The following is a 50,739-nucleotide window of genomic DNA, read 5'->3' as shown; positions in this document are numbered from 1 at the left end:
CGGCCGGGGCCAGGCCCGCCTTCGCCGGCTCGCCCTGGCCCCAGCCGCCGCCGTCCGGCGCACCGACGATCATGAGGACGTCGTCGGGCTCGCCCGGCGTGACCCCGAAGGCCGGCATCTGCGCGAGCGGGGCCGCCGGCAGGTAGAGGGTGAAGATGCTGCCATGGCCGACCGCGCTGGACACCGCGATCGAGCCGCCGAGCAGGCGGGCGATCTCCTTGCTGATCGACAGGCCGAGCCCGGTGCCGCCGTAGCGGCGCGAGGTGGTGCCGTCGGCCTGCTGGAACGCCTCGAAGATCATGCGCAGCTTGTCGGCGGCGATGCCGATCCCGGTGTCACTCACCGCGAAGGACAGCACCGTGCCGGCCGAGCGCAGGTGCGACGCCAGGTGCGGCAGGTCGGGGCGGGCGAGGGTGACGTCGAGGCGGACGGTGCCACTGTCGGTGAACTTCACCGAGTTGGACAGCAGGTTCTTGAGCACCTGCTGCAGGCGCTGCTCGTCGGTGACGAACTCGGCCGGCACGTCGGCGGCGAGGTTGACCTCGAACGCCAGCCCCTTCTCGTCCGCGACGGGGCCGAAGACCCCGGCGACGGCGTCGCACAGGGCCGCGGTGCGCACGGTGGTGGCGTCGACGTCCATCTTGCCGGCCTCGACCTTCGACAGGTCGAGGATGTCGTTGATCAGGCCGAGCAGTTCGGAGCCGGCGGAGTGGATCGTCTCGGCGAAGTCGATCTGCTTGCGGGACAGGTTGCGGTCGGGGTTGTCGGCGAGCAGCTTGGCGAGGATGAGCAGGCTGTTCAGCGGCGTGCGCAACTCGTGGCTCATGTTCGCCAGGAACTCCGTCTTGTACTGCGAGGACAGCGCGAGCTGCTCGGCCTTCTCCTCCAGGCCGATGCGGGCCAGCTCGATCTCGTGGTTCTTGTCCTCCAGCAGCGCCGCCTTCTCCTCCAGCTCGTTGTTGGTGCGCTGCAGCTCCACCGACTGCGACCGCAGCTCCTGGGTGAGCCGCTGGGACTGGGCCAGCAGCTCCTCCGTCCGCGCGTTCGCCATGATGGTGTTGAGGACGACGCCGATGGTGTCGACAAGCTGGTCGACCAGGGTGAGGTGCAGCTCGGAGAACGGCGTGAACGAGGCCAGCTCGATGACGCCGAGCACCTGGTTCTCGAAGACGACCGGGACGACGACGAGGTCGCACGGCGGCGCCTCGCCGAGGCCGCTGCGGATGTTGAGGTAGCCGGCGGGGACGTGCTCGACCCGGATCCGGTTACGCTCCAGCGCCGCCTGGCCGATCAGGCCCTCGCCGAACAGGAACGTGCCGTCGGAGCGGCGCCGGGGCACCGAACCGTAGCCGGCGACGTAGCGCAGCTTGTCGCCCTCGATGAAGTCAAGCAGGTAGACGGTGCCCTGCTGGGCGTTGACCGCCGGGGTCATCTCACTGATGATCATCTGGCAGACCGCGTAGAGGTCACGCTGGCCCTGCATCTTGCTGCCGATGCGGGCCAGGTTCGACTTCAGCCAGTCCTGCTGCGCGTTGAGCTCGGTGGTCTCCCGCAGCCGGGCGATCATCTGGTTGATGTTGTCCTTGAGCTCGGCGACCTCGCCCTCGGCCTCCACCGAGATGGACCTGGTCAGGTCGCCGCGGGTGACGGCGGTGGACACGTCGCCGATCGCGCGCAGCTGGATGGTCAGCGTGGAGGCGAGCTGGTTGACGTTGTCGGTGAGGTCCTTCCAGGTCCCGGCGACCCCGGCGACCGTGGCCTGGCCACCGAGCTTGCCCTCGACGCCGACCTCCCGGCCCACCCGGGTGATCTCCGCGGCGAACGAGGAGAGCTGGTCGACCATCGTGTTGACGGTGTCCTTGAGCTCGGCGATCTCGCCCTGCGCCGTGACGGTGATCTTCTGGGACAGGTCGCCGCGGGCCACCGCCGTGGTGACCAGGGCGATGTTGCGGACCTGGCTGGTCAGGTTGCCCGCCATCGAGTTCACCGACTCGGTCAGGTCCCGCCACACCCCCGAGACCCCGCGGACGTGCGCCTGCCCGCCGAGCGCTCCCTCGGTGCCGACCTCGCGGGCCACCCGGGTGACCTCGTCGGCGAACGACGACAGCTGGTCCACCATCGTGTTCAGGGTGTCCTTGAGCTCCAGGATCTCGCCCTGGGCGGCAACGGTGATCTTCTGGGACAGGTCGCCGCGGGCCACCGCGGTGGCCACCAGGGCGATGTTGCGGACCTGGCTGGTCAGGTTGCCCGCCATCGAGTTCACCGACTCGGTCAGGTCCCGCCACACCCCGGACACCCCGCGGACGTGCGCCTGCCCGCCCAGGTTGCCCTCCGTGCCGACCTCCCAGGCGACCCGGGTGACCTCGTCGGCGAACGACGACAGCTGGTCGACCATCGTGTTCAGGGTGTGGGCGAGGCCGGCCACCTCGCCGCGGGCGTCGACGGTGATCTGCCTGGTCAGGTCGCCGCGGGCCACCGCCGCCGCCACCTCGGCGATGCTGCGGACCTGGGTGGTGAGGTTGCCGGCCATGACGTTGACCGAGTCGGTCAGGTCCCGCCAGACGCCGGAGACGCCCTTGACCTGTGCCTGGCCGCCCAGCTTGCCCTCGGTGCCGACCTCCTTGGCCATCCGGGTGACCTCGTCGGCGAACGCGGAGAGCTGGTCGACCATCGTGTTCACGGTCGACTTGAGCTCGTGGATCTCGCCGCGGGCGTCGACGGTGATCTTCTGGCTCAGGTCGCCCTGCGCGACCGCGGTGGTGACCTGGGCGATGTTGCGGACCTGGCTGGTCAGGTTGCCCGCCATCGAGTTCACCGACTCGGTGAGGTCCCGCCAGACCCCGGAGACGCCCTTGACCTTGGCCTGCCCGCCCAGGTTGCCCTCGGTGCCGACCTCGCGGGCCACCCGGGTCACCTCGTCGGCGAACGACGACAGCTGGTCCACCATCGTGTTCACCGTGGTACCGATCCGCAGGAACTCCCCGCGCACCGGCTGGCCGGCGATCTCCAGCGCCATGTGCTGGGACAGGTCGCCCTCGGCCACCGCGGCGATGACGCGCGCGACCTCGTGGGTCGGGCGGGCCAGGTCGTCGATGAGGGAGTTCACCGCCTGGGTCATGTCCGACCAGCCGCCGGGGCTGCCCTGGTCCTCCATCCGCAGGGTGAGCCGCCCGTCGCGACGGATCACCTTGCTGACCCGGGCCAGCTCGCCGGCGTGGCGCTCCTGGATGGCGGCCAGCTCGTCGAACCTGCGCACCACCTCGCCCGCGTACCCCTCCCGGGCCGGCAGGCGGGTGGAGAAGTCGCCCTCGCACAGCCTCGTCAGACCGTGCAGGAGATCGGCGATCAGCTCATCCGACGAGGTGCGTGATGTCCGGGTCTCGTCCGCAGTGCGGGTCGCATGAGGGACGATGGTCGCGGTAGCGTCACCGCCGGGTGCAACGGGATCACGGCGGGCCGGGGCCTGCTGGTCGTCAGTGGAACTCATCGGTCTCCTACCTGAGCTCGGTCGGCACGATCGTCTCGGACGACGGGCCGGGCGGAGGAGCCCGGGCCAGGGCGGTCTCCTCGGGGCACCGGCGTGGGCGGGCGTCGGTGGACAGGTGACACCAGCCGCCAGTATCCGCCTCACGATGGACAACGCAGGAGAGACTGAGCGACATGAATGGCGTAGGAGGGGGTCCGACGACGCCGACACATGCCATCACGCTGCCGCCGACGCCCGACTCCCCTCGGTCGGCGCGGCGCTTCGTGCTCGAAACGCTGCGCGGCCGGCTCGACGACGACCTGCTCGACTCCGCACTCCTGCTCGTCACCGAGCTCGTCACCAACGTCGTCGTGCACGCGGGCACCGCGGCCACCGTCGACGTCCGCCAGGAGGGCCGCGGCGTTCGCGTCGGCGTCGCCGACCGCCACCCGGTGCGCATCGGCATGGCGCGGGTGAAGAAGGTGGACGTGCCGCGCCCGCCGTCGGCGTTCCCCGAGGAGGCCGACTTCGGCATCGACGGGCTGCGTGAGGACGGCCGCGGCCTCGCCCTCGTCGACGCGCTCGCGGCGAGCTGGGGTACCGAGCACCGCCCCGGCGGCAAGACCGTCTGGTTCCGGCTCGGCTCCGCGGACGTCGCGCCGGAGGTGCCCACCGCCGAGGACGACGGCACCGGCGACATCGCCGACGCGGACGCCGACGACATCGCCGAGGGCATCACCGACGACATCGCCGACGACATCGCGATCGGCGCCGCCGATCTCCCCACCGACGTAGCCGGCGGCGGCGGGCATCGCACGGCGGCCGGCGGGCCCGCGTCGTCCCCGGCCGGCGCGGGCGTCCCGGCGGTGTATCCGGCGGTGACCGTGCCGGCCCAGACCCGCCCGCCGCGGCTCATCGCCCGCGACACTGCGCGCGCCCTGACCGCCGAGGGCGAGGTGAACGAGCTGCTCGCGCAGCTCGTCGACGCGCTGACCGTGACCGCCGGGCTGGTGCGACGCCCCGGGCGCGACGGCGGTCGGGTCGAGACCGTGGCCACCCTCGGCGTCGTCGGGGAGGCCGCCGAGGCGGTGGCGTTCCCGCTGGACCCGACCCAGCCGAGCCTCGGTGAGCTGCTGCTGTGGCCGGCGCCCGGGGCGGGCCTGGCCGGGCTCGACGTCGACCGCATCCGGCTGGCGACCCGATGGATGGCGCTGGCCCTCGGCGGCGGCGACATGCGCCGCGCCGAGGAGCGCCGGATCGGGATGCTGTCGTTCCTCGCTGAGGCGTCCGACCTGCTCGCCGGCAGCCTCGAACTCGGCCATTCGCTGGCCCTGCTGGCGCGGCTGCCGGTCCCCCGCCTCGCCCAGTGGTGCGCGGTCTACCTGCACCGGGAGAACGCCGATCCGGCGCTGTGGTCGGCCGCCCACGCCGAGGAGAGCATGGCCGGCGCGCTGGGCGCGGCGGCGGCCGACCCGGGCGGGGTGCTGATGGCCGCGGTGCGCTCCGCCAGCGGGGACCGGGTGCACTCGCTGAGCGCGTTCGGCGGCCCGGCCCTGGTGATGGTGCTCAAGGCCCGTCGCCGGGTCCTCGGTGTGCTCGCCCTCGGGCGCCCGGAGGGCAACGCCTTCGCCGCCGACGAGATCGACCTGCTCGCCGACCTCGCCCGCCGGGCGGCGTTCGCCATCGACAACGCCCGCCTCTACAGCCGCCAGGTGGAGCTCGCCGGCACGTTGCAGGCCGGGCTGCGCCCGCCGGACCTGCCGATGATCGAGGGCCTCGACCTCGGATCCGCCTACGGCGCGGCGAAGTCGGCCGGCCTGGACGTCGGCGGGGACTTCTTCGACCTGCTGTGGGGACCGCTGGGCTGGACGATCGCCATCGGCGACGTCTGCGGCAAGGGCGCCGAGGCCGCGACCGTCACCGGGGTGGCCCGCGCCGTCCTGCGGCTGCTCACCGGGCGTGGCACCGACCTCGGCGAGGTGCTGCTCGAACTGAACCGGACGCTGCGCGACGCCGCCTCTTCGCATCCCAACGGCCAGGGCCGGTTCTGCACCCTGGCCGCGGCATCGATCACGGGCCCGGCAAGCCTGCCCGGCACGCCCCCGACCGGCGGCCCCGGCATCGGCGGCGGAGCCGGGATCAGCGGCCGGACCGGGGCTGGGGCGGCGACCGGCGCGGTGGCCGGGCTGGCGCCGGCGGCCGGCGGCGCGCAGGCCGCCGGGATCCGCCTGCGGCTGTTCCTCGCCGGGCACCCCCAGCCGGTGGTGCTGCACGCCGACGGGCACGCCTCGTTCGTCGGCCGGCCGGGCACCCTGCTCGGCGTGCTCGACGACGACGAGGTCTCCTTCCCCGGCATAGACGTCACCCTCGGTCCCGGCGAGTCGCTGGTCTTCTACACCGACGGAGTGATCGAGGCCCGCGACGGCCGCGATCTGCTCGGCGAGGAGCGGCTGCTGGCGGCGGTCGGCGGGTGCGCGGGGCTGTCGGCGCAGGGCATCGCCGACCGGGTGCTCGGCGCGGCCGAGCGCTTCGCCGGCGGCAACCTGCGCGACGACGTCGCGATCCTGGTCGCGCGGGTACCCGGCTGACGGGCCGCGCGGGTACCCGGCTGACGGGCCCCCACATGGTGGCGACGACCGTCACGTCAACCCCCACCGAAGCCGGCCGGTGGGCCATAACCGCAGGTCCGCGGGCTGCGGCAAGATCGGATGACGAGCGGGCATCGCCCCAAGGGGTGCGATCCGGATTCCAAGGCTTCAATCCGCCCTGAGCGGGTACACGATGAGCGATGTCCTCGTTGTTCAGGCTTGGTGGTAGATGAGCGCGTCTTCGGTTCCGATGGACGTGGTTCGGCAGGCGACCTCGCGTTGCCCACCCGCGACCCACATACTCGCCGAGCTTCCCTATCTGCCCTCGGCCGTTCCCCAGGCCCGTCGGGTCCTGCGGGAGGGCATGCGGATGGCGCAGCTCCCCGAGGACGTCCGCAGCACCGCCGAGCTGCTCGTCAGCGAGCTCGTGACCAACGCCGTCAAGTACGGCCAGCCGCCGCTGTGGCTGCTCATCGAGATGCGTCCGGGGCTGATCCACGCCTCCGTCTCGGACACCTCGACCGTCCTGCCGCAGCGGCGCACGGCCGCACCCGACGCCGAGGGCGGCCGCGGACTGCTCGTCCTCGACGCCCTCGCCGGCAGCTGGGGAACGGTCACCGCGGAGTCGGGCAAGTACCTCTGGTTCGACCTGCCGGTGCCGCCCGAGTCCGCCCCCACCGGGGACGGCGAGGCCACGGCGACGGCCCCCCACGACGACGACCGCACCCTGGCGTCCGCCGGCACCCCGGCGTCCGCCGGCACCCCGGACCCGGCGGATTCCACCCGGGTCGCCGCGGAGAGCTTCCCGCGGGAGGGGCGCCCCGGCGGACCCGCCTCGCCACCCCCGACACCGCCGGACGCGGCTGCGCCCCCCGCCGCGCCGCGGGCCGCCCTGGTGTCGTCCGGCCTGCGCGCCGACGCGCCGACGGCGATACGCGCGGCCTCGGCCGCCTCCCAGAAACGGTCCCGTCCCGGTTCGGGCAAGGTCCGGCCGGTTACCTCCGGGCCGGACGCCTCCGGGCCGGACGCCTCCCGGGCGGACGGCGGCCAGCCCGGCACCAGAATCATCACTCGGCTGTTCTGACGCCCTGGGTCGCCGACACCGCGCCGGGGGCGGATCAGCGCCTCGGGGCCGACGACCTGCTCACCGTGGTGACCTCTCCTACCCCCTGGTCCCCCAAGCCTGACCACCTCGCCGGCCTGCGGGGCGTGCGGCGCCGGCCCGCCGCCGAGATGGACGCCGACGTGCCCCGGGTTGGCCAGCCTGCCCTCCATCGGCCGCTTCGACGCATTCGAGACGAACTGCCCCCGCCGTCCACTCCGCCAGTTCCACCCGGCTGATCTGGACCGACGACGACTGACGTCTCGACACCTTCGACGACATCTCCCAGACGACGAAACTGCCCTCGTCCAACGATCCCCGCGAACTCGCGGCCGGTGGCTGGAAGGGGTTCGTCCTTGCCTGCCTGCGGCAAGATCCCGACACAGGTGCTCTCACCGGACTGAAGGATGCAGCGGCCTTTAGGCTACCGCCTTTTCCACCCATGCGCACGCGCCCTGGTCGATCGCGGCGTCGAGTTCCCGGAGAACCCGTTCATCCCCGTGCAACAGCTCATCGAACCTCGGATGGTACGGACGCATGAGATCCGCGCTGAAGTCGAACAACCGACCACGGCCCGCAAGCGCATCCCGCAGGAATTCCTGGGTACTAGACTTCCCTACCTCGAGTTGACCATCCGAAAAGAAGGCGACCGGACTTCCTGCGACTGCGCGCCGTCAAGTAGCTCGGGGATGATCAACCCGACGAAGGTCTCTTCATGGCTCTTCGGAGCAAGTTTGAACTCGCCGGTCACTTCCGCGTCTCGCGAAAATCCCTGGCGCGTGGTCCGTACTCACGAAGAACTCGGGTGACAGCGGACGGGCCGCCAGCAAGCATCCGACACCGCTCGGCGGCCAGCGCGGCCCTCTCCGCTCGAAGGGATTCCGCGACGGTCTCGTCCGGCTCCTCGGCCAGCAGCCTCGAGATCCGAGCGGTCGAAGCGCCCAGGATCCACTCCGCAACCTCGAGATCTATCCCCTGGTCAAACGTCCGAATGGGCAGGGCCTCACCCAGCAGGGAGCGTCTCCGTCTCGCCGACTCAGGCATCAGAACCTCCCGATGTGGTCCGCGGTAAGTGGAGCGCGGATTCGGGCCATAATAGAGACTTGGAGCCGATGCGCCAAGGTCAGACGAAGACCACGGAAGTTGGCGGGGCTCTGGCACTTGACCTACCTAAGGAAGACTGGAGACGGAACGCGACTTCCGAACCCCTGATCCCCGGTCTCACCTCGTCCGGGTTCGATGCCATCGCGGGAACCGCCGACCGCAGCGGCATCGCACCGTCGAATCCCAACCAGCCAGGAGGCCTGATGCGGTGGCAAGTCCATCGGGAACGGTCCGTCTTCCGCACGCCGTGGGTGCACCTCACGTTCCTCGATGTGGAGCAACCCGACGGACGGCAAGGGGAGTACCACATCATCCGACTGCGCGATGTCGCCGTCACTGCGCTGCTGGACGAGTCGCAGCGGGTACTCATGCTGTGGCGGCACCGGTTCGTCACCGACACCTGGGGCTGGGAGCTGCCGATGGGTCTGGTGGAAGATGGCGAGGAACCCGTCGACGCCGCCGCCCGGGAGTTGGCGGAGGAGACCGGCTGGCGCCCGGGGCCACTGCGACCCCTGATCTACGCGCAGCCCGCGAACGGCATCACCGACGCGCAGCATTTCGTGTTCCGGGCGGACACCGCCACGTTCACCGGACCGCCCACGGAGCTCAACGAGTCGGATCGCATCGAATGGATACCGCTCAGCGAGATCGGCGAGCTCATCCGCCACCGGAAGATCGTGAGCAGCGCCACCCTCGTCGGCGTCATGGCCCTGCTCCTCGACGGAAGGTGAACGCCCGGAACCAGGCGTTCCGCGGGCCGCGGTCCGCCGGTTCCCGGAGCACGATGCGGCTGGGTCGGGGATGGCCGAGGAAATCCGCGAGGGCGAACTCGTAGCCGTAGGCGCCGGCCATCGGGAAGACGACGACGTCGCCGGGCCGAACCGGACCCACCGTGATGTCGCGGGCGAGCGTGTCCTCCGGCGTGCACAGCTCGCCCACCACGGTTACCGGACGCCCGTCCGTGTTGACGCCCCCGCCTTCTCCCGCACCACCGGCCGGCTCCCCACCAGCTTTTCCTGCACCACCGGCTTCTCCCGCACCACCGGCCGGCTCCCCACCAGCTTTTCCTGCACCACCGGCTTCTCCCGCACCACCATCGGCCGGCCCCACGCTCTCCGGTCGCCCGTCGGCGCTGCCGCCGGCGATCGGAGTGGACCTGGCGACGACCGCGAAATTGTGCACGATCTCCCAGGAGGTCGGCAGGGCGAAATGGTGGATGCCGCCGCGCAGAATGACGAAATCGGTCCCGTAGGAGCGTTTGACGTCGATCACCTCGGCGGCGTACCAGCCGCAGTCGGCGACGAGCAGCCGGCCTGGCTCGAAGATCACCTCGATGCCGGCCGGGACCGGTAGCCGCGCGAGGCCCGCGCCGAACCGGTCCAGGTCGAAGGGTCGTTCTCCCCGCCGGTCCGGCTCGAACGGCACGCCGAATCCCCCGCCCACATCGACCACACGCAGTTCGATCCCGGCGGCGGCGGCCGTGCGGGCGGCGAACTCGAGGCACCAGCGGACGTAGTCCAGATGAGCGGCGGCGTCGAGGTTGCCAGACACCGCGTGGACGTGGAATCCGGCCACGTCCAGATGGGGCAGACGCCTCGCCAGGTCCAGCACGGCGGGCACCTCCGGCTCGGGGACCCCGAACGCGCTCGGCCGCCCGCCCATCTGGAGGGAGCCCGCGAGAGAGACCTGCGCCGGGTTCACCCGGACCGCCACGGTGACCCGACGGTCGAGCCGCGCTGCGACCATCTCCAGGCGCCGCAGCTCACCCGGGCTCTCGACGTTGACGATGGACACCCCGGACTCGACCAGCGCGGTCAGCAGAGTGACCGACTTCGCCGGGCCGGACGCGACCAGGTAGGGCGATCGGGCGGGGGCCACTCGGCCGTAGGTCGCCAGGGCCAGGCGCATCTCACGCACCGAAGAGACCTCGAAACCGTCCACCCCACCGAGACCGGGGACGTCGGCGTTCGGGTCGGGGCGGGGGACCGGGATGCCCTGGCCCGCCTCGGGCACGGCGGCAGGCAGGTCCGACAGGGCGACTGCAGGTCCGCGCAGCAGCGCGTCGAGGACCGGCGGGAAGCCATTGGCCTTCACCGCGTAGCAGAGCTTCGCCCAGCCGGGCAGGCAGGCGCGCAGCGCGGCGGCGTTGCGGGCGGCGACGGTCGGGTCGTAGAGGTAGGCGCTGATCTCCTCCGCACCCGCCGGTCGATCGCGCACCGCCGCGAGCACCGCGGGGGGAAGGCGCCCAGCGGGCAGGGCGTGCAGCGGAGCCGCCGACGGCGGCAGATCCATCCGAGCTCTCCTCTCCGGGGCCCGGTCATCTCCGGGGCCCGGTCATCGCGCGATCGGACCACTGCGCCGTTCCCACAGTGGCCAATCCGCCGCATTCCGCGCAACGAATTGCGCCATCTCCATGCTCAATCCGTGCTCACCCCGTCCGCGCTCCCCGTGGCGACGGCCGCCGCACCTGTCCGGCGAAGGTGTGGCCAGCCCGCTTGGGCGAGGCTGAATCAGCCACCGCGCTAGCACGCGACCCCGTGTCGGGGCCGACATGCCACCCTCGGGTGTGCGTTGGGACACTGCCCGGACGGAGGAGTCCTCACCTGTCTCCAGCGCCAGGAGCAGCATTTCCGCGACGATGCAGGGCATCTAGGCGGACCATGGAGGGACCCGCCGATGGCGCCAGACGCGACCGTATCCTTGCGCGGAGCAACAGCTGGCAATTGACTTAGGTTAGGCTTCCCTCAACACAGCCTGTTCGAAAGGGAGTCGCCCGTCATGACGATTTCCGCTCGAAACGGCACCAGCATCGGCCAGGTCCCCCCGGCGATGGATCCTGCCGCCATCCTCGCGCGGCAGCGCGAGCGGGAGTCCTCCGCCCGGACCTACGCGCGCACCCTCCCGATCGTGCCGGTCCGAGCGGACGGAGCCACGATCGTCGGCGCCGACGGCCGGAGCTACCTGGACTGCCTGTCCGGCGCTGGCACCCTGGCACTGGGCCACAACCATCCGGACGTGGTTCAGGCGATCACCGCGGCGCTCTCCCGGGGTGCCCCTCTGCACACCCTGGACCTCGCCACCCCGGAGAAGGACGCATTCACCGAGGAGCTGCGGGCCTGCCTGCCGCCGGGGCTGGGCAGCGACGTCAAGCTGCACTTCTGCGGTCCTAGCGGTGCCGACGCGGTGGAGGCGGCCATCAAGCTCGCCCAGACGGCGACAGGGAACCAGACCATGCTCGCGTTCACTGGTGGCTATCACGGCATGACCGCGGGCGCGTTGGCGGTGACCGGCAACGTCGCCGTCAAGAACCCGTTGCCGGCCACGGGCTCCGTCGTCCGGCTGCCCTTCCCCTATCCGTACCGGTGCCCGTTCGGGGTGGGGTCCGCACCCGACCGCACCGCCGGTCCGGACGGTGCGGAGCTGTCCCTCCGCTACATCGAACGACTGCTGGATGACCCGCTGGGAGGAGTCACCGACCCGGCTGGCCTCATCGTGGAGGTGGTCCAGGGAGAGGGCGGCGTGGTTCCGGCGCCGGACGGCTGGCTACGGGCCATCCGGGAGATCACCCGTCGGCGCGGCATCCCGCTCATCCTCGACGAGGTGCAGACCGGGGTGGGGCGGACGGGGCGGTTCTGGGCCGCGCAGCACAGCGGGATCACCCCCGACATCCTCGTGATGTCCAAGGCGATCGGCGGTGGACTGCCGATCGCCTTGATCGCCTACCGGGCCGAGCTGGACGTCTGGGCCCCCGGCGCGCACACCGGCACCTTCCGCGGCAACCAGCTCGCGATGGTCGCCGGGCGCGCGACCCTGCGCCGGGTGCGCCACGACGGACTCGACGAACGCGCCGCCCGTCTCGGCGCCCGCCTGCTGGCCGGCCTCGAAGATCTCGCCCGCGACCGTCCGCACGTGGGGAACGTGCGCGGCCGGGGGCTCATGCTCGGCGCCGAGCTGGTCGATCCGACGACCGCGCCGGACGCCGTCGGCGCGCATCCCGCCGATCCCCGGCTCGCCGCCCTGGTCCGCGCCGAATGCCTCCGCCGCGGACTGATCATCGAACTCGGTGGACGGCACGGGGCGGTCAGCCGGCTCCTACCGCCCCTGATCATCGGCGAGGAGGAGGTCGCACGCGTTCTGGCGATCCTCGCCGACGCCGTCGATGCCGCCGTGCGGCGGCTCACCGCCGCGCCTACCCGACGCGCAGCAAACGGGCACGTGCGCAGCATTCCCACACCGACCGGACCGGAGAACGCCGGACGCCAGGACGGTCCCGGGAAGAACGCCGGACGCCAAACCAGCGGGCGCCCGGCCACCGGACGTGACGCCACCGGACACGACGCCACCGGGCGCACGGCCAGCGGTCGCGAGGCCACGTGACCGAAGCGCCGGAGCCCCGGCCGGGCCTGAACGAGCTCGTCGGACTGACTCTCACAGCGCTGGCCGAGGGCCGGCGTCGGCGGGGCGGACCGCTGCCGGCCGGTGGACCGTCGCGGGTACGCGCGGCGATTCAGGCTGCCCTCGGCGTATCGCCCGACCGGACCAGCCTGCTCCCGAGCACCGGGATTGGAGCCACGGCCGCGCTCACCGGCCTGGTGGAGGCCCTCGCGGCGGGATCTGCGGACCCGGCGGACCCATGGTGCGCCGCCCATCTGCACTGCCCCCCGTTGCCGGTGGCAGTCGCCGCCGACCTCGCCGTGAGCGCCCTCAACCCCTCTCTGGACTCCTGGGATCAGGCCCCGGCCGCGACCACGATCGAGACCGAGGTCGTCGCGGCGCTCGCCGCGCTGGCCGGCTTCGACCCGGATCGGGCCGCCGGCACGATCACCACCGGTGGCACCGAGTCCAACCTCATGGGGCTGCTTCTCGCTCGGGATGCCGCGCCGAACGGGCGGCTGCGCGTGTTCCGCTCGGCCGCCGCGCATCTCTCCATCGATCGCGCCGCCGCCGTGCTGGGCCTCGACGCCCCGCCGGTGACGGCGATCCCCACCGACGACCAGGACCGGATGCGGGTCGACCTGCTGCGACGGGCGCTCGCCGAGCATGCCGGGCCAGCTGTCGTCGTGGCCACCGCGGGCACCACCGATGCCGGTGCCGTCGACCCGCTACGGGAGATCGCGGCAGCGGTCGAGGAGCACCGGAGCCGGTTACGCGTGCGGCCGCACCCGTCGGCACCGGCCGAAACGGGCCATCCCGCCTCGTCTGGCTGGTTACACGTGGACGCGGCGTACGGCGGGGGCGCGCTGTTCTCCGACCGGTTGGCCGGCCACCTGGACGGAATCGCGCTCGCCGATTCGGTCGCCCTGGACCTGCACAAGCTGGGCTGGCAACCGGCTCCGGCCGGCGTGTTCCTGACGCCCCGCCCGGACGGGTGGCCCAGCCTGCGCGCCGCGCACGCGGACTACCTCCGTTCCGAGGACGACGAGGCTGCCGGCTTTCCCAGCCTCCTGGACCGGTCACTGCGGACCACCCGCCGCGCGGACTCCTTCCCGATCGCGGTGGCGCTGCGCGCGCTCGGCCGCGACGGACTGGGCGCCCTGGTCGACGCCTGCCACGATCTCGCCCGGCACGCGGAGCGGACGGTCCACGCCGATCCCCGCCTCGAGCCCGCCTTTCCGGTCACGCTGAGCACGGTCGTCTTCCGCTACCGGCCGCGGGCCGGCGCCACCGGCTCTGCGGCCTGCACCGCCGATCGCCTGGACCAGCTCAACGACGCCATCCGTCGCACGCTGCTGCTCGGCGGGCGCGCGGTGGTCGGCCGGACCCGAACGGGGCCCGATCGGGCCGTGCACCTCAAGCTCACCCTGCTGAATCCCGACGCCACCCAGGCAGATGTGGACACGCTGCTCCGCCTGGTCGCCACAACCGGCGACGAGCTCGTCGGCGGGGACGGCGGTGGCGTCCGGAGCGTCCCGTGACCGGCGGCCAACCCACGGCCGCAGCCGTCGCCGATGACATCGTCACCGAGACCCTCCTGCGCTGCTGGCTACGGGAGACAGGCGCCCTTCCGGACGCCGACGCCCGCGCGATCGACGTCGGGCTGCCCGCGTCAGGCCTGTCCATCCGGGCGATGGTGACCCACCGCTCCCCGTCCGGGTGGCACCGGTTCGCCCAGCCCGAGCTGGTCCCCCCAGCAGGCACGCCGTCGCCCGTCGACGCCGGCCTGCTCGCCGCGCTCCTCGTCCGGGAGATCGCCGCGGAACAGGGGCTGCCCGCTGCTCACGGGGCCGAGGCGCTGGGCCGGATCATCGATTCGGCGCGCCGGATCGCCGCCCATCTCGACGCCCGCCGAACGGGGGGGCACCCGAGCGCCGTCCCCCCGTTCCTGGCCGCGGAGCAGGCGTCGCTCACGGGCCATCCCTTCCACCCGGCCGCGGCGAGCAGGCAGGGGGCCTCCGACCGGGCGATGGCCGCCTACTCCCCCGAACGGGCCGGTTTCTTCGCGCTGCACTGGTTCGCGGCTCATCCCTCGGTCGTGTCGACATCGGGTGTCCCGGCTGCAGAACGCAGCTCCGCGACGCGGCCGCCGGGAGGCAGTCACCACCGGGTCACGCACCTGCTGGCCGAGCTGTACGGCGGCGACGATGCCTCCGGCGCGGTGGGGGGGCACCGCCCGATCGGGGCAGACCCGTCGGCACCTACCGGCACTGACCGCGGCGGCCTGCGGGACGCACATCGTCACGCCACGTCATTCGGCGGTCCCGCCGGGCCCGGCGAATTCGGCGGCAATGCTCTTCCGCCCGGCTACGTTCCGGTGCCGGCGCATCCGTGGCAGGCCCGTGAACTCATTGAAGGCGCGGACAGCCCGCTCGCCCAGCTGCTCGCCGACGGGCGCCTCATCGACCTCGGCAGGTCGGGATCGCCGTGGTATCCAACGTCCTCACTGCGAACCGTCTGGCGGCCGGACAGCCGGGTGATGCTCAAGCTCTCCCTGGGCCTGCGGATCACCAACTCGCGCCGGGTCCTGCATCTCGGGGAGCTCCGACTGGCAGAGATGATCACCAGACTGGTCGACGCGGGCCTCGGCGCCGCGCTCACCGCCCGGCATCCGAACTTCCACCTCATCGGAGAGCCCGACTGGGTGGCAGTGACCCGATCAGACCGCCGCCCCCCGCCATCGGGGGAGTCCGAGCGACGGGGCATCGCCCAGTTGGCCGGGACATCCGACGACGGCGACGGCACGGTGGGGCTGGAGACCGCCATCCGAACCAACCCGTTCGGCCTAACCGACCGGGCGGTGAGCATGGCGGCGCTGGTCGCGCCCCGGCCCGACCGGGCGGGGGACAGCCGCGGGCGGTCCCGGGCGGCGATGCTCCCCCGACTGCTCACCCGGCTGGCCGACCGCCGGCACGAACCCGTCCGGGCGCTCGCCGAGACCTGGTTCGGGAGCTACCTGACCGTGCTCGCAGCGCCCGTGCTGGACCTGTACCTGCAGTTCGGCGTGGGCGTCGAGGCTCATCTGCAGAACACCCTGGTCACCCTGGACGCCGACGGCTGGCCGGTGATCGGGTGGTACCGCGACAGCCAGGGCTACTACGTGGCCGCCTCGGCCGCCGCCGCCATGGAACGCCTGCTACCCGGCTTCGCCACAGGCCTCGATGCGATCTTCGACGACGAGCTGGTGGCGGAACGCATCATCTACTACCTGTTCGTGAACAACGTCTTCGCCGTGGCCGGGGCCCTGGGCGCGGCCGGCGTCGCCGACGAGCACCGCCTGCTCGGGCGAGCACGCGACCTGCTGGCCCGGATGGCCTCAGACGCCCGATCGGACCACGGGCCGGCCGGGCCGCCCGCAGTCCGCCGCCGACTGCTCGCCACCCTCCTGACGGCCCCCACCCTGCCCAGCAAGGGCAACCTGCGCACCTGCGTGGACGGCCGCGACGAGCTGATCGGACCGGTGGCCACCCAGTCGGTCTACGTACAGATTCCGAACCCGCTGTTGGAGGCCGCCCCGTGACGTCCCGCATCCCGCTCGCATCCCACGACGAGCCGCCGCGGACCCCCGTCGCGGTCCCGGAGCCTGGCCTCCCCCATCCGGAGGCGCCGGACTATCCGGAGGCGCCGGACTATGACGTCGTGGGGGTCGGGCTGGGCCCGTTCAACCTGTCGCTGGCTGCACTGGCCGACGGCCTCCCTGGCCTGCGGACCGCCTTCTTCGAGCAGGCTCCAGCGTTCAGCTGGCATCCCGGGCTGCTGCTGGAAGGCACAACCCTGCAGGTGCCGTTCCTCGCCGACCTGGTCACCCTCATCGATCCGACCAGCCCGTGGTCGTTCCTGTCCTACCTGCGGGCTCACGACCGGCTCTTTCGCTTCTACCTCTACGAACGCTTCCACATCCCCCGCCGCGAGTACGACGCCTACTGCCGGTGGGTCGCCGAAGGCCTGCAATCGACCCATTTCGGCACCCGGGTGGAGGCGGTCCGCTGGCATCCCGACGCCGGGCTGTTTCGCATCGTGGTCACGCGGACGATGCCGCCCGAAGGGACGGCGCCCGGCGAGCCCTCCGATCGGACTGGCGCCTGGTCCACCCGGGTGGTGACGACGCGGCATCTGGTGCTCGGGATCGGCACCGAACCGACCACGCCGCCCGCCTTCGTGGGAGTCTCCAGCGACCGGGTGTTCCACTCGGCGCACTATCGGCAGCGACGTGCATCCCTGGCCGGGCTGTCCCATGTCACCGTGGTCGGATCGGGCCAGTCGGGCGCCGAGGTGTTCGCCGACCTGCTGCGCAACCAGCAGACGGCGGCACAGCACCTGACCTGGATCACCCGCACCCCCGCCTTCGCCCCGATGGAGTACTCGAAGCTGGGCCTCGAACAGTTCACCCCCGACTACATCCGTTACTTCCACGGCCTGGAACAAGGCCGCAAGGACGCTCTCGTCCCGACGCAGTGGCAGCTCTACAAGGGGATCGACGCGGACACCATCGCGGAGATCTACGACCTGCTCTACGAACGGACGATCGACGGTGGCGACGAGGCGGTCACGTTGCTGCCGGGGGTGGCGGTGCAGGCGGCGTCGCTGGAGGGCGAGCGGGGAGAGATCACGCTCGGTTGCCGCCATCGTGATCAGGACCGGGCCTTCGCGCTGACCACGGACGCGGTGGTGCTGGCCACCGGATATGCCGCTCGGCGTCCGGCGCTGCTCGACCCGGTGGCTGGGCTGCTGGCTCTCGACGACGGGGGACGGTTCCAGATCGATGCCCGTTATCGGATCGCCACCGACCCGGGCATGACCGGACACCTCTACGTCCAAAACGCCGAGCTGCACACCCATGGGGTGAGTGCCCCCGATCTCGGCCTGGGCGCCTGGCGAGCGGCGGTCATCCTCGATGACCTGACCAGGGGGCACGCTTACCGGCTGCCGCCGCCGTCGGCGTTCACCACCTTCGGCGCACCTCCCCGGACGGGCGGGTCCCACCACGCGCCACGGATGGCGACGACGACGACGGCGCCGACCGGCCCGGTTGGGGCCGGCACGGCCGCTCCAAACCCCGCGGCGGATGGTGGGGGACGCCGGGAGCCCGACGGCGTGGCGGATATGGACTCCGATCGGGGGGTGCGGCGGCGGCATCCCGTCATGTTCGGCGAGGTCGACCGGTGACTATCCGCCCGCCTGCCGCAGGATCCCCGCCGCCGGTGGCGGGGCCGGACGGGCCAGCCGACCGCTGGCGGCAGGCCGGTCGCACGCTGCTGGCCAAGCTCATCGCGGAACTGGCCTACGAGGATCTACTCAGGCCGCAGACCGACGACGACGCCGGTGGCACGTACCTCGTGGAGTATCCCCCGATTGGTCGAGGACCCGCGCGGGCCTACCGGCTGATGACAGCCGGCGGCGTCTACCGATTTCACGCCCAGCGGGGCACGTTCGGGTCCTGGTGGATCGATCCCGCGAGCCTCACCCGCGCCGCCTCGCCGGTCGGCGGCCGGGGGACCGTCCTATCCCCTCCGAACGGGCCAGCTGACCGCCCGGGCCGGCCGGCCGGCCCGCGCAGCCGAGGGCGATCAGGCGAGGTCGCCGCCGATGATCCGGTGCGGTTCCTGCGGGATGCGCAGTCCCTGCTCGGGTGGTCCGATCCGGTCCTCGCCGACGTGGTGCGCGACCTGCTCGCCACCCAGTCGGCCGACCAGCACCTGCTGACGACGGCGCTGCCCGCGGCACCTCTCGCCGACCTGCCCTTCGTCGCGCTGGAAGGCCATCAGTCGGGTCATCCCTGCCTCGTCGCCAACAAAGGACGCCTCGGTTTCGGCGCGGCCGCCAGCCGATACGGCCCGGAGGCCAGGTCGCCCTTCCGCCTGCGCTGGGTGGCAGCGCATCCCGCGATCGGGCGGTACTGGGACATGTCGACCCCCGATCCCGACCGGCCGGACGGTTCCGCCACGGGCCGGTCGGGCAATGCCGCCCTCGTCCGCGCCGAGCTGGACGCGGAAATCCGCGCCCGCTTCGCCGACACCCTCGCCCGCGCCCTGGTGGCCGCTGCGCCCCGGCGGAACGTACCCGCCCGCGCCAGCCACCTCGACCCATCCGCCGACCTCGGCCCGTCCGCCGCCGGCGCGGCAGCCGAGGACTACATCTGGCTGCCGGTCCACCCCTGGCAGTGGGAGAACGTGATCGTCCCGCTGTTCGCCGCCGAGCTCGCCACGGGTCTACTGGTCCCGTTGGGCGAGGGACCAGACCGGTACGTCCCGCTGCAGGCCGTCCGCACTCTTGCCAACGTCGACCGGCCGGAGCGGCGCAACGTCAAGCTTTCCCTGATGATCCGCAACACCCTGGTGTGGCGGGGCATGTCCGCGGCGGATGCCGCCGCCGGGCCGGCGGTGTCGCGCTGGCTGCTCGACCTGCGCGACGCCGATCCGTTCCTGCGCGAGGTGACGAGGGTGCTGCCCCTGTCCGAGGTCGCCGGCGCCGCCGTCGGCCATCCGGCCTACGACGCCATCCCCGGCGCGCCCTACCGGCTGCACGAGCTGCTCGGGGTGCTCTGGCGCGATCCGGTGGAGCGGCATCTGGCTCACGGGGAGCAGGCCCGTAGCCTCGCGTCGCTACTCACGATCGGCTCGGACGGGCGGTCGCTCGCCGCGGAGCTGGTGGCCCGATCGGGCCAGTCGGCCCGGGACTGGCTCGCCGCCCTGTTCGCCGCATTGCTGCCGCCGCTGCTGCACTACCTGTACCGGTATGGGGTCGCCTTCACCCCCCACGGGGAGAACGTCATCTGCATCTTCGACGCCGAGCAGCTGCCCCGGCGGATCGCGGTGAAGGACTTCGGCGCCGACATCGAGCTGGTGGACGGCGACTTTCCCGAACGAGAGGGCATACCCGCACAGGCGGCCGAGCACTGCCGCCGCTGGCCCGGGCCGATGCTGGCCCACTCGGTGCTCTCCGCCGTGTTCGCCGGCCACTTCCGCTACTTCTCCGTGCTCGCGGCGGATCATCTGCAGGTCGAGGAAGGCGAGTTCTGGCGGCTGGTCCGGGCGACGATCGACGGTTATCACGAGCGGTTCCCGCAGCTACGGGAACGCTTCCGCGAGATCGATCTCATCACGCCGCGCTTCGACCGGGTCTGTCTGAACCGCGAGCAGTTCGCCGGCGCCGGGTTCCACGACCGGGCGGACCGGGACGGTGGGTTCGACCTGATGCACGGCGAGGTCGCCAACCCGGTGGCGACGGTGACCGCCAGCACGCCCGCGTCCGAGTCCACGGCTTCGATGGCACGAACGGAGGATCAATGACGTCGCTGCCAGCGCCGATACCGCCTGCCCGCTCGGCGGGGCCTGCCGAGTCGCAGAACCCCGCCGAACCGGCCGGTCGCTCGCCCACTCCGGCACCGCCGCAGTCCGCCGGCTCGGCCGCGGTGACCCCGCCCGACCGGGCCAGCACCGACGACGGCGCCGGCCCGTGCCCGGCGGACGCCGACCCGCGGACGGCGGGGACCGATACCCGGCCGGCACCGGCCGATCCTCAGATGGCAGGCATCGAGGCGCTGCACGGGCTACTGACCGGGGACCAGGCGGTCGAGGAGGTCGTCGTCGCCACCGTCGACCTGCAGGGCCGGCTGGTTGGCAGCGCCGTGTCCCCCGAGCACTTCACCGGCGAGGTGCTCGCCGACGGGCTGGGCGCGTGCACCTACCTGCACGCCGTCGACGTGGACATGCAGACCGACGGCGGCTATCCGCGCATCCCCTGGTACGACGGCTTCGGTGATCTTCGACTCCGACCCGATCTGACCAGCCTGCGCCGTGCCCCGTGGCGCCCGTCCTGCGCGGTGGTCCTGGCGGACGCGTCCTGGCCCGACGGTTCCCCCGTGGACGTCGCCCCCCGAACGGTGCTGCGCCGGCAGCTCGATGCGCTCGCCGCCGCCGGGCTCACCGCCCTCGCCGGGACCGAGCTGGAGTTCCTGGTCTTCCGCGAGTCCTACAAACGGGCGGCGCGGCGTTCCTGGTCGGGGCTCACCCCCGCCAGCCGCTACAACATCGACTACGCGTTGTTCGGCACCGAGGAACTCGACGACCTGACCCGCCGCATCCGGCGGGCGATGGCCGGCGCCGGGATAGCGGTCGAGTCGGCTCGGGGCGAGGTTCATCCGGGTCAGTACGAGATCGTGTTCCGGTACGCCGAGGCGCTCCGGGCGTGCGACAACCACGCCCTCTACAAGACGACCGCCAAGAAGATCGCCGCCGTGTCGGGGCAGGCGTTGACCTTCATGGCGAAGTATGACGAGGGCGAGGGGAACTCCTGCCACGTCCACCTGTCGCTGCGAGGGGCGAACGGCGGCGACCCGGTGTTCGCCGCCTCGCCCGATCAGACCATGTCGAAGATGCCGACCGCCCGGTCCGACACCGCCCGGTCCGACACCGCGGGGATGTCGCCGCTGATGTGCTCATTCGTCGCCGGGCAGCTGGCCTGCATGGCCGACTTCACGCTGCTCTTCGCGCCCAACGTCAACTCCTACAAGCGGCTCGCCCCCGGCGCGTTCGCGCCGACAGGGGTGAGCTGGGGTCGCGACAACCGGACGTGCGCGGTGCGGGTCGTCGGCAGCGGAGCGGGGCTGCGCATCGAACACCGCGTGCCAGGCGGGGACGCGAACCCGTACCTCGCCATCGCCGGCATGATCGCCGCCGGCCGGTACGGGATGGAGCACGGGCTGGCGCTCGAACCCGGCCGGGTCGGCAATGCCTTCACCATGCCGGGGCTGACGCCGCTACCCGCGACGCTGCGCGAAGCCGTCGAACGGTGGCGCTCGAGCGCGCTCGCCCACGCGGCGTTCGGCGACCGGGTGGTCGCCCATCTAACCCATGCAGCCGAGGTCGAGCTGGCCGGGTACGAGGGCACGGTCACCGACTGGGAGCGCCGACGCGGCTTCGAGCGCTTCTGAGCCGGCGGCACACTGCTGCCCACGATGCCGCCCGTCCCTTCCCGGGCCGGCCCGATCCGGCTAGCTCGTCGACGGGGTTGGCCGGGCGGCCGGGCCCTCCCCGGCGTCGCCGCCCGGCACCAGCCCGCCCTGACCCGCGGGCTGCTGCGCCGGTGCCAAGCCCGGGGCCGCCGATGCATGCCCTGCGGCCGGGACGGGCGGGGAGCCCGGCCGGGCCGGCGGGGCGGGCGCGTTGTACTCGTGGAGTCCGAACCGGTCATGCAGGATCCGTAGGGGACCCGGTGCCCACCAGTTCGCGTTGCCCGCGACCCGCATGAATGCCGGAACCAGCACCCCCCGGATGAGCGTCGCATCCAGCACGATGGCCAGCGCCGTGCCGACCCCGAACATCTGCATGAAGCGGACCGACGAGGTCGCGAAGGCGATGAAGGTGACGGCGAGCAGCGCCGCCGCGGCGGTCACGATCCGCCCGACCCGGGCAAGCCCGGTGGCGACCGCCTCGGCGTTGGATGCACCGGCGTCGTGCGCCTCTTTGATCCGCGACAGCAGGAAGACCTCGTAGTCCATCGACAGGCCGAAGGCGATGCAGAACAGCAGCACCGGCATGGACGTGTCCAGCGGGCCGGGGGTGAAGTCGAGCAGTCCCGCCAGGTGCCCGTCACTGAAGATCCACACCGACGCGCCGAACACCGCGCTCATCGCCAGGCCGTTGAGCACGATCGCCTTCACCGGTAGCAGCACGCTGCCGGTGAACAGGAACATCAGGACGAAGGTGACCAGCGCGATCAGCCCCAGCGCGAGGGGGAGCCGGTCAGCGATCGTGTTCTTGCCGTCCACCAGGACGGCGGGCGCCCCGCCGATCAGGGCGCTGGTCCCGGCGGGCGACGGCACTGCGCGGGCAGCCCGGACGAGATCCTGCGCGCGACCCGACGCGTAGTCCACCGAGGGCACCACCTGCAACGTGTCCGCGCCGGCGACGGCGAAGCGGCTGCTGGTCGGACCGGGGGGCGCGGCGCGGCGGCCCTGCGCGTAGGTGCCCAGCGCACCGTCCACCCGGGCCACGTCAGGCAGCCGCGACAGGGTCGCCGCGTAGGCGGCCAGCGCCGACCGGTCGACCGATCCCGTCCCCCCGGCCTGCACGACCACCTCCATCGCGCCGCCAAGGCCGGCCGAGAAGTCCTCGCGCAGGGCGTCCCCGACCACCCGGCTCGCCGCCGAGCCGGGCTGGAGCACCCGGTCGTCCGGCGTCCCGAAGTCGACATGCAGGAACGGCGCCCCGAGCACGAGCAGCACCGCGATCACCGGCAGCCCGGTGAGTACCGGCCGGCGCATCACCGTGGCCGCCACCCGCCGCCAGAACGGGGATTCGCCCGCCTCCCGCACCGCAGCCGCGTCCCCCCCGTCCGCACCTGTCACCCCTACCCGCCCGGACCGGCTCGTCCGGCGCCGACGGACCAGCCCGATCAGGCCGCCCACCCGCCAGGAGTTCACCCGCTCACCGAGCACCATCAGCAGCGCCGGCAGCGACACGATCGCCGCCACCACCGCCACCAGCGTCACCGCGATGCCCGCATACGCCATGGACTTCAGGAAGAACGGCGGGAACAGCAGCATCACGGCCAACGCCACGATCACCGTGGCACCGCTGAACAGGATGGTCCGACCGGCGGCGTGAACGGTCACCGCCACCGCCTCGGCGCGGTCACGCCCGGCCGCCAGCTCCTCGCGGAACCGGCTGACCATCAGCAGGGAGTAGTCGATGCCGAGGCCCAGGCCCATCGCCGTCGCCAGGTTCACGGCGAAGATCGACACGTCGGTGAGCCCACCGATCACCGACAGAGCCGCGAAGCCGCCGACGATGCCGAGCAGTCCGATGCCCAGCGGCAGCAGCGCGGCGACGACGCCGGCGAACGCCATCACCAGGAGCGCAAGGGTCAGCGGGATGGCGATCGACTCGGCCACGGCGAGGTCGCTGGAGACCTGCTGGCCGATGTCCTCGCCCACCGTCGCCTCGCCCCCCGGTCGGACGGTCACCGTGTCCGGCCAGCGTTGACCCGACTCGTAGCGATCGACGATGTCCGAGGCCTCGTCATCGTCCCGCACGCTGGCCACGACCAGCGCCGACCGGCCGTCTCGGGAACGCAGCGCCGGCCCCCCGCCGGTCCAGTAGGACACGACGTCGCGGGCCCCCGGCCGGGCGGCGAGATCGGCCGCCACGGACCGGCCCGCGGCGGCGACTGCCGCGTCGTCGACATCCCCCTGCCGGGCAGTGACGAGGAGCAGCACGTTCGGACGGCCGTGGAAGCGGGCGTCCATCACATCGGCAGCCCGGGTGGACTCCGACGCCGGGTCGTCGAAGCCTCCGGTCTCAAGCTTGCCGAAGGCGGTGCTCGCGAGGACGCCGCCACCGAGCAGGACGACGACCGTGAGGACGAGCACCAGGCGCGGACGGCGCGTCACCAGCGCCACAAGGGACGAGAACACGGAATCCTCCACAGATGGGGCACTCACTACAGAGAACAGTGTTCGCGATGGGTGTTCTCGTCAAGGTCGGAGTGATGCGAAGTTGACAGTGTTCACTGCGAGATCGACGATGACCGCTGTGAGTAGTCCAGTCCCCCGCCGTGAACGACTACGGCAGGCCACCCTCGACGAGATCAAGCGAACCGCGCACACCCAGCTGGCGGAGCTCGGTCCCGCTGCCCTGTCCCTTCGGGGGGTGGCGCGCGCGATGGGCATGGCCCCCTCGGCCCTGTACCGCTACGTGGACAGCCGCGAGGTCCTGCTGGCGGAACTGACGGCCGACGGCTTCGCCTCGCTCGCGGACGCCCTGGAGGCCGCGTTCGCGGCGGCCGATCCGCACGACCATCTGGGCCGCTGGCTGGACGTCGCCCGGGCGCACCGCCGCTGGGCGCTGGACCACGCTGTCGAGTACACGTTGATCTTCGGCCCACGTGTGCCGGACGGCGGGTCCGTCGACAGCCGGGTGGCCGCCGAGCTGGAGCGCTCGGTGGCCGTGCTCTTCCGCTGCATGACGGAGGCGATCGGGGCCGGGCTGGTCGACACCGGCCACATCGACGCCGGGCTCACCCCGGCGATGTACGCGAGGCTACGGGCCTGGGCAGGTGACCACGGGGTGGCGATCGACCCCGGCGGCATGGCGGTCTGCCTGGCGGCATGGACCCAGCTGCACGGCTTCCTGTCCCTGGAGACCTTCGGCCACCTCCCGCCGGCGCTCGACGATCCCGCCGACCTGTTCGACCGGCAGATGATCGACGTGTTCGCCCAGGCCTGCCGGGCGATCGCCCCGACAGGCCCGCCCGCGCCGACGACATGACCCGACCGGACCCGATGGTCGGGGCATGCCCCGACCGGATGGGCCGCCGTAGAGCACCCGACCGGGCCGTCTGGCCCGGTCGGGGCAGATCAGGTCAGGCCGACGTGCGCATCCGGCGCTCCAGGGCGTCCAGCGCGACCCGGCGGGCACTCTTGATCTCCGGAAGCCGGGCCTGATACGCCGGCGCCGTGGCCAGCGGCTGGTAGAAGCCCATGCGCGGGACGAAATCCGTCTCGTCGTAGCCCGGCGGCCGGTGCAGTGTGTAGGTGCGGCCCGGAAATAGCAGGTCGTAGTTGTCGGCGATCTGCCAGATGGCGACGTGCGGATCGACCCGGCGCCGCTGGAAGTACGCCTCCAGAACATCGATTGTGAAACTAATCTCATGGAACTGTTTCACGAGATTGTGGTAATGCTGGCCTACCTGATACTTGATCGGCAGCTCGACCTGCAGGCTGTCCGAGTAGTCGAGCAGGTCGAGTGCCAGAACCTTCAGCGAGGTCTCCACGCCATACCCGCGCGAGAAGGCGAGCGCCGCGAAGACATCCGCGTCGATGACGAACTCCCCGATCAGGGGCTGGATAGTCCGCGTGATGGACGGCACATACCGGGCGAGCTGTTTCGACAACAACGATCGCAGCATCTCGGTGGTGCGCCCGCCAGGCTGGCCGTCGCCCGTCACCCTCCGCGAACTTCCGTTCACGAAAAGCGGAGCGTTACCGGCGGTCGTCGCAGCGGCGAGTACCCCCACCGTATACGGATCGTAGCTTTCGAGATCGGCGTCGTGGAAAATGAGCCGGTTGCCGAACGCGAGGTAGGCGAGGCTGCGCATGGCACCGGCCTTCCCACCGGTCGTCGCGGCCTCCCGGCCCGCATGGCGTTGCAGGACGGACTGCCCGCGGACGACCCAGCTCGCGCCCGCGTCCGTCGCGATGCGCACGAGGTCGTGCTCGTCCCCGTCCGAGGACGGATCGACGACGACGCCGATCTCGTCCAGCACGCTGCGTTCCTGCATCCACCGCTGCCGGTTCTGCGCGATGATCTCGCCGAGAGTCCGGGCCGCCTCCGGGCCCCGGGCCGGGATCAACAAGCTCAGGGTGATGCCCTTGGCAAGCTTGTCCACCTCGATCGTGTCGAGGTCGAGGCTGGTGGGTTCGAGCGTTCGCACGGACGCCCCTCTCTCGTGACCTTTCTTGGGTACGGACAGCCCCCGTACCGGTGACGACGTCCTATGGGGATCTGCTACGGACGTTGCGAGATGGGTATCACGCGGACCGGGCGATTCCCCTTCGTGCCGCCGACCGCATGATTGCGTACCTCCGTTCACAACGCCTCGCCCGCCCGGGTCGTTTCCGGTACCTCCCGTGCTCGGGTCCGCCGCGTCCTCTTCGCGGCCTCCGGAGCACGACCCATCCGACACATGCCAGGTGCTGGAGCGTCAAAGTATCGGTGTTGCGGCCCTATCCGTCACTCCCCCTCTTTCCCGACGGGTATCGACCACCACTTCCGGGACCGGGTGCGAACACAGCGCGCCGCACCGGAACCGCACTACCGTCCCACACGGTTACGTTGGGTATCCGACCAAGCGCTCGGAGCGGTTGCTTCGGGACCGATCGGGAAGGAACTACCCGCTGCCGGGCCTGCCGATGCCAGGCCGGCATCGACCCGCCGGATCCGCCCACTCCCCGACCCGGCCGATCGGGCGATGTCACGTCCGGCCACCGTCGCACGCGGCCCCGCCTGGCTGCCCGAACGGATCAGGATGCCGGGCCGATCGGGCGACGGCGACCATCGCTGGAGTCGGGAGGTGCCGGCAGGTCGGCGAGCATGTCCCAGAACATCAGCTCGTAGCCCTGCAGCAGCCTGCCGTACTCACGGGCGCGGGCGAGCGGCTGTCCGGCGCTCAGCGCCTGCGCCACGGCGTCGACCGCCAGGCGCTCCAGCTCCTGCGCGCCACCGGCGAAGAAGTCGAAGAACGCGCAGGCGTCGTCGCCGAAGCCATAGTCCGCCCGCAGCGCCGTGCCGAGCGCGGCACAGTACGAGCCCCAGGCCGCGAAGTTCGCGACGGTGGCGATCACCACCTCGGCAGGGTCGGCGTTCAGAGCAAGCCAGGCCACATAGGCCGGATAGGCCTGCGCCTGCGGGCGAACCTGGTAGGCCGCGAGGGCCGCCTGGTCCATACCGGCGGCCTCGGCGAGCGGAGCCAGGGTGACCGCGGCCTGGCTTTCCCCCGCGGCCAGCGCCGAGAAGAACTCCCCGGCCACGGTGTCCGCGGCCCGCGCGGCGAGGAACAGGAAGCTGCGGCGATCGCTCGGGACCACCCGGGACTCCTCGGCGGCCAGCGCCGCGACGGAGGACAGCGGCGCACCTCCCCGGGCAACCTCGGCCACGAACCGGTTCGCGTCGGGTGCGGGCGCAAGCTCGGCCCGGACGGCATCCAGCAGCTGCACGGCGGACTCGCTCATGTGTCGTCAGTCTCCCTCGGTCAGCATCACGGCTGGGACACCGGCGCGCGGCCGGGCGAGTCCCAGCACGGGCCGGGTGGCCGCCCGCGCGGCCGGGGTGGTCGTAAGCCGGTCGCCCGGGTGGGGCAGCCCGACCCGCCGGTCCGACTCCAGCGCGAGGAAGACGTCGACGACCATCGGGTCGAACTGGGTGGCGCGCCCCGCCAGCAGCTGTTCACGGGCGGCGGGTCCGCTCAGGGGATCCCGCCCGCCGCGCCCGCCGCGCATCGCCGCCCAGGCGGTACAGACCGCGAGGGCCCGTGCCTCCATCCGGATCCGGGACCCGGCGATCCCGTTGGGATAGCCACCCCCGCCGAACCACTCCCGCTGCTGGGCGACGATCTCAGCCTCGATCCGCAGACCCGGCACCTGGGCGAGCAGGTTCGCGCCCATCAGCGGGTGCATCCGGATCAGCCGCCACTCCTCGACGTCCAGGGGGCCCCGTCGAGCCAGGACGTGCGGCGGAAGAAGGATCTTTCCCACATTGTGCAACCGCCCGGCAAGCCGGGCCCGGTGCCGCGCCACGGCGGCATAGCCGAGCACGGTCAACACCTCGCCGAGCCAGTGCGCCACCGCCCGGCCGTCCGCGCGCGGCGCGTGCCAGGCGTCGACCTGCTCGGCGATCCGGCGCAGGCATTCGATGCCGTCGGGCAGGCGCCTGGGCAGCTCGCGCGGCTCCACGGCCAGCACCGCGGCCACCGCGGCGGCGACCGCCGAGGTGGCCGCGTCGACCGCCACAGGCTCGGCAAGCGCGGCCGGTGTGCCGTCCGGATTGGTGGTGTTCGCACGGCCCGATCGGGCTACTTCGCCGTCATCACCGGCCCACAGCCCATCCCACCCGGACGCCGGCGCGCCGGGTGCACCAGGTGGTGCACCCGGCCGGGGGACGCCCGGCGGATCGTTCCCGGCCGGCTCCGCCAGCTGAGGACCGTCCATCCACCGGCCGGGCGCCCGAGAATCACCGACTGGCAGACCCATCCCGAGCGAATCGAGGGCAGACCGCACGATCGGGGGGAGCACGGATCCGAACAGATCAACGGCAGGCCGCAGGAGCGCGGGTGGGCCGATGCCGAGTGGATCTACCGTGAACCTGTCGGCCGCGGGACGATCGCCGGCAGGCCAGTCCATCGGGGATCGACGGGATGGTGGGGAGTCGAGCGCCGGGCGACCGACCGTCGTCAGTCGGGCCGGCCGCGGGCGGGGCGAGGCCCGATCGGGGGGTGCCGGTGTCGCAGACGGGACGTGCCCCGCCGGTACCGACCCCTCCGGACCGATCGCGACCCGATCCCGGCCCGCCTCCTTAGCCGCGTATAAGGCGCGGTCCGCGGCCGCGACCAGCGCGAAGACGTCGTCCGCGTGGTCGGGCAGGACGGCACCGCCGACCGAGACCGTCACCGGCACGGGCAGCGACGACGCCCCGGCGCCCGCGACGGTCCGGAGCCGACCCGCCGCACCTCGCCGGCCGGTCCCGTCCGTCGTTGTCGCGGTGCTCCCCGCGGCCCGGAGGGCATCCGCCGCCGGGACGGCATCGGCCGCCACGGCGCCCCCGCTCACCGCCGTGGTGGCACCGTCCGGCGGCGAACCGGCGCTGCCCGTGCGGGCGGTGAGACCCGCCGCCCAGCCGCGAGATGGCGCATCCCCCGGCTCGGGGACGCCCCTGCTGGAACCAGCGCCGCTCTCGCCCACCGCCGCACCGACACCGCCCGTCCGGCTCCCTGTACCAGCTGCCCGGAGCGCGGCCCCGTCCATCGGCACGCCGGCATCACCCGGCGCAGGCGCGGCACTCCCCACGGGCTCGCCCGGACCGTTCTCCCGCAGGCCCGGCCCACCCGACCGCACGACAGCGCCGGTACCGTCCGGCGGGGCGGGGACACCTGCCGCCGGCGCGGCCCCCACGCCGGGGGACGCGGCCGACCAGTCGGCGGACGCTGCGGCGGTCGGCGCAGGCAGCGCTACCTCCACGGGCTCCCGACCCACCCCGAGCCGCAGCCGCTCGGCGATGTCCGCCAGCGCATCGCCCCGCACGTCCAGCGCGAGCAGCGCGAACTCCTCCCCGCCGTAGCGGGCCACGACATCCCCCGGGCGGGTCACCATGAGCAGTCGCCGGGCCACCTCCGTCAACACCTGGTCGCCGGCCGGATGGCCGAACCGGTCGTTCACGGACTTGAAGTGGTCGACGTCGACAAGCAGCAGGCCCATCCCCGAGCCGACTCGGCGTGCCCGCCGGGCGGCGACCCGCATCTCGGCCTCCAAGTACCGGCGGGTCCGTAGCCCGGTCAGGCCATCTGTGATCGCGAGGTGTCGCTGGTCGGCCTCCAGCCGGGCCATCCGGGTGATGATCAGAAGCACGATCCCGGCACTCACCACCGCGATCACGCCGACGTCGCGCAGATCGCCGCGGCCGGCCTGCACGCCGAGCACCACCGGTCCGACCAGCCCGACGCCACATAACGCGGCCAACCGCCACCCATCCCGGACCGGCACTGCCGGCACTGCCGGCACCGCCACCGACTGGCCCGATCGGGCCAGCGAGGGATGGAGCGCGGCGGCGGCGAGAAGCAGGGCGCTCACCAGCCGAGCGGCGTCCCGGCCGTCGACCGTCGTGCCACCCGAACCGCCCATGCCACCCACGCCGGTGTCACCGATGCGGGCGAACACCTCGACGGCGTCCGCAGCCACGCTCACGAGCACCCCACCTGCCAGCAGAAGCAACGTCGCCGGGCGCTCGCCGTCCCCCGTCGCGAGCCGGATGGTCACACCGGCCACCGCCAGACCCGCCGCGGCGCACACCACCGGGACGATCCCGGCCGCCGAGGCGCCCTCAGCCCGCACCGCCGGTGCCGCCAGATACACCCAGGACAGCAGAAACCCCGCGGCAAGAAGCATCGCGGTGTCCAACAGGCTGGCCACGCTCCGCCCGGGACCACGCGCCCGCAGCAGTGCCAGCAGGCCCGCGACCAGCAGCGGATAGCGGAGGAGCAGAACGATGTCCGCCGCCACCCCAACTGTGACCGAGGACACATCGGAGTGGATGGAGAGGGCCGCGCCGGTTCCCGCGTAGAGAACCTGACTGCCCGCGAGGAGCCCCCAGCCGCACCGCGGGACGGGGGCGGCGCAGCGGCGCGGGCCGGCGAGCAGAGCACCTGCGGCCGACAGGCCCACCAGCAGGTACAACGCCGTCCGGAAGCCGAGCCCGGTACCCGCCGCGGGCGGCAGGACGTATCCGATGACCGCAACCAGGCCGGCACAGAGATAGGCGAGCCAGGCGTGACCCGGCCAGGCGCGCCGCTGCGGGGCCGGCATCACCCCTCGGTTCGGGACGCGGGATCCGTTCGGGACGGCGGCGGCGAAGGCGGTGACGCCGACGTGGCCCCAAGCCCGAACCTGGGCCGCCCACCCGGTGCGGGGACACGGTGGCGTCGGGGGACGGCCTGCGGCAGGACGGTCGTCGGATGGTCCACCGACGACCTCGGGCTCGTCGACGGTGCAGGACCGGCTGGCGGCGAACAGCCACCCCGGGGGGACCAGGCCATGTGCAGCCTCTCAGTTGACCAGACGGGTGGTGCGCCTACCGGCCGCGTACGCCCGATGCCTCCCGGCGATCCACTACCGGATCCGGCAGCTGCGGCGGCACCGGTCTGCGTCCGGGTGGTTCCGATGGGTCGATCGCCGCGACCTTCCGAAACCGTACCGAATCGTCGCTCTTCGTACACAGACGTTTGAGTCCTCATATGGACTCTTGTCCGAGTCTTGTTCTCCGCTCCCACTCACCGGGTGCGCAACCACGTATACGGCCCATCGGCATATCAAGGGGACCCTCGACGCACCCGGATGGTCCTTCCGGCTCCCGCCCGGGCCGCCCACCGCGGTCGTGGGGCGCGAACACCGCGGCGCCGAGAGTCGGTCGTGATGAGCCGGCCCCGCCCGAGTGGCCTCGTCAACGCCGGCCGCTCGGGCACCGGCCGGTGCGCAGGCCCAGTGGCCGACGTCAGGGATGCGCGACGAAGTTGAAATGGCGACCGGTCTCGAAGGTGTCCCGGAACTTCGGCAGGGTGTACGGACCGTCGCCGTCCAGGTCGAAGATCCGAAGACCCAGATCATCGTCGAGCAGTGTGTACATCTCATCCGCCGTCGTGCCGTAGTCGCGCGCCCCGGCGCCGAACTCGAAGACCAGATGCGGCCGGCTGGCGGAGATCAGTTTCCGGGCGCCGCGGAACACTCCGTACTCGGCGCCTTCGACATCGACCTTGATGAGGGCCGGCTGGTAGTCCGCGGGCAGCGCCTCGTCGAGGACCTCGACCGCCACCTCGATCTGCTCGACGTCCTCGGTGTCCGGCACCCGGTCGCGCAGCCCGCTGTACGCGGGCCGGCTGCGGACGTAGGTGAACGGCAGCACCCCGGGTTTGTCCGACAGCGCGGCCTGGCGCACCTGGACCATCGGGAAGTCGGTCGTCAGCGACGCCGCCATGTGGGGCAGCGGCTCGTAGGCGACGTGCCGTCCCCGTGGGGCATGCTGCAGGATCGTCCGGAGCACGTCTCCACGATGTGCGCCCACGTCGATGCAGTTGGAGTTCTCCCGCAACACGAACGACAGCAGCAGCGCCAGATGGCGGTCGTCATTGCGATTGCGCCGAGCCGTCGGCACGACGTTGTCACGCACCAGCTTCAACGCCGGACCGAGGCCCAAATCGACCGCCTTCCGGCGGAGCTGAGCAAGCTGCTTTTCCACCCGAGGATCCATCCGCCACAACCTCCCGTTGCCCCATCGGTGATCTGCCGGAGTGAATGAACTCCGCGCTCCACCACAGCAGCTGGCCACCCACTATTAGGGGCACTCGATCAACGGTCAATAGCGGTAGTACCACCTTCCCGCCACCACGAGCGGCACGGTCGGCGGATTCTGCCGCGACGGAAGACTCGCGCGGCCAAACCCTCACGCCAGGGAAGGGTGATCAGGCCTCTCCATGCGCACCGCGATCCGACGATTACCGGGGCCACGTATTGCGCTGGAGCAGTCGAGGTCCGCATACATTCTCACGGAAAGGAGCCGGATTATCACGTGCAGGATTCCACTCCTGCAAGGCGTGGTCCTCCGGCCACGGTCGGCCGCATCACCGGATGGGTCGCCGCACCCCGACCGAGGACGGAAGCACACGTATTCCGTCCCGCCGGGTCCCGGCTCCGCCGGGCCTGGCCGCTCGTCGCCACCCATCCGGGACGGCCGGCCCGCGGCCACGTCACGATCCTGACACGGCCCTGAAACCCCGCCGCCGCGCCCCCGCACCCCCGACGTGGGACCCACGCGGGGTGGCATACACGCTCCGGTTCGGCGCAGTCCGGACCACCAGAGTCCGGACCGCGCCCACGTCACTTTCCGCGGCCGTCGGACCGTCGGACCGCGCGATTAGTGCACGCGCCGGCGTGCCGTCAGCCGGCGGCGACGAGAACCGGGCCGTCCTCGGACCGCGCGGCGAAGGACTCGACCGGCGGGCAGGTGCAGACCAGATTGCGATCGCCATACGCACCGTCGATCCGGCGCACCGGCGGCCAGTACTTCGCGGCCCGCAGCGAGGCGACCGGATAGGCCGCGACGGACCGCGGATAGGGATGCGGCCATTCATCGGCGGTGACCATCTGGGCGGTGTGCGGGGAGTTGCGCAGCGGGTTGTCCGTGCGCGGCCAGGTTCCGTCGCCGACCTTGTCCGCCTCCGCGCGAATCGCGATCATGGCATCGCAGAAGCGGTCGATCTCGGCCAGATCCTCACTCTCGGTCGGTTCCACCATCAGGGTCCCGGCCACCGGGAAGGACATGGTCGGGGCGTGAAAACCGTAGTCGATGAGCCGCTTGGCCACGTCGTCCACGGTGACCCCGGTCCGCTTCGTCAGCGGCCGCAGGTCGAGAATGCATTCGTGCGCGACCAGTCCGTCACGCCCGGCGTAGAGCACCGGATAGTGCGGACGGAGCCGGTGGGCGATGTAGTTGGCGTTCAGCACGGCCACCGAGGTGGCCCGCCGCAGGCCGTCCGCCCCCATCATCTGGATATACGCCCAGGGAATCATGAGAATTCCGGCGGAGCCCCACGGCGACCCGGAGATGGGCCCGACACCGCTCGCCGGCCCGGCCTCGGCCCGCAGCGGGTGGTTCGGGAGGTAAGGCAGCAGCTTCTCGCCGACCGCGACCGGGCCGACCCCCGGCCCGCCGCCGCCGTGCGGGATGCAGAACGTCTTGTGCAGGTTGAGATGGCTGACGTCGGCGCCGAACTGGCCCGGTTTCGCGAGCCCGACGAGCGCGTTGAGATTCGCACCGTCGACGTAGACCAGCCCGCCGGCCTCGTGCACGATCGCGCACGCCTGCCCGATGCCTTCCTCGTAAACGCCGTGCGTCGACGGATAGGTCACCATCAGCGCGGCGAGAACGTCCGCGTTCGCCCGCGCCAGGCGCGCCAGATCGTCGAGATCAACGTTTCCGTCATCGTCGCAGGCGACCACGACGACGCGCATTCCGGCCATGGCGGCGCTTGCCGCGTTCGTCCCGTGCGCGGAGGAGGGAATGAGGCAGACGTCGCGGACCGGGGCCCCGGGCGCCGCGTTGTCGCGGTGATAGGCGCGAATCGCCAGCAGGCCGGCGAGCTCGCCCTGGCTGCCGGCGTTCGGCTGCACCGAAACGCCCGCGTATCCGGTGATCCGGGCCAGCCAGTCCTCCAGATCGCGGATCATCGTCAGGTATCCGCCGGCCTGGTCGAGGGGGGCGAACGGGTGGATGTCGGCGAACTCCGGCCAGGTGACGGCGGCCATCTCGGTGGTCGCGTTCAGCTTCATCGTGCAGGACCCCAGCGGGATCATGCCGCGGTCGAGGGCCAGATCGAGGTCGGACAGCCGGCGCAGATAGCGCAGCATCGCCGTCTCGGACCGGTGCTCGTGGAAGACCGGGTGCTCCAGGTAGGAGTCGGTGCGCACCAGTTCGGGGGGCAGCGCCGGGCCTGCCGCCGCCGGCCCGGCGGCCGTCACGCCCGCGGGCACCCCGAACGCCGCCCAGACAGCCCGCAGGTCCGCCTCCGCGGTCGTCTCGTTGCAGGAGACCCCGACGTGGTCGCCGTCGACGAGCCGCACGTTGACGCCGTGCGCCAGCGCCTCGGCCACCACCTCGGCGGCCCGGCCGGGCACCGCCGCGACGACGGTGTCGAAGAAGGCGTCGGCGCCGATGGGCACCCCACCGGCCCGCAGCCCCTCGGCGAGCCGGACCGCGAGGCCGTGGATGCGCCGCGCGATCCCGGCGAGCCCCTGCGGACCGTGGTAGACGGCGTACATCGAGGCGAGCACGGCCGGCAGCACCTGGGCGGTGCAGATGTTGCTCGTCGCCTTCTCCCGGCGGATGTGCTGCTCGCGGGTCTGCAGGGTGAGCCGGTAGGCGGGCGCGCCATCCGCGTCGACCGACACCCCGACCAGCCGTCCGGGCAGGGAACGCTCCAGACCCTTGCGGACCGCGAGGTAGCCGGCGTGCGGCCCCCCGAACGACAGCGGCAGCCCGAACCGCTGGGTGCTGCCGACGGCGATGTCGGCGCCGAGCTCGCCGGGCGAGCGCAGCAACGTCAGCGCCAGCGGATCGGCCGCGACCGTGACGACGATCCCCCGCCGGCGCGCCTCGGCGATCACCGGCCGCGGGTCGCGCAGCGCCCCGCCCGGCCCCGGGTAGGACAGCAGCAGCCCGAACGCCGCATCCAGCACCTCCGCGGGCACCCCGGCGTCCGGCGCCGCGAGATCGCCCGCCGCCAGACCCCGGGAGAGGTCGGCGACGTGGACGGTCACGCCCAGCGCCTCCGCCCTGGTCGCCACGACCGCGATCGTCTGCGGGAGCGTGTCGGCGTCGATGAGGAACGTCGCGCGGGACCCCTTCGCCGTGCGCAGCGCGATCTGCATCGCCTCGGCCGCGGCGGTCGGCTCGTCGAGCAGGGACGCTCCGGCCACCGCCAGACCCGTCAGATCGGTGATCACCGTCTGGAAGTTGAGCAGCGCCTCCAGCCGACCCTGGGAGATTTCGGGCTGGTACGGCGTGTAGGCGGTGTACCAGGCGGGGTTCTCCAGAACATTGCGCTGGATGACGCCCGGCATCACCGCCGGGTGGAACCCCAGGCCGATCATCGACGGCACCGGACGGTTGTCGCGCCCCAGCGTGCGCAGCGCCGCCAGGACCGCCGTCTCGTCGAGCGCCGCGGGCAGCTCGAGGGTGCGGTCGTGGATGACGGCCGGGACGGCGGCGTCGGTCAGAGCCCGCAGCGACTCCACCCCGAGGGCGTCGAGCATGGCCCGCTGGGCGTCGGTGTCCGGGCCGATGTGGCGATCGGCGAACTGGGGGTACGACGTGGCCGGCAGCGGTGGGCCGGCATCACCCCCCGCGGTCCTGGCCGGGGCGGCCGGCTGGGTGGGCGGGGTCGCGGCCGTGGTGCTGGCCGCGGTCGCCGTGGTGCCAGGGCCAGAGGCGGAGGCGGCCCGGGGCACGGCGAGGGCGGTCGCGGCGCCGACTACCAGGGGTTCACCGATCGGAGCGGTGTTGTGGCTGGAGGTGGCGGCGGCTGGTACGGAGGCGTCGTCGTGATCGGTGCCGTCATGCATGATGAGCGCTCCGGAGGTCGGGCGACGACGACTACGGAGCCGACGCCGCGGCGGGCCTCCCCCTCTGTCATTGGCCTGAGAGCTTCACCGGGCGCCGCCGCCATGGGTCCGAGCCGAGGACCCGCGGACGACGGCCGCGGCTTTCACCGTCGGCGGGACACCGGGATGTCCACTTTCCAGAGTTGCCTGACCCGGCGGTTGGGGGCCTGAGAGTTTATGGGGAGAGCTTGCTCCTTCGGCGTCCCGGCAGGTCGCGGCCGGGACTCTCCCGCACGGGTGTGAGCGGCAGCAGTATGCAGTTCGTTGCCCCGCAGACTAACCGCGATCGCGATCCCTGGCCAACTATCGTCCGATCGGGGCCTGCCCTGATCGTCCGATCGGGGCCTGCCCTGAACGACATCCACTGAGACGAAATGCTCTAGACGAAAAGCGTCTCGTAGGGGCGCAGCAGCCGGGCCAGCACCTGCGCTCCGAGGACCGTCGAGTCTGCCGGGTCGTCGGATAGTGGGGCGATCTGGGTGTGGTAGCAGTCGACCGCTCGCCGCTTGGCCTCCTGCACCGGGACGGGCAGGGGCACCGTCCGGGCCCTCGCCCACGGCACCCTGGGGTCGTCCGGGACCGCCCAGTGCCAGGTCCAGACGGGGTACTCGAGAAGCCGTGCGCCGGCCCGACCCGCCGCCAGCACCGCCGCGCGCCCCGTGGCCTCATGGTCCGGATGGCGGTCCCCGGTGTACGTGGTCAGTACCCAACAGTCGGGGGTGAGCAGCGGCTCCACCTGGTCGGCGAGCGCCGACTCATGCCCGGCGACCCGCCCGTCCCCCAGCCCGATCCGATGCACCGGCACCTGCGCCAACCCCAGCTCGATCAGCGCGGCATGCTGCTCGGCGATCCGCCGCCGGGCCAGCTCGGCCGGGGAGAGCGTCGGCGACCCGGGATGAGATGCGTCACCATCTGTGACCGCGACGACGGTGATCGCGACGCCGAGCGCGTGCAGGCGGACCAGTAGCCCGCCGACGCCGAGAACCTCATCGTCCGGATGGGGGGCCACGACGACCACGCTTGGCGGCGCAGCGGTGAGGTCCAGCTCCGACCACCCCGGGTTCCAGGTCCGCCAGACCGGTTCGGGAGTGCCGTTGTCGGTGAAGGGCCGGCCCGCTTCGGCGGTGTCTTCCTGCATCGCTCATCCATACGGGAACCGCCGACGCTCCGCACGGAAATCGGGCCCGACACCGACCGTGACGCTCGTCCCGGGCCCGGTGGCGACGCGGGCCCGGTGGCGACTCAGGCTCGGTGGCGACTCAGGCTCGGTGGCGACTCAGTGCTGCAACGTCTCACTCTTGGCTGCCTCGGTGTCCGTCAGCGCGCCGTCCTTCTCCCGGCGGAAGATCTCCTCGGCCATCCGGTCCGACGAGGTCTGGCTCGCCACCTGCCTGGCCATCTCGTCATTGGAGGTGCCCGCGCCGGCGGGCCTCGTGCGTCCCTTCATCGCCTGAGCCATGGCTGCCTCCTCCTGTCGCCGGCTGCGATCAGCATGGCCCGATCGGCCATGGTCGCGGCCGTACACCTGCCCGGGCGGCGGGCCGGCACGCACGCGGCGGTGCACGGCGCCCGCCCGGGTCCGGTTCCCGCACGGCTCACTCCCGCAAGCCGCCCGTCTGGGACTACCCGCCCGCGACGAGCCGGAACCGCCCCAGCCGGACCCACGCGCCTAGGCACGGATGCCGACGAAATAGGCGCGGACAGTCCGTGTAGCGTGATCGTCCGTAGCCGATCGGACGGGGAAGCCGCGGTCGCTGCCGCGGTGACGGGCCGGGAGAGAGAGCAGGGCGGGCCAGGAACGCCGACGGATGCGGGTAATCACGTGGAACCGGTGTTGATCGAGGGCTACCACTCGTTCACGACCCTCGGATACGGCGGATTCAGCACGGTCTATCTCACGGAACAGGAGATCTTCGACCGCCGCGTGGCGATCAAAGTGCTGCATTCCGACCTGAGCGATCCCGCTGCCGAACGCCGGTTCGTGCGGGAGTGCAGGGCCACCGGGCGACCCACCGGCCATCCCTACATCATCACGGTCTTCGACGCCGGCACCACCCGGGATCGTCGGCCATACCTCACCATGGAGTACTTCTCCGACGGGTCACTCGCGGACCTGTCGAGGAGCGGCGGCCCGCTTCCGGTCGCGGAGGCGGTCGCCCTGTGCATACCGGTCGCCGACGCCCTCGCCGCGGCGCATGGCCACGGCATCCTGCACCGGGATCTGAAACCGACGAACATCCTTCTCCACCGGCCGGGCGATCCGGTTCTGACCGATTTCGGTATCGCCAGTATCACCGAGGGGATGGCAGCAGCAACCATCTCCACCGCTTTCACCCCCAGCTACGCCGCCCCCCGAGGTCCTGCTCGGCAAAAATCCGGAGGTGCCGGCCGACATCTTCGCCCTCGGTGCGGCCCTGTTCACCCTCGTCAACGGAACTCCGCCGTTTCCCGGACGGGTTCCAACCCAGATACTGCAGCGCGTTCTTGACGGCGACATCGCACCGGTGACCCGGGACGATGTGCCAGCCGCGCTGCGCGATCTGCTGGCCTGGACCCTCATGGTCCGGCCGGACCAGCGGCCCGGCTCCGCCCGTGAGGTCGCGAACGCGCTGACCCGGCTGGCGGCCCCGCCCGTCCGGGTGCCGTCGCATCGAGACCGGGCTGGCCGGGGCAACCACATCCGGTGAGGCGACGCCCGCGGGCGGGCCGGTTCCAGCACTCGGCGGGCGACGCGGCTCGCCGCCGGAGGACCATGCGGAGCCCTCCCAGCCGCCTGCCGGCGGCCCGGCCCACCGGGCGATCTCCAGCGCGGGGATCTCCGGGAACCGCCGCGCCGACGGCGGTTCCCGGTCCACGGTCGGCACGGCGGCGCCGGGCACTGCTCGCCGCGCCGGCAGCGGTCCTCGCCGCAGGCGGCGTGGTGCTGGCGGTCCTCCTGACCCGGGGGCCGTCGATGCCGAGCGCCGACGATCCGGCCGGCCCGATCGCGAGCCCGCAGATCGGCCCGGCAGGCGGCGCTGCCAGCGCTGCGGTTGGCCCGGCACCGCCACCCGCCGCGGCTGGCTCCGGGCCGCATCCGGTCGTCCCGGTGCCGCAGGGGCCCGGCCTCGGCTCGGGCGCATCGTGCACCGCCCGAGCGGTCTCGATCACCGATTACCGAGGGCGAGTCTGGCGGACGCGCCACGACTGCGCCACCTCTGCGGATTCCCCGGTCTACGCCAACGTGGCCGCCGGTACCGAGGCCGAGCTGGACGACTCGGGATACATGAAGAAGGCGTCGGCGTCTGGGTGATCTGCCGGCCACGGCGGTGAGCGGCGGCGGGGCAACGCGCCCGTTCCGGGGGTACCGACCTGCTCGGGCTACCTGTAGTCCCTGCCGGCCGTGGCCCGTTCGGTCCCCGGCGAGCGCGGACCGGAGCCCGACGCGAGGGTCCGGCGGTGATGCTCGGCCGCGGGGGACGGGGCAACGGGTTCACCTGGCCCCGCCGGTCGGTGGGCGGCACGGCGGGGAGCCGGCGCCGTCCGGCGCAGCCTGCGCAGCTCGGTGCGGACCGTGCGCGGCGAGATCCGCCGACCGAGCCGGCGATGGCGTGGAACGGAGCGACGGACCGCCCGTTCGAGGCCGTCGAGCAGTCGCCACGCCTCGTCGGCGGCGCGTCGGCCGGACGCCTCATCCCACCGGCCGGTGGTGCCGTCGTCGAACAGGGCGAGGGTGGCGAGGTCGGCCAGCCCACGCAGGGCGGTGAGTCCGGCCTCGTCGACCAGGCCCGCGGCGAGGAGCACCACCTCGCTCGGGCTGGCCGCCCGCGGCATCGCCCGGTCGGAGTCGGCGAACATCTCGATGACCCGCTGCCAGGCGGCGACGATCCGCGCCCTGCTGCCGTTCCCGCCGCCTCGCATCCGCCGGTGGCATGCGATCGGCAGCAGCCAGCCGAGGAGAAGACAACCGAGCAGGGCGGCGACGGCGACGGACGCCATCGTGCGGAGGACGACCTCCGTCCAGCCGGGGGATCCCGATCGCCGGTCACTGGAACTAGGCGGGGCGTCCCCCGGCGGGGTGACGTCCGCCCGACCGGGCGGTACCGAGACGGTGGTGCGCAGCACCGCCTCCACCAGTGAGGTCTGCGCGGAGGACTCGCCCTGCGTGGACCCGGCCACCGCCGCGCCGCGCGCGTCCCCCGCTCGGGGGGTGGGGAAGAAGGGCAGCCATCCGGCGCCGTCGAAGTTGACCTCCGCCCAGGCCAGGGCGTCGGCGCCACGGATCGTGCGGGTCACGCCATGCGGATCGGCGGCGGTGAAGCCGACAACGAGGCGGGCGGGCAGGCCCAGCAGCCTCGCCGCGAGGACGAACGTCGTCGCGAACTGCTCGGAGGTGCCGCGTCGGGTCTGACCGAGGAAGTGGTCGATGTGGGCGAGCGAATGCCCGGCGGGCACGGTGGGATCGAAGATGAAGGTCGCCATCAGGTACTGGCGCAGTAGGGCGGCTCGCTGGTACGGCGTCGCGCCGCCGTCGGTGGCGACCGAGGCCAGTTCCCGCAGCACCGGGGGGACCCCGTCGGGCACCGCGAGAGAGGGGGCGTTGTCCGGCGTCGCGGAGACGGTGAGGGCGAGCAGTCTGTCGGCGGTCATGGCGGCCGGCGGGGTGGAGACAAGGCGCAGCCGGTTGCCGGGGTGCAGCGGCGCGGTTCGCACGAGTGTGCCGTCGTCAGGATCGGCCGCGAACCGGCCCGCCGGTGCCTCGGGAGCCGCCGTGGATCCAGCCCGGCCGGTGGAATGCGGCGTCCGAGCGGTAGTCGACGCGGGCGGTGTCGGCGATGCGGACGCCGAGGTCGACACCGCGCCGGCAGCGGGGACCATGGTGAACTGGCCGAGCCGCGCGAGGGCGGGTACGAGATCTCCGCCGAGGTCGGCGATGGTCAGGTCCTGGGTGACCGGCGTGGACGGGTGATCGCCGCCCCGGTCCGCGGCGCGTCCGGCCTGCCCTCCGGCGCCGGGACTACCGATGATCGCCCGTCCCGCGGGCAGGTAACGGCCGCTGGTGGACCAGGTGGCGCCGTCGTAGGAGTCGAGGACGGCGAGCCGCAGCGCGACCGGCCCCGACGGCTGCGGGGTCAGTCCCACCCGGAACAGGACCTGGTCGGGATGGGCGGTCCAGCCGGCGAGGCGGCTCAGGGGGTTGAGAGCGGCGAGCGGTACCGGCGCGATCGTGCGATGGTCGCGCGGGTCGACGGGCGGTCGCCCATCCGGCCCGATCGGACCACTCGCCAGCGCCAGACCGGCGCCAACGACGACGGCTACGGCTACGGTCGACCGCGCCGCGAGGCGGAGCGCCGCCAGGCCTCGCGGGCTTGCCACGGGCAGCAGACCTGGCCCGGATCGGGGGGACGCTGGGGGCCCACCCGTGCCGCCGCCCAGCCTGGCGGGGCCGGGGGAGGCGGCTGCGGGCCCTTCGGGTGCGCGGGACCGGCCGCTCCCGCGGACCCGGACGAGGACGGCGGCCAGCGCGGCGAACGCGGCGGCGAGCGGCGCGTCGGATCCCGGCACGGGGGCCGCGTAGGCGACCGCGGCAGCCAGGACGAGGGCAGCGGGCAACGCGGGCAGGAGCCGGACCCTGGTGCGGATGACGAGCTCCGCGCCGACGGCGGCGGCCAGCCAGGTCAGTGCCGCGGGTACGAGCAGGAGAGCCCCGTCGGGCGGCGCCGGAACGGCTGCGTCCAGCAGGCGCGCCCATCCGCTGAGGACGCCCGCACGGACCAGAGACAGCCGCGCCCAGAACCCGCCCGCGCTGGCCGCGACCGTGCAAGCGGCCCAGACCACGAACCCCCCGGCCCAGGTAGCGACCGTCCCGGCGAGTGGCACCGGCCGGCGTCGCAGACCCAGCACCGCGGTGAGGATCACGGGCACGACTGCGGCGACAGGGATGATCACCTGTAGATCGTGAGCGGTGAAGACCCGGCGGAACCCGGACCCACCGACGAACGCGAGTCCCGCCACCACCACCAGCGCCGCCAGGCGAGTCCGCACCGGCTCCTCCCGGTGGGCGGGACGGTCAACCTCGACGACGTGCCCCCCGCCCAAGCCGGACGCCGAGCGCACGGCCCCGCCGGGCGGTCCACCGGTCTGCGTCATCACCGGCCCGTCCACGGGGATCCCCGTGGCCATCGCCGGTTCCGTTCGCCGGTCGGCCAGTGGTCGGCGAGCGCCTCGGCGTCGGGAACGTCGATCACTGTCAGCCGGCCGGCCGCCCGTAGAGCGGTCCCGTCCAGATGCGTACCGCTGGTGGGGACGGTGCCGCCGATGACGCCGATCCCCACCACCCGGCCGGGCGACGCGGTCCGCAGGCGGGCCCGGTCGGAGGAGTCGCGCCGGTCGACCGCCCGGGCAGCGGCCGGGCTGCGGGGGCCCACCCGGACCAGGACGACGCGCCCGTAAGCGTGGGCCACCGGGGCGAGTGCGGCCAGCGCCTGCCGGTCGAAACCGCCGGTGACGAGCACCAGCGTGCCGAGCCCGCCGCGCCGCAGTGTCGCGACGACGTCCAGCGAGGCGGTGTCGTCCAGCCGAACGCCCGCCAGCTCGTCCATCAGCACGTCGGCGTCCCGGCGGCGCCGGCGGCCCGCCACCCGCAGCCCGGCGGTCGTCACGAGCCGGACCCCGAACGCCTCCTGCGCGCAGGTCATCACCGCGGCGGCGGTGACGTCCACGGCCTCCTCGAACGTGGCGACGCCGACCCGGCCGGGCGGGTAGGCGGCCGGCCGGGTGTCGAGGACGACGGTGGCGGCCGGCTCGCTGGGATCGACGTGGGTGCGGACCATCAGTTCGCCCGCCCGCGCGCTGGACGGCCAGTGCACGAGGCGGAGATCCTCACCGGGCGCGTACCTCCGCAGGGTGTGGATCTCCAGGCCCCCGGCCGTGCCCTGTCCGGTCTGCCCATCCGGGTCACGCGAGGGCGCGGAGGCCAGCGGCGCCAGCGGCCGGGTCCGCGGTCGGACGTGCAGGGTGTCGACCGCCGGCAGCTGTTGCCGGCGCAGGGCGAGCCCGAACGGATCTGACCTGATCACCTCGGCGGGGCCCAGCCGGACCACCCCGCGCCGTCTGGTGTCCAGGGTCAGCTCGAACGTCCGGCAACCCGAGCCGGCAAGCCGGGGCACCGGGACGGATACGACCGCGGCCGGCCCGTCCGGGGGATACGAATCCGCTGCACCGGTCGCGACCCGGTCATCGGTGCCGGAACCGCTGGCCGGCGTGGAATCGGGCGGGGGCAGGACGTCGGCAGCCCGTGGTGGGTGGCCGCCAGGCGCGCCACCGCCGGCGCGCGGCCCACCCGGGCGCGCGGACGGAAGGGTATGCACGCGGCCGTCACCTCCGCGGGCGGTAGCGGTCGACGTACGCCGTTCCCACCACGTCTCCACCAGGTCCGACGCGGCTAGCAACCGCCCCGCACGGGGGGCGCCCGACACCGGTCGGTCCGGACGGGCGGCGGCAGGGCCATGCGGCAGATGAAGGGTGAACGGCGGCGAGGGCCATCGGGACAGGTTGCGGACCGTGACGGTGAGCGTGGCGGGCTCGCTTCGGGCGACCTGTCGGGGCGATACGCGGACCGCCACCGACACCCGCGGGCGGCGAACGGCCGTAACAGCCGCAAGACCCATCGCCGCGGCCCCCGCCCCGCCCAGCACGGCCAGTTCCGCGTATCGCAGCACCCGGGCGCCCAACAGCAGGGCTGCGACGGTGACGCACATCCCCCATCCCAGCGGGGTGACCCTCAGGCGCGCCCTTCCCGGCGATGCCCCGCTCCCCACGGGTCCGCGATCCGACGGGCAGCCCTGGTCTACCGAAGATGCAGCGCCCCGGGGACCAACCCGATCGGGCCCCACAGGTCCGGATCCCGCCGCGCCCGAACTCGACGCGACGGGTTCCGACGCGCCGGGTCCGAATCGGCCCGGCGCGGGCCATTCCGCCGTGACCACGTCCGATCCGGCCCTCCCGGACGGACCGGGTTCTGCGGATCCGACCATCGAGGGGGCCGAGCCCGAGGGGGCAAAGCCCGCCCGCTCACCGGTGTCCGCACCGGTCGGGATGACTCGCCGGCTCGTCGGGGCGACTCGCCGGCCCGCCGCGGCCGGCGGCGGGAGCGGCTCCGGGACCGGTGGGCGATGACGCTCACCGAGCCCGCGCACGGCCGGCCCGGGTTCGGGCCGGCCGTGCGCGGACCGGCCCGTCCGGCGTCGCATGCTCCGAGCGAGGGAGGCGGGAGACGGGGACACCGAGGCGGGCAACGGGGTGGTCGCGGTGTCCGTGTCGAGGACCCGTAGCAGCCCGCGCTCGGCCCGATCACCGCCCCGGGACCGCTCGTCGGGGGGCGGCACCATCAGATCCCGACGAGCCGGCGCGGTGACGGCACCGTCTGCAGGATCTCGTCGACGACGTCCTCGGCAATGACGCGCCGCAGCTCGGCCTCCGGGCTCAGCACCAGGCGATGCGCCAGGACGGAACCGGCCACCGCCTTGACGTCGTCGGGCGTGGCGAACACCCGGGCGTGCGCGGCGGCCCGGACCTGGACGGCGCGTAGCAGCGCGATACTGCCCCGTGGGCTCGCCCCCAACCGGACGATGTCCGGGATGGCCCGCGTCGCCGCCACCAGGTCCACGAGGTAGCGGCGCAGGGCGGGTGCGACGTGGACGGCGAACGTCTGGGCCGCGCGGGCGACGACGTCCTCCGCCCGCATCACCGGCCTCAGGTCCTCGATCCGCCGTCCCACCTGCCGGCCTTCGAGGATCTCCAGCTCGGCCTCGACCGACGGGTACCCCATCCGCAGCCGCATGAGGAACCGGTCCAGTTGGGCCTCGGGAAGGCTGTACGTCCCGTCCATGTCGATCGGGTTCTGCGTCGCCACGACCATGAACGGGTGGGGCACGGGATAGCTCGTGCCGTCGGCGGTGACCCGCCCCTCCTCCATCACCTCCAGCAGGGCCGACTGCGTCTTCGGCGAGGCGCGGTTGATCTCATCGCCGATGACGAGGTTGGCGAAGACAGGTCCGGGGCGGAAGCCGAACTCGTTGGCGCGCTGGTCGTACACCATCGTCCCGGTGATGTCCGCCGGCAGCAGGTCCGGCGTGAACTGGATGCGGTGGCAGCCGGCGTTGACGGAGGCCGCGAGACTGCGGGCCAGCGAGGTCTTTCCCAGGCCGGGAGCGTCCTCGACGAGCAGGTGCCCCTCGGCGAACAGGCAGATCGTCGCGAGCTCGACAACCTCCCGCTTGCCGCGGATGACCTTTTCGACGTTCGCGACGACGTCGTGGAAGGCGGCTGAGAACGCGGCCACGCCGGACTGGTCGCCGCGCAGGTGGTCGCGGTCGTCGTTCCTGTTCGTCATGCCCTGCCTCCTGGTCCGGTCGGGGTAGGGAACGCTGACCGTCCTCGCCGCGTGGGCTGGCTGCTCATCACCGGGTCGGGCTCCTCCTCGTCGGGACGAGATCGGGCTGGTACGAGTTGTGCTGCTGCCGGTCGCTCTGGTGCAAGTCGGGCTGGTGCAAGTCGGGCTGGTGCAAGTCGGGCTGGTGCAAGTCGGGCTGGTGCGAGTCGGGCTGGTGCGAGTCGGGGAGGCGGACCGTGCCGGACGGGGGGCGACCGGCCCGGTCCGCCCACGGGCGGTGGGGAGATCCGCCCGGGAACGGTGACTCCGGCGGCCGTCGCCGGCACGGAGGCGATCCGTTCCGCTGCGGTAGACGACGGGCAACCCCGTTTCGTTGTGCCATAGCCCGAATTAGTTGTTGATCTGGTGGTCGGATGGCCGACAGCGGGATGCACGCGCCGCACCGGTGCCTGCGTGCCGCGCGATGACCCGGCGGCGATGTCACGAAAGGCAGCAGTCGCGTTGCAACCTGTCCGGCAGACACCGCGTCTTACCTAGCAAGAGGGATGACCCGCCCGAGTGGCCCATCTCGGGATAGTCAACATCAACACGAAAGTATCAACAGACTCCCGCGCGCCGTTGGGTAAAGCGTGCGGGATGCGGTGAGCGCTGTACCCCTCCCGCGGCGCTCCCCCGCGGTGTCTGTGTGGGCGGGCGGGGTGGCACGCCCACACAGACACCGACTCCGTTCGGGTGGTCCCGCCTCGCCAGGTGATACCGGCCCGTTCGGACGGCGCGCAGCCTTCTTTTCGGTCGGCTGCGGTTCGAGCACACGCCTAACCAGGGCCGGATGAACCCGGCCCGCACCACAGATCACCCCCCACGTGAGCGGCCCCGGTCCGCACGGACGGTGGCGGCGACATCAACCGGCCGAGCGCCGTGGCGTGACGTCACCACCCGCTCCGCCCCGAACGGGTGGTAGTCCGTACCGCCACGGCCGCCCACCCTGCGGCGCCGAGAACGACGACGCCCGGCATCGCCGGGCCGGCAGAGCTGCCTGCCGCGACCGCGAGCCGGCAATCAGGAAAGCGAGACGAACCATCTCCGCATTCGGGCGGCGGCTGCGTCGCGTCGTCACCGCGGCGGCCGGCGCGGCGCTGTGCGTGGGAGCCGGCCTGGCCGCCGCCGCACCCGGAACGCATCCGATCGCCTTCGACCTCACCAGCGGCGGCATCTGGCTGCCGAGCGAGTCGACCGGCACCGTCACGCATCTGCAGAGCACGACCGGCCGGGCCGACGCGGCCGTCACCGTGCCCGGCGCGCTCGGGCATCGACTGTCCGTTCTCCGCAACGGTCCGGATCTCCTCGTCTGCGACGAGGACGCCGGCCTGCTCCACCTGATCGAGCCGCAACGCCTTGCCCCGGCGCGCACGGCCACGCTGCGCCCCGGCACGACGGTGACCGCGGTGAACAGCGTCATCTACGCCGTCGACCGTGCGAGCGGGCGGGTGCGACGCCTGGACGGACGGCTGCTGACCGACCTCGGGCCGGTCCTCGACCTCGGCGGAGCCCTCGGCGCCGTCGCCCAGACGGGGGACGGAACGCTGTGGGCCCCCGTTCGCCCCCGTGGCTCCGTTGTCATGATCCGCAACGGCGTGGCGTCAGCCCCGATCCCCGTCGCCCGCCCGGACCACCAGATCGATGTGGTGCTCGCCCGCGATCGCCCGGTGGTCGTCGACGGCACGGCCGGTACGGCCACCGCCATCGTCGAAGGCCGGCCCGGCCGGGCGACGGCGCTGCCGGTGACCTCGACGACCGGGTCGACGCCGTCCGACCCGCTCGTCGCGGCGGCCGCGGTCGGGCAGAGCGCCGTACCCGTTCTGGACACGATCGCGGGACGACTCGTGCTCGCCGATCTCGCCACCGCCGAGGTCACCGTGCGTGACCTGCCGAAGGCTGGGACGGCGGGCATCGGCGAGGAGCAGGTCGGTACGGGCAGACGACCGGACGCCGGGACCACACCGGACGCCGGGACCACACCGGACGGCGGCACGGGCCGAAGGGACGGCGGCACCGCCCACGAGGATGACCGCGTCTCCCGGACGGATGACGGCACCACCCAGGCGGGCGGGGTCATTGCGGTCTCCCCCGGCACGTCCCACCCGACCGGACTCCCAGACATCGACCGGCCGAAGGGTGCACCCGAGAGTGCACCGGTGCATTCGGGGGGTAGCACGCAAAGAGACGATCAGGTCAGCGGGTCCACCGAGAATGCCGGTCCGGTGGCTCCCCGCCGTCTTGGTCCGCCGGTGTGGCACAGCGGCCTGGTCTACATTCCCGACCAGGAGGGCCGCACGGTCTGGGTGTTCGACACCCGCGCGCGGGGTTTCACCACGCCGGTCGTCCTGCCCGGAACATCCCGGCGGACGCAAACGGATGCGGACGGTATCGCGCAGATCACCGTGACCGCGGACGGCGATCAGGTGTGGGTGAACGATCCGGATGGTCCGGACGCCGTGCTCATCGACGGCGCGCAGCGGACGACGGTGACGAAGCAGCCCCTCGGCCTGCCGGGTCAGACCGGCACCGCGCCGGCCCTCCCTCTGCCGGCGCCCCCGCCTCGACCGCAGGCGACACCCACCGGCCCGACCACCACGGACCGGGACGGGCCCCGGCCACCAGCAGCCATCAGCGGCGCCCCCGCCGTGGCGAGAACTTCGCTCACCCCGCCGATCGCCTCGCCGCCCCCGCCCCCGCCCCCGTCCCCGCCGACGACACCGCCCGTCGCGCCTTCTCCTCGACCGGGCATCACCCCGAGCCCGCAGCCGATCACCAGCCAGCCGCAGCCGACTCTCATCGACCTTCCCGGCGAATAGTGCGTGGACGTCCGGAATCACGACCTCTGCTATTCCTAGCCGCCCGGCGGCGACGGCTGAGCCGGCGCCAGCTTCACCGCCCTGACGCGCCGTCCTGCCTGGGCGCACGAACCGTCGGCTGCCGCAAGCCGCAGTCCGCGCAGGCGGGGTCGCGTGCCACCGGCAGCGAGCGGAAGTCCAGGTCCCAAAGATCGGCGACGAGCAGCCGACCGACGGACGGTTCGGCGAACCCGGAGATCAGCTTGATGACCTCCATCGCCGCGAGGCACCCGACCGTCCCCGCGACCGCTCCGAAGACGGGAAACCCCAGCGGGTCCCAGTCGGGGTCGCCGGCGGCGAACACGCACCGTAGGCACGGACCGCTCCCGTCGACGGTGAGCAGCTGGATCTCGGTGGCGTTCATCGCCGCGACGACCAGGGGTACCCCGGCGTCCAGGCACATCCGGTTGATCTGGAAGCGCTCGGGGAAGTTGTGGCGAGCGTCGATCACGGCGTCGGCGGCGGCCACCAGGTCGGGCAGCAACGGGTCGAACAGGTCCCGATCCCAGGTCTCCACCGCGATCTCCGAGTGGTGGGTACGCAGGGTGTCCGCGGCGATCAGGACTCGGGACTCGCCGATGCGGTCGGGGCGCATCAGGGTCTGGCGGTTCAGATCGGCCTTCTCCAACGGTCCGGGATGGACCAGCACCAGTCGCCCGATGCCGGCGGCGGCGAGATAGGTGGCGGCGGCTCCGCCCACCCCGCCCACCCCGGCCACGAGCACCGTCGCCCCGTTCAGTCGTTCCTGTTCACCGGGGCCGAAACCGGTCATCAGCTGGCGCGTGAAGCGCTGGGTGTCCATGACCTGCCCTCATCTGGTGGGCCGACGGCTTCCAGAAGCTGGTTCTGTTGCCCGCGGGCGGCAGGAGAACGCGGTCCGCGGCGGCCCGGTCGAGACGACCATTCAGGATCGGGGATGTGCCCGGTCGATCGGCCCGCCCGCGGGGGCCACCGCCGACGCCGCGCGCCGGCCGGATGGGGGCGGCGCCTCGATGACCAGTGCCGATGTCAGCACCGCGGCGTCCTTCTTTCTGCGCTTGCGCGCTTCCCGCGCCCCCACCGGGGACGCCTCCCCGGTTCGACGACCACACTACCAAAAACGGGGCAAGGTCCCCGCCTGCGGTTAGGATGATCGGATGCCTGATCTTGCACCGGCCACCCGTGCGGACGCCCGCCGTAACCGGCAGGCCATTCTGGCCACCGCTCGCCGGGTGTTCGCGGAGCAGGGAATCCAGGCCTCGCTGGATGAGATCGCGCAGCGCGCCAACGTCGGGAACGCCACGCTGTACCGGCATTTCGGCTCGCGCTGCCAGCTGGTCGCCGCCGCCCTGTCCGAGCAGATGGAAAAGTACGCGCAGCTGGCCGCCGCCGCGGCGGCCGATCCCGATCCGTGGAAAGCATTACGCGGTTATCTGACGACGCTGTGCCGGATGCAGGCGGCGGATCGCGGGCTGGCCGACCTGCTGACCAGTGACACCTTCCCGGACCCCGCCATCGACGCGGCACGCGACAACGCCCGGCGGGACGTGGTGCGCGCCATCCGCCGCGCGCAGCGCGCCGGGGCGCTGCGCGCCGACTTCGCCCCGCAGGACATCGCGATCATTCTGATGGCGAACGCCGGTCTGATCCACCGCGCCGGCGCGCACGCGCAGGACAGCTCCGCGCGTCTGATCGCCCTCCTGCTCGACGGGCTGCAGGCCACCGCCGCGACGCCGGCCCCGCCGCCCCCGTCGGAACCCGAGCTGCTCACGGTGATGCGGGGCGAGAGGCGGGGCGAGGTACGGGACCGGTAGTGGTCGTCGGCTATCCGCTCAGGGCGTGAGCACCACCTTCATGCATTCGTCCTCCTTGTTCAGGAACGTGGTGAACCCGTGGGGCGCGTCGTCGAGGTTGAGGCGGTGCGTGATGACGAAACTCGGGTCGATCTCGCCGCCGCGGATCCGGTCGAGCAGCGGCCGCAGATACCGCTGCACGTGGCACTGCCCGGCCCGCAGGGTCAGCCCGCGGTTCATCAGGGAGCCCATCGGGAACTTGTCGACGAACCCGCCGTAGACGCCGATGACGGAGACGATGCCGCCGTTCTTACAGTTCCGGATGGCCTCGCGCAGGGCGAACGGCCGGTCGGTCTCCAACCGGGCGACCTGCTTCGCGCGGTCGTAGGAGTAGGCGGCCGGCGATGCGTGGTGCGCCTCCAGGCCGACGGCGTCGATGCAGGCGTCCGGGCCGCGGCCGCCGGTCAGCTCGAGCAGCGCCTCGCGGACGTCGGTCTCCTCGTAGTTGAGGGTCTGCGCCCCGGAGTTGTCCCGGGCCATCTCGAGCCGGTAGGGGAACCGGTCGATGACGATGACCCGCTCGGCCC

General features: G+C 72.6%; 28 protein-coding genes, 2 pseudogenes and 2 riboswitches. Of the genes and pseudogenes, 14 read left to right on the top strand and 16 right to left on the bottom strand.

Annotated features, from left to right (window positions below; genetic code table 11):
- On the bottom strand, window positions 1–3,487 hold a 3,487-nt coding region (locus tag FRAQA3DRAFT_RS25195; RefSeq protein WP_009741874.1), incomplete at its 3' end, for a HAMP domain-containing protein.
- A 173-nt stretch (window positions 3,488–3,660) separates the two neighbouring features.
- On the opposite strand from FRAQA3DRAFT_RS25195, the gene FRAQA3DRAFT_RS25190 reads away from it, so the two are divergent.
- On the top strand, window positions 3,661–6,054 hold the full coding sequence (locus FRAQA3DRAFT_RS25190; protein ID WP_009741873.1) for a SpoIIE family protein phosphatase: 2,394 nt from the start codon (window positions 3,661–3,663) through the stop codon (window positions 6,052–6,054).
- A 229-nt stretch (window positions 6,055–6,283) separates the two neighbouring features.
- Window positions 6,284–7,138 (top strand): ATP-binding protein, encoded by an 855-nt coding sequence (locus tag FRAQA3DRAFT_RS25185; RefSeq protein ID WP_009741872.1) that lies wholly within the window; start codon window positions 6,284–6,286, stop codon window positions 7,136–7,138.
- A 437-nt stretch (window positions 7,139–7,575) separates the two neighbouring features.
- Here FRAQA3DRAFT_RS25185 and FRAQA3DRAFT_RS38955 read toward each other — a convergent pair.
- Window positions 7,576–7,755: pseudogene (locus FRAQA3DRAFT_RS38955) on the bottom strand (hypothetical protein); the annotation flags it as partial.
- A gap of 708 nt (window positions 7,756–8,463) precedes the next feature.
- Here FRAQA3DRAFT_RS38955 and FRAQA3DRAFT_RS25175 point away from each other — a divergent pair.
- The gene (locus FRAQA3DRAFT_RS25175) at window positions 8,464–8,991 is read left to right on the top strand and encodes an NUDIX hydrolase (protein WP_009741870.1); all 528 of its coding nucleotides are present in this window, start codon (window positions 8,464–8,466) and stop codon (window positions 8,989–8,991) included.
- Here FRAQA3DRAFT_RS25175 and FRAQA3DRAFT_RS25170 read toward each other — a convergent pair.
- Complete coding sequence (locus tag FRAQA3DRAFT_RS25170) at window positions 8,963–10,552, bottom strand: hypothetical protein (protein ID WP_009741869.1); 1,590 nt, start codon at window positions 10,550–10,552, stop codon at window positions 8,963–8,965. The genes FRAQA3DRAFT_RS25175 and FRAQA3DRAFT_RS25170 overlap by 29 nt on opposite strands.
- Window positions 10,553–11,038: 486 nt before the next feature.
- Between FRAQA3DRAFT_RS25170 and FRAQA3DRAFT_RS25165 the strand changes: the two genes are divergently transcribed.
- From FRAQA3DRAFT_RS25165 to FRAQA3DRAFT_RS25140, 6 genes are all read left to right on the top strand, one after another.
- On the top strand, window positions 11,039–12,637 hold the full coding sequence (locus FRAQA3DRAFT_RS25165) for a diaminobutyrate--2-oxoglutarate transaminase family protein (protein ID WP_009741868.1): 1,599 nt from the start codon (window positions 11,039–11,041) through the stop codon (window positions 12,635–12,637).
- On the top strand, window positions 12,634–14,175 hold the full coding sequence (locus tag FRAQA3DRAFT_RS25160; RefSeq protein ID WP_009741867.1) for a pyridoxal-dependent decarboxylase: 1,542 nt from the start codon (window positions 12,634–12,636) through the stop codon (window positions 14,173–14,175). The genes FRAQA3DRAFT_RS25165 and FRAQA3DRAFT_RS25160 overlap by 4 nt, the downstream gene beginning before the upstream one ends.
- Window positions 14,172–16,214, top strand: coding sequence for an IucA/IucC family siderophore biosynthesis protein (locus tag FRAQA3DRAFT_RS25155; protein WP_009741866.1), 2,043 nt, complete (start codon window positions 14,172–14,174; stop codon window positions 16,212–16,214). Before FRAQA3DRAFT_RS25160 ends, FRAQA3DRAFT_RS25155 begins: the two co-directional genes overlap by 4 nt.
- Window positions 16,211–17,860 (top strand): lysine N(6)-hydroxylase/L-ornithine N(5)-oxygenase family protein, encoded by a 1,650-nt coding sequence (locus FRAQA3DRAFT_RS25150; RefSeq protein WP_009741865.1) that lies wholly within the window; start codon window positions 16,211–16,213, stop codon window positions 17,858–17,860. The genes FRAQA3DRAFT_RS25155 and FRAQA3DRAFT_RS25150 overlap by 4 nt, the downstream gene beginning before the upstream one ends.
- Window positions 17,857–19,983, top strand: coding sequence for an IucA/IucC family siderophore biosynthesis protein (locus FRAQA3DRAFT_RS25145; protein ID WP_009741864.1), 2,127 nt, complete (start codon window positions 17,857–17,859; stop codon window positions 19,981–19,983). The genes FRAQA3DRAFT_RS25150 and FRAQA3DRAFT_RS25145 overlap by 4 nt, the downstream gene beginning before the upstream one ends.
- 233 nt (window positions 19,984–20,216) lie before the next feature.
- On the top strand, window positions 20,217–21,626 hold the full coding sequence (locus FRAQA3DRAFT_RS25140; protein ID WP_035923482.1) for a glutamine synthetase family protein: 1,410 nt from the start codon (window positions 20,217–20,219) through the stop codon (window positions 21,624–21,626).
- A 60-nt stretch (window positions 21,627–21,686) separates the two neighbouring features.
- On the opposite strand, the gene FRAQA3DRAFT_RS25135 is transcribed toward FRAQA3DRAFT_RS25140, so the two are convergent.
- Window positions 21,687–24,110, bottom strand: a complete 2,424-nt coding sequence (locus tag FRAQA3DRAFT_RS25135; RefSeq protein WP_009741862.1) for an MMPL family transporter — start codon at window positions 24,108–24,110, stop codon at window positions 21,687–21,689.
- Window positions 24,111–24,219: 109 nt separating this feature from the next.
- On the opposite strand from FRAQA3DRAFT_RS25135, the gene FRAQA3DRAFT_RS25130 reads away from it, so the two are divergent.
- Window positions 24,220–24,963, top strand: a complete 744-nt coding sequence (locus FRAQA3DRAFT_RS25130; protein ID WP_009741861.1) for a TetR/AcrR family transcriptional regulator — start codon at window positions 24,220–24,222, stop codon at window positions 24,961–24,963.
- 94 nt (window positions 24,964–25,057) lie between these two features.
- Here the strand turns inward: FRAQA3DRAFT_RS25130 and FRAQA3DRAFT_RS25125 are convergent, their stop codons facing one another.
- The 7 genes from FRAQA3DRAFT_RS25125 to FRAQA3DRAFT_RS25095 form a co-directional block, all read right to left on the bottom strand.
- Window positions 25,058–26,128: a hypothetical protein gene (locus FRAQA3DRAFT_RS25125; RefSeq protein WP_009741860.1), complete on the bottom strand. Its 1,071-nt coding sequence runs from the start codon at window positions 26,126–26,128 to the stop codon at window positions 25,058–25,060.
- A gap of 589 nt (window positions 26,129–26,717) precedes the next feature.
- On the bottom strand, window positions 26,718–27,425 hold the full coding sequence (locus tag FRAQA3DRAFT_RS25120) for a transcriptional regulator (protein WP_009741859.1): 708 nt from the start codon (window positions 27,423–27,425) through the stop codon (window positions 26,718–26,720).
- A 6-nt stretch (window positions 27,426–27,431) separates the two neighbouring features.
- Window positions 27,432–30,767: a diguanylate cyclase gene (locus FRAQA3DRAFT_RS37665; RefSeq protein ID WP_009741858.1), complete on the bottom strand. Its 3,336-nt coding sequence runs from the start codon at window positions 30,765–30,767 to the stop codon at window positions 27,432–27,434.
- 685 nt (window positions 30,768–31,452) lie between these two features.
- Window positions 31,453–32,205 (bottom strand): FkbM family methyltransferase, encoded by a 753-nt coding sequence (locus FRAQA3DRAFT_RS25110; RefSeq protein WP_009741857.1) that lies wholly within the window; start codon window positions 32,203–32,205, stop codon window positions 31,453–31,455.
- A gap of 686 nt (window positions 32,206–32,891) precedes the next feature.
- The gene (gcvP, locus tag FRAQA3DRAFT_RS25105; RefSeq protein ID WP_009741856.1) at window positions 32,892–36,074 is read right to left on the bottom strand and encodes an aminomethyl-transferring glycine dehydrogenase; all 3,183 of its coding nucleotides are present in this window, start codon (window positions 36,072–36,074) and stop codon (window positions 32,892–32,894) included.
- A gap of 57 nt (window positions 36,075–36,131) precedes the next feature.
- A riboswitch (glycine riboswitch) is annotated at window positions 36,132–36,259 on the bottom strand.
- Window positions 36,260–36,356: riboswitch (glycine riboswitch) on the bottom strand. It abuts the riboswitch before it with no gap.
- 136 nt (window positions 36,357–36,492) lie between these two features.
- Window positions 36,493–37,251, bottom strand: a complete 759-nt coding sequence (locus tag FRAQA3DRAFT_RS25100; RefSeq protein ID WP_009741855.1) for a PIG-L deacetylase family protein — start codon at window positions 37,249–37,251, stop codon at window positions 36,493–36,495.
- A 138-nt stretch (window positions 37,252–37,389) separates the two neighbouring features.
- Window positions 37,390–37,572 (bottom strand): hypothetical protein, encoded by a 183-nt coding sequence (locus FRAQA3DRAFT_RS25095; RefSeq protein ID WP_009741854.1) that lies wholly within the window; start codon window positions 37,570–37,572, stop codon window positions 37,390–37,392.
- 363 nt (window positions 37,573–37,935) lie between these two features.
- Between FRAQA3DRAFT_RS25095 and FRAQA3DRAFT_RS37660 the strand changes: the two genes are divergently transcribed.
- Complete coding sequence (locus tag FRAQA3DRAFT_RS37660) at window positions 37,936–38,601, top strand: serine/threonine-protein kinase (RefSeq protein ID WP_232291756.1); 666 nt, start codon at window positions 37,936–37,938, stop codon at window positions 38,599–38,601.
- Window positions 38,495–38,800 (top strand): hypothetical protein, encoded by a 306-nt coding sequence (locus FRAQA3DRAFT_RS38950; RefSeq protein ID WP_035921474.1) that lies wholly within the window; start codon window positions 38,495–38,497, stop codon window positions 38,798–38,800. The genes FRAQA3DRAFT_RS37660 and FRAQA3DRAFT_RS38950 overlap by 107 nt, the downstream gene beginning before the upstream one ends.
- A 673-nt stretch (window positions 38,801–39,473) precedes the next feature.
- Here the strand turns inward: FRAQA3DRAFT_RS38950 and FRAQA3DRAFT_RS25080 are convergent.
- From FRAQA3DRAFT_RS25080 to FRAQA3DRAFT_RS25070, 3 genes are all read right to left on the bottom strand, one after another.
- Window positions 39,474–42,275, bottom strand: coding sequence for a transglutaminase-like domain-containing protein (locus tag FRAQA3DRAFT_RS25080; RefSeq protein ID WP_009741853.1), 2,802 nt, complete (start codon window positions 42,273–42,275; stop codon window positions 39,474–39,476).
- Window positions 42,242–43,261, bottom strand: a complete 1,020-nt coding sequence (locus tag FRAQA3DRAFT_RS37650) for a DUF58 domain-containing protein (RefSeq protein ID WP_232291754.1) — start codon at window positions 43,259–43,261, stop codon at window positions 42,242–42,244. Before FRAQA3DRAFT_RS37650 ends, FRAQA3DRAFT_RS25080 begins: the two co-directional genes overlap by 34 nt.
- 1,220 nt (window positions 43,262–44,481) lie before the next feature.
- A complete protein-coding gene (locus FRAQA3DRAFT_RS25070) occupies window positions 44,482–45,486 on the bottom strand; it encodes a MoxR family ATPase (RefSeq protein WP_009741851.1) in 1,005 nt (334 codons plus the stop codon).
- Between the two features lie 1,142 nt (window positions 45,487–46,628).
- On the opposite strand from FRAQA3DRAFT_RS25070, the gene FRAQA3DRAFT_RS25065 reads away from it, so the two are divergent.
- Window positions 46,629–48,341, top strand: a complete 1,713-nt coding sequence (locus FRAQA3DRAFT_RS25065) for a hypothetical protein (RefSeq protein WP_157467656.1) — start codon at window positions 46,629–46,631, stop codon at window positions 48,339–48,341.
- A 73-nt stretch (window positions 48,342–48,414) separates the two neighbouring features.
- Here FRAQA3DRAFT_RS25065 and FRAQA3DRAFT_RS25060 read toward each other — a convergent pair whose 3' ends face one another.
- Complete coding sequence (locus FRAQA3DRAFT_RS25060) at window positions 48,415–49,182, bottom strand: ThiF family adenylyltransferase (protein WP_009741849.1); 768 nt, start codon at window positions 49,180–49,182, stop codon at window positions 48,415–48,417.
- A 334-nt stretch (window positions 49,183–49,516) separates the two neighbouring features.
- On the opposite strand from FRAQA3DRAFT_RS25060, the gene FRAQA3DRAFT_RS25055 reads away from it, so the two are divergent.
- A complete protein-coding gene (locus FRAQA3DRAFT_RS25055) occupies window positions 49,517–50,173 on the top strand; it encodes a TetR/AcrR family transcriptional regulator (protein WP_009741847.1) in 657 nt (218 codons plus the stop codon).
- An 18-nt stretch (window positions 50,174–50,191) separates the two neighbouring features.
- Here the strand turns inward: FRAQA3DRAFT_RS25055 and FRAQA3DRAFT_RS37645 are convergent.
- A pseudogene (locus FRAQA3DRAFT_RS37645) lies at window positions 50,192–50,739 on the bottom strand (zinc-binding dehydrogenase); the annotation flags it as partial.

Origin of the sequence: Frankia sp. QA3 (assembly GCF_000262465.1) — a bacterium.
Taxonomy (GTDB): domain Bacteria; phylum Actinomycetota; class Actinomycetes; order Frankiales; family Frankiaceae; genus Frankia.
Note: the sequence above shows the minus strand (reverse complement) of the source record. Positions and strands in the feature narration are given on the sequence as shown.

What these genes read in the sequence shown, in the direction of transcription:
- FRAQA3DRAFT_RS25060 (WP_009741849.1), bottom strand. Translation starts at nt 49,182, where the DNA reads ATGGACACCCAGCGCTTCACGCGCCAGCTGATGACCGGTTTCGGCCCC.
- FRAQA3DRAFT_RS25130 (WP_009741861.1), top strand. Translation starts at nt 24,220, where the DNA reads ATGACCGCTGTGAGTAGTCCAGTCCCCCGCCGTGAACGACTACGGCAG.
- FRAQA3DRAFT_RS25100 (WP_009741855.1), bottom strand. Translation starts at nt 37,251, where the DNA reads ATGCAGGAAGACACCGCCGAAGCGGGCCGGCCCTTCACCGACAACGGC.
- FRAQA3DRAFT_RS25070 (WP_009741851.1), bottom strand. Translation starts at nt 45,486, where the DNA reads ATGACGAACAGGAACGACGACCGCGACCACCTGCGCGGCGACCAGTCC.
- FRAQA3DRAFT_RS25170 (WP_009741869.1), bottom strand. Translation starts at nt 10,552, where the DNA reads ATGGATCTGCCGCCGTCGGCGGCTCCGCTGCACGCCCTGCCCGCTGGG.
- FRAQA3DRAFT_RS37665 (WP_009741858.1), bottom strand. Translation starts at nt 30,767, where the DNA reads ATGCCGGCCCCGCAGCGGCGCGCCTGGCCGGGTCACGCCTGGCTCGCC.
- FRAQA3DRAFT_RS25080 (WP_009741853.1), bottom strand. Translation starts at nt 42,275, where the DNA reads ATGGCCACGGGGATCCCCGTGGACGGGCCGGTGATGACGCAGACCGGT.
- FRAQA3DRAFT_RS25185 (WP_009741872.1), top strand. Translation starts at nt 6,284, where the DNA reads ATGAGCGCGTCTTCGGTTCCGATGGACGTGGTTCGGCAGGCGACCTCG.
- FRAQA3DRAFT_RS25120 (WP_009741859.1), bottom strand. Translation starts at nt 27,425, where the DNA reads ATGAGCGAGTCCGCCGTGCAGCTGCTGGATGCCGTCCGGGCCGAGCTT.
- FRAQA3DRAFT_RS25055 (WP_009741847.1), top strand. Translation starts at nt 49,517, where the DNA reads ATGCCTGATCTTGCACCGGCCACCCGTGCGGACGCCCGCCGTAACCGG.
- gcvP (WP_009741856.1), bottom strand. Translation starts at nt 36,074, where the DNA reads ATGCATGACGGCACCGATCACGACGACGCCTCCGTACCAGCCGCCGCC.
- FRAQA3DRAFT_RS25140 (WP_035923482.1), top strand. Translation starts at nt 20,217, where the DNA reads ATGGCAGGCATCGAGGCGCTGCACGGGCTACTGACCGGGGACCAGGCG.
- FRAQA3DRAFT_RS25190 (WP_009741873.1), top strand. Translation starts at nt 3,661, where the DNA reads ATGAATGGCGTAGGAGGGGGTCCGACGACGCCGACACATGCCATCACG.
- FRAQA3DRAFT_RS25175 (WP_009741870.1), top strand. Translation starts at nt 8,464, where the DNA reads ATGCGGTGGCAAGTCCATCGGGAACGGTCCGTCTTCCGCACGCCGTGG.
- FRAQA3DRAFT_RS25165 (WP_009741868.1), top strand. Translation starts at nt 11,039, where the DNA reads ATGACGATTTCCGCTCGAAACGGCACCAGCATCGGCCAGGTCCCCCCG.
- FRAQA3DRAFT_RS25095 (WP_009741854.1), bottom strand. Translation starts at nt 37,572, where the DNA reads ATGGCTCAGGCGATGAAGGGACGCACGAGGCCCGCCGGCGCGGGCACC.
- FRAQA3DRAFT_RS25110 (WP_009741857.1), bottom strand. Translation starts at nt 32,205, where the DNA reads ATGGATCCTCGGGTGGAAAAGCAGCTTGCTCAGCTCCGCCGGAAGGCG.